General features: G+C 42.8%; 49 protein-coding genes (1 of these 49 running past the window's edge). 24 read left to right on the plus strand and 25 right to left on the minus strand.

Translation table 11 applies throughout. The features are described 5' to 3' along the window. Window positions 1–193 precede the first annotated feature (193 nt). Together AC1XUD_RS00005 and AC1XUD_RS00010 are read left to right on the plus strand one after the other, a co-directional pair. Window positions 194–733 carry a pyridoxamine 5'-phosphate oxidase family protein gene (locus tag AC1XUD_RS00005; RefSeq protein WP_483358876.1) on the plus strand — a complete coding sequence of 180 codons (540 nt, stop codon included), beginning with the start codon at window positions 194–196 and terminating at the stop codon, window positions 731–733. A gap of 150 nt (window positions 734–883) precedes the next feature. Then, a complete protein-coding gene (locus AC1XUD_RS00010) occupies window positions 884–1762 on the plus strand; it encodes a carboxypeptidase-like regulatory domain-containing protein (protein WP_483358877.1) in 879 nt (292 codons plus the stop codon). Window positions 1763–1833: 71 nt separating this feature from the next. Here AC1XUD_RS00010 and AC1XUD_RS00015 read toward each other — a convergent pair whose 3' ends face one another. Next, window positions 1834–2250, minus strand: a complete 417-nt coding sequence (locus AC1XUD_RS00015) for a hypothetical protein (RefSeq protein ID WP_483358878.1) — start codon at window positions 2248–2250, stop codon at window positions 1834–1836. 188 nt (window positions 2251–2438) lie between these two features. On the opposite strand from AC1XUD_RS00015, the gene AC1XUD_RS00020 reads away from it, so the two are divergent. Then, window positions 2439–2825, plus strand: coding sequence for a hypothetical protein (locus AC1XUD_RS00020; protein WP_483358879.1), 387 nt, complete (start codon window positions 2439–2441; stop codon window positions 2823–2825). A gap of 10 nt (window positions 2826–2835) precedes the next feature. Here the strand turns inward: AC1XUD_RS00020 and AC1XUD_RS00025 are convergent, their stop codons facing one another. Further along, window positions 2836–3831, minus strand: a complete 996-nt coding sequence (locus AC1XUD_RS00025; RefSeq protein WP_483358880.1) for a ComEA family DNA-binding protein — start codon at window positions 3829–3831, stop codon at window positions 2836–2838. Window positions 3832–4033: 202 nt separating this feature from the next. Here AC1XUD_RS00025 and AC1XUD_RS00030 point away from each other — a divergent pair, with 202 nt between their 5' ends. Beyond that, complete coding sequence (locus AC1XUD_RS00030; RefSeq protein WP_483358881.1) at window positions 4034–5518, plus strand: glycine--tRNA ligase; 1485 nt, start codon at window positions 4034–4036, stop codon at window positions 5516–5518. A 275-nt stretch (window positions 5519–5793) separates the two neighbouring features. Next, a complete protein-coding gene (locus AC1XUD_RS00035; RefSeq protein WP_483358882.1) occupies window positions 5794–6525 on the plus strand; it encodes an SIMPL domain-containing protein in 732 nt (243 codons plus the stop codon). Between the two features lie 215 nt (window positions 6526–6740). Here AC1XUD_RS00035 and AC1XUD_RS00040 read toward each other — a convergent pair whose 3' ends face one another. Continuing rightward, window positions 6741–6932, minus strand: a complete 192-nt coding sequence (locus AC1XUD_RS00040; protein ID WP_215239920.1) for a cold-shock protein — start codon at window positions 6930–6932, stop codon at window positions 6741–6743. A 187-nt stretch (window positions 6933–7119) separates the two neighbouring features. On the opposite strand from AC1XUD_RS00040, the gene guaA reads away from it, so the two are divergent. After that, window positions 7120–8649, plus strand: a complete 1530-nt coding sequence (gene guaA, locus AC1XUD_RS00045) for a glutamine-hydrolyzing GMP synthase (RefSeq protein ID WP_483358883.1) — start codon at window positions 7120–7122, stop codon at window positions 8647–8649. 89 nt (window positions 8650–8738) lie between these two features. Here guaA and AC1XUD_RS00050 read toward each other — a convergent pair whose 3' ends face one another. Then, complete coding sequence (locus AC1XUD_RS00050) at window positions 8739–8903, minus strand: DUF1328 domain-containing protein (RefSeq protein WP_483358884.1); 165 nt, start codon at window positions 8901–8903, stop codon at window positions 8739–8741. A 332-nt stretch (window positions 8904–9235) separates the two neighbouring features. After that, window positions 9236–9601, minus strand: coding sequence for a winged helix-turn-helix transcriptional regulator (locus tag AC1XUD_RS00055; RefSeq protein ID WP_483358885.1), 366 nt, complete (start codon window positions 9599–9601; stop codon window positions 9236–9238). A gap of 117 nt (window positions 9602–9718) precedes the next feature. On the opposite strand from AC1XUD_RS00055, the gene AC1XUD_RS00060 reads away from it, so the two are divergent. The 4 genes from AC1XUD_RS00060 (at window position 9719) to AC1XUD_RS00075 (ending at window position 15246) form a co-directional block, all read left to right on the plus strand. After that, the gene (locus AC1XUD_RS00060; protein ID WP_483358886.1) at window positions 9719–10351 is read left to right on the plus strand and encodes a nitroreductase family protein; all 633 of its coding nucleotides are present in this window, start codon (window positions 9719–9721) and stop codon (window positions 10349–10351) included. Between the two features lie 32 nt (window positions 10352–10383). After that, window positions 10384–11091: a DsbA family oxidoreductase gene (locus AC1XUD_RS00065; protein WP_483358887.1), complete on the plus strand. Its 708-nt coding sequence runs from the start codon at window positions 10384–10386 to the stop codon at window positions 11089–11091. Between the two features lie 181 nt (window positions 11092–11272). Next, window positions 11273–13834 carry a DUF5686 and carboxypeptidase regulatory-like domain-containing protein gene (locus AC1XUD_RS00070; protein WP_483358888.1) on the plus strand — a complete coding sequence of 854 codons (2562 nt, stop codon included), beginning with the start codon at window positions 11273–11275 and terminating at the stop codon, window positions 13832–13834. 365 nt (window positions 13835–14199) lie between these two features. After that, window positions 14200–15246, plus strand: coding sequence for a linear amide C-N hydrolase (locus tag AC1XUD_RS00075; protein WP_483358889.1), 1047 nt, complete (start codon window positions 14200–14202; stop codon window positions 15244–15246). A gap of 93 nt (window positions 15247–15339) precedes the next feature. Here the strand turns inward: AC1XUD_RS00075 and AC1XUD_RS00080 are convergent, their stop codons facing one another. Further along, window positions 15340–17193: a M1 family metallopeptidase gene (locus tag AC1XUD_RS00080; protein WP_483358890.1), complete on the minus strand. Its 1854-nt coding sequence runs from the start codon at window positions 17191–17193 to the stop codon at window positions 15340–15342. 176 nt (window positions 17194–17369) lie between these two features. Further along, complete coding sequence (gene fbaA / locus AC1XUD_RS00085; protein ID WP_483358891.1) at window positions 17370–18449, minus strand: class II fructose-bisphosphate aldolase; 1080 nt, start codon at window positions 18447–18449, stop codon at window positions 17370–17372. A gap of 389 nt (window positions 18450–18838) precedes the next feature. On the opposite strand from fbaA, the gene AC1XUD_RS00090 reads away from it, so the two are divergent. The 7 genes from AC1XUD_RS00090 to AC1XUD_RS00120 all read left to right on the plus strand — a co-directional run bounded on the left by AC1XUD_RS00090 (window position 18839) and on the right by AC1XUD_RS00120 (window position 27832). After that, a complete protein-coding gene (locus tag AC1XUD_RS00090) occupies window positions 18839–19075 on the plus strand; it encodes a hypothetical protein (protein ID WP_483358892.1) in 237 nt (78 codons plus the stop codon). Continuing rightward, on the plus strand, window positions 19072–20265 hold the full coding sequence (locus tag AC1XUD_RS00095) for a hemolysin family protein (RefSeq protein WP_483358893.1): 1194 nt from the start codon (window positions 19072–19074) through the stop codon (window positions 20263–20265). Before AC1XUD_RS00090 ends, AC1XUD_RS00095 begins: the two co-directional genes overlap by 4 nt. Window positions 20266–20278: 13 nt before the next feature. After that, complete coding sequence (bla, locus tag AC1XUD_RS00100) at window positions 20279–21211, plus strand: class A beta-lactamase, subclass A2 (RefSeq protein ID WP_483358894.1); 933 nt, start codon at window positions 20279–20281, stop codon at window positions 21209–21211. A gap of 33 nt (window positions 21212–21244) precedes the next feature. Beyond that, a complete protein-coding gene (locus AC1XUD_RS00105) occupies window positions 21245–21865 on the plus strand; it encodes an ABC transporter ATP-binding protein (RefSeq protein ID WP_483358895.1) in 621 nt (206 codons plus the stop codon). Between the two features lie 17 nt (window positions 21866–21882). Next, window positions 21883–25338, plus strand: a complete 3456-nt coding sequence (locus tag AC1XUD_RS00110; RefSeq protein ID WP_483358896.1) for a DUF7948 domain-containing protein — start codon at window positions 21883–21885, stop codon at window positions 25336–25338. A gap of 205 nt (window positions 25339–25543) precedes the next feature. After that, window positions 25544–25990 carry a DUF4920 domain-containing protein gene (locus tag AC1XUD_RS00115; RefSeq protein ID WP_483358897.1) on the plus strand — a complete coding sequence of 149 codons (447 nt, stop codon included), beginning with the start codon at window positions 25544–25546 and terminating at the stop codon, window positions 25988–25990. Window positions 25991–26059: 69 nt separating this feature from the next. Then, window positions 26060–27832: an SGNH/GDSL hydrolase family protein gene (locus AC1XUD_RS00120; RefSeq protein ID WP_483358898.1), complete on the plus strand. Its 1773-nt coding sequence runs from the start codon at window positions 26060–26062 to the stop codon at window positions 27830–27832. A gap of 87 nt (window positions 27833–27919) precedes the next feature. On the opposite strand, the gene AC1XUD_RS00125 is transcribed toward AC1XUD_RS00120, so the two are convergent. From AC1XUD_RS00125 to argS, 3 genes are all read right to left on the minus strand, one after another. After that, window positions 27920–28813, minus strand: coding sequence for a 1,4-dihydroxy-2-naphthoate polyprenyltransferase (locus AC1XUD_RS00125; RefSeq protein ID WP_483358899.1), 894 nt, complete (start codon window positions 28811–28813; stop codon window positions 27920–27922). Between the two features lie 212 nt (window positions 28814–29025). Further along, the gene (locus tag AC1XUD_RS00130; protein WP_483358900.1) at window positions 29026–29610 is read right to left on the minus strand and encodes a glutathione peroxidase; all 585 of its coding nucleotides are present in this window, start codon (window positions 29608–29610) and stop codon (window positions 29026–29028) included. A 109-nt stretch (window positions 29611–29719) separates the two neighbouring features. Beyond that, window positions 29720–31498: an arginine--tRNA ligase gene (gene argS, locus AC1XUD_RS00135; RefSeq protein WP_483358901.1), complete on the minus strand. Its 1779-nt coding sequence runs from the start codon at window positions 31496–31498 to the stop codon at window positions 29720–29722. 162 nt (window positions 31499–31660) lie between these two features. On the opposite strand from argS, the gene AC1XUD_RS00140 reads away from it, so the two are divergent. After that, window positions 31661–33211: a hypothetical protein gene (locus tag AC1XUD_RS00140; protein WP_483358902.1), complete on the plus strand. Its 1551-nt coding sequence runs from the start codon at window positions 31661–31663 to the stop codon at window positions 33209–33211. Window positions 33212–33219: 8 nt separating this feature from the next. On the opposite strand, the gene pyrR is transcribed toward AC1XUD_RS00140, so the two are convergent. After that, window positions 33220–33759: a bifunctional pyr operon transcriptional regulator/uracil phosphoribosyltransferase PyrR gene (gene pyrR / locus AC1XUD_RS00145; RefSeq protein WP_483358903.1), complete on the minus strand. Its 540-nt coding sequence runs from the start codon at window positions 33757–33759 to the stop codon at window positions 33220–33222. 171 nt (window positions 33760–33930) lie between these two features. Between pyrR and pth the strand changes: the two genes are divergently transcribed. Together pth and AC1XUD_RS00155 are read left to right on the plus strand one after the other, a co-directional pair. Continuing rightward, the gene (pth, locus tag AC1XUD_RS00150) at window positions 33931–34491 is read left to right on the plus strand and encodes an aminoacyl-tRNA hydrolase (protein ID WP_483358904.1); all 561 of its coding nucleotides are present in this window, start codon (window positions 33931–33933) and stop codon (window positions 34489–34491) included. A 241-nt stretch (window positions 34492–34732) separates the two neighbouring features. Further along, the gene (locus AC1XUD_RS00155; RefSeq protein WP_483358905.1) at window positions 34733–35203 is read left to right on the plus strand and encodes a hypothetical protein; all 471 of its coding nucleotides are present in this window, start codon (window positions 34733–34735) and stop codon (window positions 35201–35203) included. A 74-nt stretch (window positions 35204–35277) separates the two neighbouring features. Here AC1XUD_RS00155 and AC1XUD_RS00160 read toward each other — a convergent pair whose 3' ends face one another. Then, window positions 35278–36663, minus strand: a complete 1386-nt coding sequence (locus tag AC1XUD_RS00160) for an OmpA family protein (protein ID WP_483358906.1) — start codon at window positions 36661–36663, stop codon at window positions 35278–35280. Window positions 36664–36734: 71 nt separating this feature from the next. On the opposite strand from AC1XUD_RS00160, the gene AC1XUD_RS00165 reads away from it, so the two are divergent. Next, complete coding sequence (locus tag AC1XUD_RS00165; RefSeq protein ID WP_483358907.1) at window positions 36735–37607, plus strand: DMT family transporter; 873 nt, start codon at window positions 36735–36737, stop codon at window positions 37605–37607. A 44-nt stretch (window positions 37608–37651) separates the two neighbouring features. On the opposite strand, the gene AC1XUD_RS00170 is transcribed toward AC1XUD_RS00165, so the two are convergent. The 3 genes from AC1XUD_RS00170 to AC1XUD_RS00180 form a co-directional block, all read right to left on the minus strand. Next, window positions 37652–38437 (minus strand): PhzF family phenazine biosynthesis protein, encoded by a 786-nt coding sequence (locus AC1XUD_RS00170; protein ID WP_483358908.1) that lies wholly within the window; start codon window positions 38435–38437, stop codon window positions 37652–37654. A gap of 120 nt (window positions 38438–38557) precedes the next feature. Further along, complete coding sequence (gene treF, locus AC1XUD_RS00175; protein ID WP_483358909.1) at window positions 38558–40108, minus strand: alpha,alpha-trehalase TreF; 1551 nt, start codon at window positions 40106–40108, stop codon at window positions 38558–38560. An 88-nt stretch (window positions 40109–40196) separates the two neighbouring features. Continuing rightward, the gene (locus AC1XUD_RS00180) at window positions 40197–41135 is read right to left on the minus strand and encodes a M20/M25/M40 family metallo-hydrolase (RefSeq protein WP_483358910.1); all 939 of its coding nucleotides are present in this window, start codon (window positions 41133–41135) and stop codon (window positions 40197–40199) included. A gap of 556 nt (window positions 41136–41691) precedes the next feature. Between AC1XUD_RS00180 and AC1XUD_RS00185 the strand changes: the two genes are divergently transcribed. Both AC1XUD_RS00185 and AC1XUD_RS00190 read left to right on the plus strand, forming a co-directional pair. Continuing rightward, window positions 41692–42936, plus strand: coding sequence for an MFS transporter (locus AC1XUD_RS00185; RefSeq protein WP_483358911.1), 1245 nt, complete (start codon window positions 41692–41694; stop codon window positions 42934–42936). A gap of 33 nt (window positions 42937–42969) precedes the next feature. After that, window positions 42970–43272, plus strand: coding sequence for a hypothetical protein (locus tag AC1XUD_RS00190; RefSeq protein WP_483358912.1), 303 nt, complete (start codon window positions 42970–42972; stop codon window positions 43270–43272). Between the two features lie 152 nt (window positions 43273–43424). On the opposite strand, the gene AC1XUD_RS00195 is transcribed toward AC1XUD_RS00190, so the two are convergent. The 3 genes from AC1XUD_RS00195 to AC1XUD_RS00205 form a co-directional block, all read right to left on the minus strand. Further along, window positions 43425–46385 carry a serine hydrolase domain-containing protein gene (locus AC1XUD_RS00195; protein ID WP_483358913.1) on the minus strand — a complete coding sequence of 987 codons (2961 nt, stop codon included), beginning with the start codon at window positions 46383–46385 and terminating at the stop codon, window positions 43425–43427. Window positions 46386–46609: 224 nt separating this feature from the next. Then, entirely contained in the window at window positions 46610–47752 is a 1143-nt protein-coding gene (gene chrA / locus AC1XUD_RS00200) for a chromate efflux transporter (protein WP_483359464.1), read from the minus strand. Window positions 47753–47886: 134 nt separating this feature from the next. Further along, window positions 47887–48843, minus strand: coding sequence for an isopenicillin N synthase family dioxygenase (locus AC1XUD_RS00205; RefSeq protein WP_483358914.1), 957 nt, complete (start codon window positions 48841–48843; stop codon window positions 47887–47889). Between the two features lie 237 nt (window positions 48844–49080). Here AC1XUD_RS00205 and AC1XUD_RS00210 point away from each other — a divergent pair, with 237 nt between their 5' ends. Then, complete coding sequence (locus tag AC1XUD_RS00210; RefSeq protein ID WP_483358915.1) at window positions 49081–49884, plus strand: glycoside hydrolase family 25 protein; 804 nt, start codon at window positions 49081–49083, stop codon at window positions 49882–49884. Between the two features lie 81 nt (window positions 49885–49965). Here the strand turns inward: AC1XUD_RS00210 and AC1XUD_RS00215 are convergent, their stop codons facing one another. From AC1XUD_RS00215 to AC1XUD_RS00245, 7 genes are all read right to left on the minus strand, one after another. After that, entirely contained in the window at window positions 49966–51024 is a 1059-nt protein-coding gene (locus AC1XUD_RS00215; RefSeq protein ID WP_483358916.1) for an agmatine deiminase family protein, read from the minus strand. Between the two features lie 529 nt (window positions 51025–51553). Continuing rightward, window positions 51554–52132, minus strand: a complete 579-nt coding sequence (locus AC1XUD_RS00220; protein WP_483358917.1) for a Hint domain-containing protein — start codon at window positions 52130–52132, stop codon at window positions 51554–51556. A 1-nt stretch (window position 52133) separates the two neighbouring features. Then, window positions 52134–53240, minus strand: coding sequence for an AEC family transporter (locus AC1XUD_RS00225; RefSeq protein WP_483358918.1), 1107 nt, complete (start codon window positions 53238–53240; stop codon window positions 52134–52136). 118 nt (window positions 53241–53358) lie between these two features. Beyond that, window positions 53359–54546: a pyridoxal phosphate-dependent aminotransferase gene (locus tag AC1XUD_RS00230; protein ID WP_483358919.1), complete on the minus strand. Its 1188-nt coding sequence runs from the start codon at window positions 54544–54546 to the stop codon at window positions 53359–53361. Between the two features lie 62 nt (window positions 54547–54608). After that, the gene (locus AC1XUD_RS00235) at window positions 54609–55094 is read right to left on the minus strand and encodes a hypothetical protein (RefSeq protein WP_483358920.1); all 486 of its coding nucleotides are present in this window, start codon (window positions 55092–55094) and stop codon (window positions 54609–54611) included. 42 nt (window positions 55095–55136) lie between these two features. After that, on the minus strand, window positions 55137–56606 hold the full coding sequence (locus AC1XUD_RS00240; RefSeq protein WP_483358921.1) for a SusD/RagB family nutrient-binding outer membrane lipoprotein: 1470 nt from the start codon (window positions 56604–56606) through the stop codon (window positions 55137–55139). Between the two features lie 36 nt (window positions 56607–56642). Beyond that, a protein-coding gene (locus AC1XUD_RS00245) for a SusC/RagA family TonB-linked outer membrane protein (RefSeq protein ID WP_483358922.1) crosses the window boundary here: on the minus strand, window positions 56643–57671 show its 3' portion. 2127 nt of this gene lie beyond the right edge of the window; the window shows 1029 of its 3156 coding nt (coding positions 2128–3156); the start codon falls outside the window, past its right edge; it ends in the stop codon at window positions 56643–56645.

Consider the following 57671-nt stretch of genomic DNA (forward strand, 5'->3'; position numbering starts at 1 on the left):
GCCGATATGCTCAAGTTGAAGGATTTCCACAAGGAATGGGAAATACCCGCCCGCAATTCAACTATATGTAGTGACTGACAATTACTTATTGATGTGATTGGATATTATCTATACCCGAAGTGAGGAATTTCATAATCACCATATATCGGGAACAATCTTTGTTGGATCTATCGAAAAATCAAACATATTTAAGATGGACAGCATAAATCAACAGCAGCCGGAAGAAAATTATAAAGACCTGGTTGGCCAGGAAGCCGGCGATAAAATCAGAGAGTTGGTAGAGAAAGCGAACTCGTGCTTTTTTTGTACAAAAATTACAACTAAAGAACCGCTGAAAACACGTCCCATGTCGGTTCAGAAGATAGATGAACATGGAAACTTTTGGTTTTTGAGCGCCAGCGACAGTGAGAAAAACGAGGATATCCGATTCGATCCATATGTTCAATTGTTGTTTCAGGGATCCCAATATTCTGATTTTCTGAGCCTTTACGGGATAGCCACTATTACCAAAAACAAAGAAATTATTAAGGAATTGTGGGAGCCGGTGTTGAAAGCCTGGTTCACAGAAGGGGAAGATGATCCACGCATAACTGCGATAAAGGTGGAAGCCAAAGAGGGATACTATTGGGATAACAAACATGGCAATGCCGTGGCGGTTGTTAAAACAATGATAGGAGCCTTATTAGGGAAGACACTGGATGATTCCATCGAAGGTAGGCTTGTAAATCCCTGATTGTGTCGCTCGGCATTAATCAATACGAAGGTCAGTAGGTAATCCGAGGCAGGTCGGGATATTTCGTTGTAACAAATGGTAATAAGGCGCTGAGTATTTGATATTTTGCGATTAATTCAGATGTTTCACCGGCCATTCCAGTCTCACATTATGTTTAAGCATAGCAGATCGGTCCGTTTATATATTGTCATTTCTATATTGTTATACTCTTCCTCTGGTTTTGGACAGACGTTTCGTGGGACGATTTTCGATAGTCAGAAAAATGAAGTTCTTCCATATGCCAATATTGGCGTTCGAGGGAAAAGCGTAGGCGGGATAGCGGACGCTAATGGCAATTTTGGGATCGATCTGTCAAACGCGGATTCAAAAGATACTGTCGTGGTGAGTTATTTGGGATATCGTTCCAAATCATTTCTTAAAAGTGAAGTAACAGCACAAGTTCACAAAATCAGGTTGGACCCGACACCTTATCAGTTAAACGAAGTTGTTGCAACCGCCAAGAGAGAAATTGTCATTATTGGAAATGAAAAGCCGTCTTCCAATTATACCGGCTGGGGTGACTATACCAGTTCAAAGGGGAGGTTGAGAGGTCTTGCAATCGAGCCATCTGAAGTTCCGCTGCAATTATCCAAATTCAGAATGCGACTCCATCACCAGGAATTTGACAGCGTTCGAATAAGATTGCATATTCTTCCACTTGGTCAAAACTATAAAGTTGGAACTTCGGTAGAGTTGCTAAAAGAAAATATATTCATGACTTGCCGGAAGGATCAGAAATGGGTGGAAATAGATATGAAACCTTATCAGGTGATTATCTCTGGCGGAATAATAGTTGCGGCAGAGTGGGTCGATGCATGGTTTGGAGCAAAAACAACAACAGGGGACAGTAAACGATTTACTATATCGACGAGTAAAAACCCAGGCCATGCATATGAGAGAAAGACGCCCGAAGAGCCATTTTCAGTCGCCGAAATGAGCTATACTCCAACTATTTATTTTGAAACTTTCCGGGTGGGGAAGCAAGATTAGCTGGAATTGTATATTGCTTAACGTCTAGATGAACGAAGAGTTAAGTGTAAAATCAATTCGCCGCTTAATAATCAGCTTGTTTTGAATGGATCAATACAACGCATCAGCAGATCTCCTGATATTTCGGTCGAATCAAGATGCTCATTTATGATGCCTTTCAGATTAACATTTGTGATCCTGTCTTTTTCCGGATATCGGAAAGAAATCGTGGTGCGAGGCTGACCGACGTTGAATGCTTTTGCGCCAAGATCCGTATATGATTTTTTAAGTTCATTAAGCAGTTTGGCATCCTTGAATTCGAGACATTTTAATACAAAAATATCTCCGTGGCCATCCCAATTCAGGTACAGCAAAAAGGTCGTGTCGGGTATTATTTCGAAGTAAAAATTGTATCTCCTGTGGCTGTCGAAGTGGCTGGCAAGCTGCAATTCTGACGATTCGGGGAAATAGGATTTTATTAAAAGGCGAAGTTCCAGGAGTGATTCCATTGAGTAGTAATGTATTCGGTGGTAAATTTCATTCTTAACAAATATATCAATGCCCCACTAAAATTTCGACCGAAATGTCCCTTATGGTGATAATCGCTCGTAGATAGTTACGTTACCAGGAAGAGATGTGACTATTTGAGATCAAAACAGGTCAGATAGTCAGATCGGAGGATTTTAAAAATTTATACATGAGTGTATTGATCAAAAATATAGCGTTTATCGTCACGGCCTGCATTTGCGCGATTTCCATTTCCAATATTCCCAAAGTAAGTCTTGCAATCATGATCATGATGAACGATAATGACTATAAGAGAGGTAATTATCATTTCAGCGGTAACTCAGCAAATCAGTTTTCTATCTGGTCCGTTAAAGGATATGATGATGTTGTGGAAGCCTTCGATCAATATAAAAAGACGCATCCGGCTGACTCTACACTTTATCGAAACTTCAAACCCGATTATCGGAAATTCTGGCGATGGTATGCATATGAAACTGAGAGACAGTTTAAATTACCCTATAGATACCTCACCTCGGATGAAATGCGTTTAACAATGCCCAGATCAAAGTATGAGTAATAGATTTCGCCTAAAAAGACAGATAGGGCGAGATCTTTTCCAACATTCTTTCGTCCATAATTCTGATCTTTTTCAAATCTTCTGCAGAGCGATAAGGGCCATGTTGCGTGCGATAATTTACAATGATGGTCGCAAGTTTATGATTCCGGAAATAACTATGGGTTGCAAGCTGGTCAGCTGAAATTTCGTTGATTTTAATTTTTTGCACCGGGCTTAATATTTTGGCATATTGATTTAGCTGACTTAGTGCCAGGGAATCAAGCCCAAATATCTCAGTAAATTGGCTGGTTGAATGAAAACCGCCGAGCCCATCACGAAACTTGATTATTCGTTGGGAAAGTTTGCTGCCAATTCCCTTAAGTTGGATGAGTGCGGTGGTGTCAGCCTCGTTAATATCAAATGAAAAGGGCATTTTTTTGACATAAATCGGACGGCCACTTTTTGTGTATTCGGTTTTTGGGTACGTTGAGCCTTCAGGTTTTTTCTCGTTGTTGTTTTCAATTGAACCGACAGTAGGAGAACCAGTTTTGGCGGGTAGCGATATATATGGGTCAAGCTTTTGATATAGTTCAGAAGGGAAATCGTAGATATGCAACAGGTCCTCTTTCTTTCTGAATTGTCCCCCTTTGCTTCGGTATTTCTCTATTCTCTTGGCAATAAATGCAGGAATTCCTAACTCCGTCAATTGGTTGATGCTGGCAGTATTAGGGTCAAAATTAAAAAGCCGGACTTTGATTGAAGTTTCACCTTTGGGTGCCGGATATTCACTCTTTTCACCATTTGTTGAAAATACGGGTTGCTCGCTGATGCTTTGTGCAATATCGTCTAGCTTCAGCGAGTCAAAGGTTTCTTTTTCAACAGGAAAAAGAGGTAATATCAGTCTGCGATATAAAAACGGAAACCATATAATCACGAACGTGAAAACAATTAACAAGGCGGCTCCACGCGCCTGTTTACGGGATATCCCAAAGAAATCTTCCAATTGATTAAGAATGCGCTGTACCATCGAATTCCGGGCAGTGTGGATTTAGGACGAAATCCTTACTCATTAGTCTCTTTTCGATTCAAGCTCTTGATCTTATGGATGCGAGAAGGATTATAAAATTGTAGAATTACAGTTTCCATTGCCGACAAAATCCCTAATTTTGCCGGATTCCTGATATTTGAGGAGTGTGACTATTGTTTTTTGTGAATTTTAAATAAATCGAATGAGCCAGGCACCTGCTACTTCCCTTCAAGACATTGTGGGACATGCAAAAGAATACGGATTTGTATTTCCTTCTTCCGAAATATATGACGGCTTGCAAGCTGTTTACGACTACGGTCAAAATGGTGTAGAGCTTAAAAATAACCTCAAAGCAGCATGGTGGAAAGCCATGACTCAGCTGAATGACAATATTGTGGGAATTGATGCGGCCATTTTCATGCACCCGCTAACCTGGAAAGCCTCTGGACACGTGGACGGGTTCAACGATCCGATGATCGATAACAAGGACTCCAAAAAGCGTTATCGTGCCGATCAGTTACTGGAAGGCAAAGCTGAACAATATGAAGCAGCCGGACAACCTGAAAAGGCACAAGCCTTATTAACTGAAATGGGTCGTTTGCTAAGTGCAGAAGATTTAGCCGGTGTTCGTGAGTTGATTATCGCTGAGGATATCAAATGTGCGGTTTCAGGTACGACAAACTGGACCGACGTGCGCCAGTTTAACCTGATGTTTAGTACGCAGGTAGGCTCTGTCGCTGATGATTCGAGCTTGATATACCTCCGTCCCGAAACGGCTCAGGGTATATTCGTGAACTTCCTGAACGTTCAAAAAAGCGGCCGGATGAAGGTCCCGTTTGGGATTGCCCAAATCGGAAAAGCTTTCCGTAACGAAATCGTAGCGCGTCAGTTTACTTTCCGTATGCGCGAGTTTGAGCAAATGGAAATGCAATTTTTCATTCGCCCTGGCACCGAAATGGCCTGGTACGAAGCATGGAAGGAAGCACGTATGAAGTTTCATAAAGCGATCGGTTTACCGGCAGAGAAGTTGAAATTTCATGACCACGAAAAGCTGGCGCATTATGCAAACGCCGCCGTGGATATTGAATATCAGTTCCCGTTTGGTTTTCGCGAAATCGAGGGTATTCACTCCCGCACTGATTTCGATTTGCGCAATCACCAGGAGCTTTCTAAAAAGAAACAACAATATTTTGACTCGGATCTGGATGAAAACGGCAAGCCCTATGGAAATTATATTCCTTACGTAGTTGAGACGTCTGTCGGCGCTGATCGTTTGTTCCTGGCTGCATTCTGTAACGCTTATACCAACGAGACTGTAGGTGAAGGCGACAATGCGAAGCAACGAACTTACCTCAAACTGCATCCGGCATTGGCTCCGTTTAAAGCTGCGGTATTGCCATTGGTGAAAAAAGATGGTTTGGCAGAAAAAGCCCAGGCAATCGCCCATTCTTTGAAATCATCATTCCGTACAACTTATGATGATGGAGCGGCAATTGGGAAAAGGTATACCCGTCAGGATTTGATCGGAACCCCATTCTGTATCGCAGTTGACTATCAGACGATGGAAGATGATACAGTAACAATTCGTCATCGCGATTCCATGGAACAGGAGCGTGTTTCAATTAGTGAGCTGAAAGAAAAAATTGGATATCAGGTTGCGATCGAACGTATTCTGGAAGCGATTTGAGCACGGAAGATAAAGTTCTGATATGAATTTCGGAAAATCCTCCCGCCACACGCGAGGGGATTTTTTGTTAATATACTTTCCTTTAATTTGTAACGTTTAATGTCTTTTTATGAAAGTAATTGTCTTGGTATAAGAAACGAAATTTGCCACGAATCCGCGAGGAAATCAAAGGATGGCAATTCAATACCATAAGAGACGTTTAGATATTTTTTGGCATATTGCTTTGAGACTTACGATCCTTTAACTAACACCTAAAAGCTAATACCTAATAGCTGATGAAAGAACATCTTAATGCCGCCATTATCGCTGTTGCAGTAATTTTAACTGCCATTATTTTTTCAAATGCATTTCGAAACAGGAATAAAGTGAATAACACCATTAGCGTGACTGGTCTTGGTACAAAAGATTTTGAATCAGATTTGATTGTCTGGAGTGGCTCGTTTTCGAAAAAAGCATTTGAGTTGCGCGAAGCATATGCTGCACTGGATATTGATCGCGGCAAAATCAAAACATATTTGATATCAAAAGGGATAAAAGCTGATCAACTGGTTTTCTCTGCTGTGGATATCCAAAAAGAAATGAATGAGACCTTTGACACCAATGGTCGCCGCATAAGCTCAACGTTTTCCGGATATCGATTGAAGCAGAATGTGCAAATTGAGTCAAAGGATGTGGATAAAGTTGAGGATATCTCACGCGAGGTTAGCGAATTGATCAATAGCGGTGTGGAGTTTTATTCCAATCCTCCTGAATATTATTATACAAAATTAAAGGAACTGAAAATTGAAATGATCGCCGAAGCTACCGAGGATGCGAACCAGCGGGCGAAACGAATTGCTGAAAAATCGGATAGTGAAGTCGGAGGTTTGAAAAGTGCGGATATGGGTGTGTTTCAAATTGTAGCTCAGAACTCTTCTGAGGAATTCACATGGGGCGGATCATTTAATACGACCTCCAAACGGAAGACCGCTAATATTACTGTCAAGCTTCAGTATAGTGTTGATTGACAGTGTTTTTCGTTAGGGAATGATCAGGTATGGTCAGGAGATGGCCTGCCAGGTTTCATAGTATTCTCATATCCAACTTTGATGACGAATTCACCCTTGCGTCCATTGCGAAATCTATTGCGTCCATTGCGGTTAAATTCCCATTTTTTGAAAAGATTGGACATAAAAAAATCCCTGCGATTGGCAGGGATTTTCAATTTTATATTAAGTTACGATTATGCAAGCTTAACATTCACGGCGTTTAGTCCTTTGCGTCCTTCTTGTAGGTCGAAAGTGACCTCATCGTTTTCGCGAACTTCATCAACAAGACCTGAGATGTGTACGAAATAATCTTGTCCTGTTTCTGTGTCTTTAATGAACCCGTATCCTTTAGAGTCATTGAAGAATTTTACTGTTCCTTGATTCATGTTCTTTATTAATATTGGAAATTTAGACAAAGATAAAGGTTATTATACAGAAATAACTAAAAACTTTAAAATTACTTGAAGATATATTATTTTAAGGGCTTTCAGGGACCTGTGACGGGTTTTATATTTACATACTTTTTTTCGTTTGCTTCAATCTGTCTACCTTTGCGTTTTAGATAGCATATACATGACAGAACAGATTTTAATTCTTGATTTTGGCTCACAGTATACCCAGTTGATCGCACGCCGTGTACGTGAATTGAATGTTTACTGTGAAATCCATCCCTATAATAACTTCCCAGATCTCACTCCCAATATCAAAGGCGTTATCCTTTCGGGAAGTCCATGTTCGGTTAGGGATGAAAATGCACCAAACGTAGATCTGGAGAAATTCAGAAAAATAGTTCCTGTTTTGGGAGTATGCTACGGAGCGCAGCTAATGGCGCAAATGCTTGGCGGTGAAGTACAACCGTCGAAACACCGTGAATATGGCCGTGCAAAGTTGGATATAGTGGATGGAGATTCTTCGCTTTTGGCAGGTTTGTCTTCTACTTCTCAAGTTTGGATGTCACACGGAGATACCATCGTTTCTATTCCAGAGGACTTTCATATCATCGCTTCCACAGAATCCGTTAAGGTTGCTGCATATAAAATAGCAGACGAGCTGACCTACGGGATTCAGTTTCACCCGGAAGTAACACACTCAACCGAAGGCAAAAAGCTGATCAACAACTTTGTGGTTGGTATATGCGGATGCAAACAGAGTTGGACTTCGGAATCGTTTGTAGACCAGACGATTGCTCAGCTGAAACATAGGCTGGGTAACGATAAGGTCGTGATGGCATTGTCTGGTGGTGTTGATTCCACAGTAGCTGCTACTCTCGTTCACAGAGCAATAGGCGCAAATCTGTATTGTATTTTTGTTGACAATGGCTTGCTGAGAAAAGGCGAATTTGAGGAAGTGCTGCATTCCTACCAGGATATGGGGCTTAACATTAAAGGTGTCGATGCAAAAGATCATTTTTACAGTGCTTTAAACACACTCACTGAGCCGGAAGCAAAACGGAAGGCAATAGGGAAATCATTTATCGATATTTTTGATCAGGAAGCGCATTTGATCGAAGATGTAAAATGGTTGGGGCAGGGCACTATATATCCAGACGTAATCGAATCAGTTTCGGTAAAAGGGCCTTCAGCGACAATCAAGTCTCACCACAACGTGGGTGGTTTGCCTGATTTCATGAAATTGAAAATCGTTGAGCCTCTCAATACTTTGTTCAAAGACGAAGTGAGAGCTGTTGGACGTACACTTGGAATCAGCGAGAATATATTGGGTCGACACCCTTTCCCGGGTCCGGGTCTTGCAATTCGTATTTTGGGAGATATTACCGCTGAAAAAGTGGATATTCTCCAGCAAGTAGATGCCATTTTCATCGGCGGATTGAAGAAGTGGGATCTATATAAAGAAGTTTGGCAGGCTGGAGCAATGCTACTTCCTGTGCAAAGTGTTGGGGTGATGGGCGATGAACGTACCTATGAAAGTGTAGTGGCGTTAAGAGCTGTCACTTCTGTAGATGGTATGACTGCCGACTGGGCTCACTTACCATATGAATTCCTTGCAGAAGTGTCCAACGAAATTATCAATAGAGTGAAAGGCGTCAATAGAGTGGTATATGATATATCATCCAAACCACCGGCTACTATCGAGTGGGAGTAATTGATTATCAGATAGATATAACAAAACAAGCAGGCCTTTTTGGTCTGCTTGTTTTGTTATATGCCGTTTATTATACTTTCTCGCCAGCGTCAGGATCGCCCGACACCACGACTGATCAGACTTAAAACAAAAAGCACTAAGAATATAAAGAAAAGAATCTTTGCAATTCCAGCCGCTCCAGCCGCGATACCCCCAAATCCAAGAATACCGGCTATGATGGCGACAACCAAGAATATTACAGTCCATCTAAGCATGATTGATAAAAGTTAAGTTCGTATTGAATCATATATGCTTACCAATTGACCAAGATTATGCCAGTGTTGAAAGTACTTCAAAAGTATGCTAATTGGACAATTATGGAGCCTTTCGAGACAATTCCATGAAATTCATGTGGATTTTCGTGCCCATTTGGTAGCAATCAAACACAAATCATCCTTTACTAACCGCAATAGCGCGATGGATGTCGCAATGGACGCAATGGTTCACTCTGGTAGCCTGGTTTACTTGACAGATATTTTGCCTCAATGACAATCAAATGACAATTTCCTGACAAAACTTGAAGATAAATCATGCCGTAGGCCTTTAATTAAACAACCGCCTCAGTCATAATACGCCTCCTATGCTCGCTTCCCCATACCCTTAGTACCTCAATGACCGGCTCAAGGGTTCTTCCATAATCTGTTAGTGTGTATTCAACCACAACCGGTATCGAATCGTAAACTGATCGTTTTACGAGCTCATTGGCCTCAAGGTCACGTAACTCTTTTGATAACATCTTATCCGTGATATTCGGAATTTCACGCGCGATCTGCGAGAATCGTTTATGGCCGAACATCAATGAAATAATAATCGGCAATTTCCATTTTCCCGATAGCACTTCCAATGCGTCGTGTACCGGAAGCATATGTTTGCTGCATGTGCTGAAGTTTTTTACTTCTGATTTAACTTCCATAATCTATTGATATTGAGATAGCTTTCTTATTGTATAGTACTATAAACCAGTATAGTACTTACTAATGTATAGCAAATTTAGTAATTTTGTATCAATAAAGTTAAAACACAGAAAAAAATGAGTGACCTAATAGAAAAATTGAACTGGCGTTACGCTGCAAAACGTATGTCAGGAGCAGAAGTTGAATCCGAAAAATTGAATAATATATTGGAAGCCATTCAGCTGGCCCCTTCTTCGATGGGATTACAACCATATAATGTGTTGGTGATCAGCGATCCCGAAGTAAAAAAATCACTATTTGAAAAGGCGGCTCCTCAACCGCAAATTCTCGAGTCTTCTCATTTGCTGGTGTTTACAGCATGGGAAAAAGTGACCGCGCAAAGTATCGCAGAATATATCAATCTCATCGCGTCGACACGAAATATCACAGTTGAATCGCTCTCCGGACTTCATGGTGCACTCGACAGGATTTTGAGCCGACCAGAAAAGGATAATTTTGACTGGGCTGCCCGTCAGGCATATATAGCCTTGGGACACGCTATTGTAGCGGCAGCTGTTGAAGGCGTAGACGCGACACCGATGGAGGGTTTTAACGGACCGGAAGTGGATAAAGTATTGAAATTGAATGAAAAAGGTTTGAGAAGCGTTGTTATGCTTAGCTTGGGTCACCGTGACCTCGAAAACGACGTCATGGCAAAGGCAAAGAAGGTTAGGAGACCGAAAGAGGAGCTCTTTATCAATATCCAATGAACACAAACTTTTAGCGGCAGCTCATGGAAAAAATGAAAGTTGAAATCTGGAGTGATGTAATGTGTCCGTTTTGCTATATCGGCAAAAGAAAATTCGAGATGGCTTTGGACCAGTTTGAGAACAAAGACGATATCGAAATTGAATGGAAAAGCTTCCAGCTCAATCCGGATATGAAAGCGCAGCCGGGTAAGAGCATCAACGAATATTTGGCGGACGCGAAAGGCTGGACGCTCGAATATGCGGAGGAGGCCAATAATTATGTTACTAAAATTGCCCAGGAAGTGGGATTGGAATATAATATGGACAAAGCCGTAGTCGCCAATTCGTTTGATGCGCATCGTTTTGTTCAATTTGCAAAACAAAATGGCAAAGGCGACGAAGCGGAAGAGCAGTTGTTCAAAGCCTATTTTACGGATGGCAAAAATACAGCGGACTATGATACCCTAATTGAATTGGGGACGGAAATCGGTCTGAATGAAGTTGAATTGAAAGAGGTGTTGTCCGGAAACAAGTACGCGGATAATGTTCGCCAGGACATATATGAAGCCCAGCAAGTGGGTGCCAGAGGTGTTCCTTTCTTTGTTTTGGATCGTAAATATGCGGTTTCAGGCGCTCAACAGCCGGAAACATTCCTTGGCGCACTTAATCAATCGTTCGGAGAATGGGAGGGGAAGAAAAAGGAATCGATATCTTCCTACGGTGCGGGTGCTACCTGCACTCCCGATGGCGAGTGTAATTAAAAATGCGCTCCGGCCCTAAAAAGACGGGGCTCATTCAATAGAATCCTGCTGCAAAGCCGTGATGATGCGAAATAGCATTGTCGCGGCTTTTTCTTATTTTGGCTTAATTATTGTACGGAGAATACCGGAATTCACGTGCCAGATTCTCACGTCAATAAATTCACTCAACTTTGTCAACTTCATGCGTTCAGTATTTCTGTCGTGTCTTTTTTTCTGCTTGTATTTTGCAGCATTTGCCGGAGGTATCAAAGGCAAGGTTACTTCGCAAAAAAATGAAAGTCTGCCATATGCTTCAATTTCAGTAAAAGGACATAATACTGGTACACTGGCCAACGAAGACGGCAAGTACGAATTAAGCCTGGAACCAGGTACTTACGATATTGTGTATCAATTTTTAGGTTATCAAACCGTCGTTCAAACTGTCACAATTGCCGAATTATTTATAGAAATCAACATCACGCTGGAAGAACAACCAGTGAGCTTGGAAGAAGCAAGGGTAGCAGCGGGCAAAGAAGATCCCGCTTATACGATTATGCGCAAGGCGATCTCAAAAGCGCGTTTCCACCAACTTCAGGTTCGGAGTTATCATGCAAAGGTATATTCCAGAACTTCTGCAACGATCAATAATATCCCTTTTCTTTTAGAAAAACGCCTTAGAAAATCGGGCATTGAAGAAGGCAAGGCGTTTTTAAACGAGAGCGTCGCAGAGATTACGTATACCAGGCCGAAGACTTACAAGCAGAAAGTGCTTTCGACCCGGAATAGCGTAAATAATAATATGCCTTCGCCTAACGAATATATATTGGCGAGCTTATATAGTCCAGTTGTGGCGGGTACGATCAGTCCCCTTTCGCCAAAGGCTTTTAATTATTATCGGTTCGAATATGAAGGATATTTTCAGGATCAGGGTCGAACGGTGAACAAAATAAAGGTGATTCCGAAGGCATATGGTGAGGGAGTTTTTAAAGGTCGATTGTACATTCTGGAAGACTTATGGGCCATACACAGCTACGATCTGGAGACAACGACAGAGGGTTTGAATATAGCAGCCAAACAAATTTTTTCCCCATTAAAAGATGTCTGGCTGCCGGTGAGCCAGAATTTTAAACTAAACGGCTCGTATTTAGGATTTTCCGGAGACTTTAGATATCTCGTTTCTGTGAAATATCAAAAGCTGGATATTGATCCGAACTTGAAGGAGGAGGTAGTTATTATTGATCCTAAAGTAGATGAAGAACTCGTAAAAACGACGAAACGAAAAGGCAGGGAACCACGTGAAAAGTATACAACCAAGGAATTCAGGAAGTACACGCAAAGTATTGAGGCAGAAGAAAGGAAAGAGCTCGGGAAGCAGTTTAACTCACAAATGCTTCGTCAGGATACGGTACTGGTTGACCCGCTGGCAAATAAACGGGATACCACTTACTGGAATGAACTTCGTCCGATACCGCTCACCACTCAGGAATTGAAAGGTTATCGAATTCAGGATAGTATCAGAATTTCGAAGGAGTTGAGAAATGAAAAACCACGTCCCGACTCTGGTTATTTCAAGATAAAACATATTGCTTTAGGAAATACATATGCACTGGGGCATCGGTCTTATTTCTATTTCAAAAGCCCTGTTTTTTCAATCAGTTATAATACTGTTGAGGCCAATTCATTTTATCTGCTGATGCAGTGGCGAAAGGAATGGGCTCGGAGTGATTATTTTGTGGTCAAGCCATATATCCGGTATTCGTTTGGTAAAGACCGTTTATATGGTTCGCTGGGATTAGAGAGGGGTGGAAAAGACTGGACGATGGGCCTGACAGCCGGAGAAATTGCTGATCAGATAAACCAAAACAATCCAATCTTACCATTTCCGAACAGTATTGCTGGTCGTTTTTTCGAACGGAATTTTGTAAAACTCTTTCAGAATAAATTTTTCAAAGCAGAGTTTAGCCGTCGAAATATAGGCGACATATTAACTGTTGGGACATCCGTCGAATTTCAGCATCGGTTGGAGTTATTCAATGATCCCACGGCCAAGTCTTTGTTTTTTTGGGACAGTTTCGAGTACACGCCCAACAGGCCGACAAACAAGGAGTTAAGTGATACTGGCTTCCCTGTTCACAATGCGGCTATATTCAAATTAAACACCGTCGTTACGCCTTGGCGGAGGTTCATCATAAAAAATGGAGATAAGAGATACTTGCGGAGCAGGGGTCCCGCTTTCAGTCTGGATTATAAAACGACGATTCCAGGATTGGGGAATGTTCATTACGCCACACTGGAAGGCGGGATCAGGCATGATATGAATTTAGGACCGCGGAATAGTTTGAGTTTTTCGGTTTCCGGGGGCGGATTTATTAATAAAAAAGAGCTATATTTTATTGATTACAAGCACTTTATGGGGAATGAATTTTTCTTCCAGATGAGTGACCGCCTGATGCATTTCCGGATGCTTCCATATTATACATACAGCACTTCTCAATGGTTTCTGGAAGGTCATGCGGTATATACCATGCAGCGATTTTTATTTACAAGAATCGAAAAGCTGAGACTGACAGGTGTGAAAGAAACGCTTCAGATCCATTATCTTAAAGCTCCAACAATGAGAAATTATACCGAACTCGTATATGGATTCGACGACGTACTAAGAATTGGACGGCTGGAATTCGTAAGTCAATTCCAGGGTGCTAAAATTCAGTCTGTTGGGTTTAGAATCGGTACTTCTTTGATGACAGGGAGCAGTAAAAGGTGATCTACCCAAAGTGAAAACATTTCTCAGCTAATATCCCGGACAAAGGAAAAATGATTTTCTTCGGCCGCCCGTAGCAGCAAGTTATTTTTTGTTAAATTGTCCTTAATTAGGCGTCTTATCAGCCTAAAATAATGTCACTACAGGTTGACTTTTATATGAACCGATGGGATTCGGTGTCCGTACTGATCGTCGATGAGGATGGTCGGGTTTGATATTCCAGTATAAAGTTTTCACGTCGAAGTGATCTACTGCGCATATTCGCAAATTGGTAATCGATCAGTTGCCGTGCGGATTGATAGAAAATTCAATAGTTAGTTAAAGATGGTTTGATTTTAAAAAATAGAACTTATTCAAAAACTGCTGCTATGAAGTCAATTAGAATCTCAATCGTGACTTTCCTTTTTGTGTTAATTCTCTCCGTTGAACGACCCCTCAACGCCTGCACGCGTGTCGTTTACCAAGGTCCGGAAGGGACAGTCATCACCGCACGTTCCATGGACTGGCAAGATGAAATCCCTGCCAATTTATGGGTATTGCCCAGAGGTATGGACCGAAGCGGACTAGTTGGTGCTAGTTCGGTAAAATGGACTTCCAGATACGGGAGTTTGGTTACAACATCTTGGGATATCGCTTCTTCGGACGGAATGAACGAGAAAGGCCTGGTTGCCAATATGCTTTGGCTTGGTGAGTCTGAATATCCCAAATTTGACCCGAAAGGCAACAAGAAGGGCATCTCCATATCGTTATGGCTTCAGTACGTGCTGGATAATTACGCCACAGTGAATGAGGCAGTTACAGGACTATCCTCCGAGCCTTTCGTCGTGGTTTCCGACCTCATTCCCGGTACCGACCGCTTCGCCACTGTGCATCTTTCAATGTCAGATGCTTCGGGAGACAATGCTGTTTTCGAATATATCCAAGGAAAATTAGTCATTCATCATGGTAAGGAATTCAATGTGATGACCAATTCGCCGATTTTCGAGGAGCAACTCGCCATTAATCAGTATTGGAAAGGTATTCCGGGAACAGTGATGTTACCCGGGACCAACCGTGCTGCGGATCGGTATGTGCGGGCATCCTATTATATCAATGCAATTCCCAAAACAGATAATACCCGCGTAGCCATTTCAAGTGTTTTTAGTGTAATCCGCAATTGCTCCGTTCCCTACGGTATATCATCTCCCACACAGCCGAATATTTCTTCAACGCGCTGGAGGACCGTTTCAGATCAAAAGAATCTTGTCTATTATTTCGAAAATGTGCTCAATCCGAATGTTGTCTGGGTTGATTTCAAGAAAATCGATTTTGGTGGGGAAGTCCGGAAATTGGATCTTGATAAGCACCAGAATTATGCAGGAGAATGTTCTGAAAAATTTGCGGTAACAAAAGTGTTCGCTTTTCAGGGCTTGTAGTTTTATATGGAGTCCTGCCACAGTAAAAAATCCCCATTTTCCTGTTAACCAGGTAGATGAGGATTTTTTGACATAACGGCGGTGAAATTTTCTCTACTTTGTCACCGATCCATTAAACCGCGGAACTTCCTTCGGAATTGCCGGATATGTGTTATTATCAGGGTTGATATCAGCCATGCGGCCACTTGGATCGATCATGATTCTACTGATTTGGGATACTGGTTTGCTGATCGTAAACGCGTATTCAGGATATGTCCATCCCCAGTCGGTCAACTGGGTTGTTTTTGAATATCGTTTTTCACTTTTCTCTCCACGCATGATTTCCAGCGGGATGTAGAAATTTTCCTGCGACCCATCCTGATAGCTCACGACAACGTCCAGTGGCATCGGCATTTGTCCGATTCGCTCCAATACGACCGAAGTATTGTTAGTATTTCCAACCACTTCCTTGATGCCATAATCAATGGTTTTGGTCGTTCCGATGAAATCCTCCCAATACCAATCCAGCTCTAAGCCGGATACTTTTTCCATGATCCTTTTCAGGTCGGAGGGGTTTGGATGCTTAAATTCCCATTCTGCGAAATACCTTTTTAGACCCTCGCGAAGCTTGTCCTCGCCGATGATATACCCCAACTGGTTCAGAAAAACGGCTCCTTTTGAATATGCAGCTACGCTGTATGCACGGTTCGTGTTGTAATGGTCTGAATGCGTTGTCATCGGCTCTTCCAATCCAGATTTTACAAGATTAATATAGCTTCTGGTACTCGCTCTCTGCGGATCTCCTTTTGACTGGAACAATTCGTTCATCACGATATTCTGAGCGTAGGTTGTAAAACCTTCGTCCATCCACGAATATTTCGATTCGTTTGTGCCCAACAAACCTTGAAACCAACTGTGAATGGATTCATGGACTGTCACGCTAAGCAGCCCGGCCAGGTTCTGACGGCCGGTAATCAACGTGGCCATGGGATATTCCATACCACCATCACCGCCCTGGATAATCGAATATTGCTTATATGGATACCGGCCAATTTCTCTATTCATGATCTGAAAAGATTTCACGGCCAATGGCTCCATTTCTTTCCAGGCATTCGCCAGTGTATCGGTTTGGTAGAAAAAGTGAAGATCAAGATTATCGTCAACTTTCACGACATCATGCTTGTACCCGCGATCCGCGGCCCACATAAAATCGTGGACTTCCGGCGCTATGAAATGCCAGCTTAGCTTTTCACCAGCTTTATGTTTCACTTCCTTTTTTGAATAGCCATGACCAATTTTATCCGGGTTTTGAAGGTAACCCGTAGAAGCGATGGTATAGGCTGCATCTATTGTGATTTTTACATCAAAATCGCCCCAAATACCGTAAAATTCGCGTCCGATATATGGGTTGGAGTGCCATCCTTCATAATCATACTCACACATTTTCGGGTACCACTGCGCTATCGAATAGTCGATTCCTTCGGCATTATCGCGACCAGTACGGCGGATTTGGATCGGAATCTGAGCCTCAAAAGTCAGGTCGAAAACGTGCTGTGTTTTTGGAAGGATTTTCTCATTCAGGGTCACTTCCAATATGGTACCGACCACTTCATATTTTAGTGGTTTGCCATTTTGTTTTAGAGAAAGAATCTTTTCGTATCCTATTTCAGAAGGTGACAATTTAGAAATCCTGTCTTTTACGCGAGGATCCGGATCAGATATCGTTCTGCTCCTCACGTCCATCTGGCTGCCTGGTTGAAATGCGTTCAGGTACAGGTGGTAAAATACCTTCGTAAGGGTGTCGGGAGAATTATTGGAGTAAGTAAGTTTTTGAGTGCCCGTATATTGATGGTTGGAAACATTGAAGTCAATCTCCATCTGATATTTTGCACGTTGTTGCCAACGGTCGTTTTGTGCTGTAACGGTTAGGCTTGTAAGCGCCAGAAGCGCGAGGAATATTTGCTTCATTTGAAAACGATTGAGTACCAGCAATAAGGCACTTCGGTTACTTAAATCTATTTGCAGAGCACCTTTCGGGTGAAGAAATAGCGGACAATTGAATTGATTATTAAATCAAATATCCCGGCAACCAAAGTTGTCGGGATATTTGATTTAATAATTTATCGATATTAAACCACTCAGAATCAGCCTAACTGATTGATGCAGTTCAAATCTTCGAAAGCAAGTTTCAAACGTTGGATCATGCTTTCTTCACCTTTTCTAAGCCATACACGTGGATCGTAGTATTTCTTATTTGGTGAATCAGCTCCTTCAGGATTACCCAATTGAGTCTGAAGATATCCTTCTTTTTCTTTGTAGTATTTCAAAATACCTTCCCAGGTTGACCATTGCATATCTGTGTCAATGTTCATTTTGATCGCTCCGTATTCGATCGCCTCACGGATTTCTTCGCGAGAAGAACCTGATCCGCCGTGGAATACAAAGTTTACAGGAAGTTCGCCTGTTCCGAATTTCTCCTGGATATAGTTCTGTGAGTTACGAAGAATTTTCGGCTCAAGTTTCACATTACCAGGCTTGTATACACCATGAACGTTTCCGAATGCAGCTGCAATCGTGAAGTTTGGTGAAATTTTGCTCAACTCTTCGTAAGCATATGCCACTTCCTCAGGCTGAGTATAAAGTTTTGAGCTGTCCACATCAGAGTTGTCAACGCCGTCTTCTTCGCCACCGGTTACACCCAATTCAATTTCAAGTGTCATGCCGATTTTCGCCATACGCTCAAAATATTTGCTGCAAATCTCAATGTTCTCTTCAATTGGTTCCTCAGACAAATCAAGCATGTGCGAGCTGTACAAAGGCTTGCCATACTGATCGAAATATTTTTCACCTGCGTCCAGCAATCCGTCGATCCAAGGAAGGAGTTTTTTAGCACAGTGGTCAGTATGAAGGATTACCGGAACACCGTATAAACCCGCCATTTGATGAACGTGGTGCGCTCCCGAGATACCGCCAGCGATGGCAGCTTGCTGGTTTGCGTTGGAAACGCTTTTACCTGCATAGAAAATAGCTCCTCCATTTGAGAATTGAATGATTACAGGGCTATTTACAGCTTTTGCTGTTTCAAGAACCGCATTTACCGAGTTTGTACCAACAACATTGACAGCCGGTAGGGCATAATTATTTTCGTTGGCATGGCGGAAGATTTCGCTCACTCCGTCACCGGTAATCACACCTGGTGCAAAGCGTTTTGTGGTTTCGCTCATAATTATTAATGGATATTTCTGTAATTAATTTGTACAATTCTGCTCTTTTGGAGAAGTTGAACTGCAAGAGCTGCAATTTAGCTATTTTAGGGCAACTGAGGTAGTTTTTCGTTGGAAACATTGTGGCGGCGGTCGGCGGTCAGGCATCGGCTTTCGGCTGTCAGCTCTCGATGGCAATTCGAAAACCTTTAGTGAAAATGGATAAATCGGTTCGCAAAATTTAATGACCTATCATCAAAGTGTAAGAAGCTCGCGGAGATATGAAAGCCGAAAGCCGAAGTAAAAATGGCTCGTGAAGTATGAAAGCCGATGTCCGCAAGCCGACTGCCGTGTAAATTGTTCTTATCTTTGGCATAAAAAATGTAATACCATTATTGATTATCAATATAATGTCGAATAAACTCATACGTACTTTACTTTTGGCAGCAGCGATTGGATTTTTGGTGATGTGGGTGCTTGAATTCAGAAGAACCACACTATTTGAAAGTTACTGGCTGCTTTTGTTAGGGCTTATGTTTATGTTGCTTTTCCAACTAAACAGGTTGAAGCAAGGCCTTAAAGCCAGAAAAGATAGTTCGCCAGAAGTGAGCAATACGACCAAGTCCTCAAAAAAAACCTCTAAATGAATATCCTCGTTTTTGTGCTGACATTTCTGTTCTTTATGATGGCAGGCTATTATGGGGCAGTCCGTTCGGTGCTTTTGGATGTCTCGCTGGACCGTTTTTCACTGCGTCACGAAGATTCGGAGGAAATCATCAAATCCCTTTATTGGAGAAGAATTCTGCGAATGATCCGTCTTTGCGTAGTGGCACTGGGCTGTTTTTATGCAGTCGTTTTTGTGTCTCCGCTCATCCGGGATTATCTGGAAGTAAGGGAGATTGTGGTGGCGTTGGTATTGTTTGCCGGACTGGCTGCTTTGTGGGTATTTTGCTATACTGTTTGGGTTAAAATTGGCAAAACGTTTCCTGCGACGTTAGATCTGAAAGCCTTTCCTGTTCGGTTCGGAGAGTGGGTCATAACGCCGCTTTATTGGCTGATAGAGCCATTGATCAAAGAGAATATACTGTCTCCATCGTTAAAGGACGACCTCATGTCGGCGGATGATCCGGACTTTGATAACCACAGTCAGGAAGAGAGACTGTTTATCAACGCGTTGGATTTTAAAGACTTACGGATAAGGGACTGTATGATTCCCCGTATGGAGATATCTGCTCTGAACGTCAATTCATCAATTGAAGATCTTCGCAAAGCATTTCTCACGAGCGGCCACTCCAAAATTATTATACATCGCGAATCGGTGGACGAAGTTTTGGGATATTGCCATGCTTTGTCACTTTTCAAAAAACCTAAGGAGATCACAAATATCATTACACCGATACTGATTGTTCCGGAAGCAATGCCGGTGAGCGATTTGATGCTTCGGTTCCTGGAAGAACGAAGGAGCATAGCGTTGGTAGTAGATGAATTCGGTGGCACATCCGGGTTGGTGAGTGTCGAAGATATTGTGGAACAGATTTTTGGGGAAATTCAGGATGAATATGACTCGACAGAAGATTGGACGGAGCGTAAAATAGACGACCAGAACTATATCCTCAGTGCACGGCACGAGATCGATTATCTGAATGAAAAATATGGATGGGAGCTTCCGGAGGGTGATTATGACACACTTGCCGGAATGATCATTCACCATTATGGCGATTTGCCTGATGTAAATGAAACTTTGGCTTTGGCGCCCTATTTATTCCAGGTGGTGTCGGTTCAGGATACCCGGATTGAGCTGGTGAAAATTACAATTGATAAGAAAAACGGGAAATAGAACCTGCCGGAAAATGCATCTAATTTACATATTAAGACGTCGTCCAATGAAAGAGTTGATGGGAAGGGCGGTCAGTTTTGCTGCCGTTTTTATTTTGATTATTGGTCAGGTATATGCACAGAAAAAAGACCTGAAGGTAAAGATTGAGCAAATAGTAGATCTCTCAAAAGGCGAAATAGGAGTGGCCGTTTTTGATTTTGGCTCAGGCGTAACGGTTCTGATAAACAATGCCCATCAGTTCCCGATGCAAAGCGTCTTTAAGTTTCCACAGGCCATGGCCGTGCTGGATTTAGTTGATCAGGGGAAATTAAAATTAGATCAGCAAATACATATATCAAAAGAGGACCTTTTGCCCACTTTTAGCCCTCTGCGAGATAAATATCCGGAAGGAAATGTGGATGTGTCGCTTGGTGATTTACTGACATATTCGGTGTCAAGAAGCGACAATAATGCCTGCGACATCCTTTTCAGATTAGTGGGTGGAACTAAGGTAGTTGATGAATATATCCGGTCGCTCGGTATTAAGGATATTTCAATCGTGGCCACGGAAGTGGAAATGTCCAGACACTGGAATATTCAATTTAAAAACTATTCGACGCCGGGCGGTATGCTTGACCTGCTCAAAGTTTTCCAAAGTGGGGAAAAGCTATCGGCATCAAGCACCGATTTTCTGATGAAAATCATGACGGACTCACCCACCGGATTAAAAAGAATAAAGGGGAAATTGCCCAACGATGCCAAGGTTGCTCACAAAACCGGCACTTCCAGCAAGAATGAAAAAGGCATCACAGCTGCCACAAACGACGTTGGAATTATAACTTTACCGAATGGAAATCAAATCGCCCTCGTTGTATTTGTCTCCAATTCGCCGGCGGACGAAGCAACCCGGGAAATGGTAATAGCGGATATTGCCAAAGTGACCTGGGACGAATTTTCTGCCAAATAAAAATACGTTCAGCGCGACTAAAGTGTTAAGAAATTGAGGATTAAAGTTGATAATATCGGTAAGAAATTTGTTCGTGAATGGATCGTCAGAGGCGCGTCTTTCAATCTGGAAGCGGGAAGTAAATATACTTTTGTAGGACCGAACGGCAGCGGTAAATCGACATTGCTGCAGTTGCTGACGGGGATAATTCCTGTTTCGGAAGGAATTATCACCTATACGGATATCAAAGGTTCTCAAATCAATGTCGATCATTGGTATAGACATCTGGTTATCGCAGCGCCATATCTGGAGTTGATCGAAGAATTCACACTTCGCGAGCTCATTGATTTCCACTCCGAATTTAAAAGTCTGAAGGACAACATGAAGTCTTCTGATTTTGAGGAGTTTATAGAGTTGTCGCATGTAAAGAACAAGGTTATTCGGCACTTTTCGTCTGGAATGAAACAACGGGTAAAGTTGGGTCTGGCATTTATGTCGGACGTGCCCATTATTTTCCTTGATGAACCTACTACGAATCTTGATACTACAGGCATCAATTGGTATTTGAAAAATGTTGTAGAAAACACCACGGGCCAAATGGTATTACTAGGGTCTAATGTCAAGCAGGAATATGAATTCTGCGAAAATATCATATCTGTTTCTGCGTTTAAATAGAACATAACAGATTTAGTATGAGGGAAAAATCTTTACACTTTGTTATTCTTTTTTTCACTCTCCTTTCTCCGATGCTCGCATCTGCCAGCGGAATGGGCTTCATTCAAAATCGCGGGCAGTGGGATGCCGATATCCTGTACAGAACTGAAATTCCCGGTGGATTTCTTTTCCTGAAAAAGCAGGCGCTTCAATATGTTTTTTACGATGGCTCGAAGATGGCCGCGCTTCATGCTAAACCGTTGAAAAATAAGCTCTCGAAAACGTTAACCAACGAATCGTATCAAATTAAGGCCCACGGTGTAGTGCTCAGTTTTGAAAATTCATCGACCAGCATATCAACCGTCCCAAAAAGTGCTCTTGAAACCAGATACAACTATTTTATTGGCAACGAGCCGGAAAAATGGCAAGGTGATATCACTGCGTTTGAAGAAGTCGTATATCAAAATCTTTATCCGGGCATTGACCTTCGTATATACTGGCATCGGTTTGCACTTAAATATGAATTTGTGGTCAAGGCTGGCGCTGATCCATCCGCAATTAGTCTAAAATATACCGGAGCAGATCAGGTGAGCCTGTCAGAAAGTGGGAAGATCAAGGTTAAAACTTCTGTAAGCGAATTTGAGGAAGAAAAGCCATATAGTTTTCAGACTTTGAAGAACAATACGATTGACATTCCTTCCAAGTTTGTAATTGATGATCAGAATACTTTTCATTTTGAGTTCCCAGACGGATATAACAAATCAGATAAGCTGACGATCGATCCTGAACTTATTTTCTCAACCTACTCAGGTTCAGTTTCCGACAATTGGGGGCATACCGCAACTTACGATGATGCCGGAAACATGTATTCCGCCGGGACTGTCTTTGGAACCAGTTTTCCAGTTGTCACGGGGGCGTATCAAATCAGTTTTGCCGGACAAGTGGATGTCGCTATTTTGAAGTTTAATCCGGAAGGCAGCGATTTAATATATGCCACCTATTTGGGCGGAGCAAGTACTGATATACCTGTCAGTCTGATTGTTAACAAGAATAATGAGCTCGTTATTTTGGGCACAACTTCTTCCATTAATTTCCCGGTGCATTCCGCTGCCTGGCAAAAGAAATTTGGAGGCGGCACCGATATTGAACCACTAAGCGGGCTTCCGCTAGACAATGGTTCCGATATTTTCATCTCAAAACTCGATGCTGCCGGAAAACGGCTGGTTGGTTCCACTTATCTGGGTGGAAGTGGAAATGATGGAATAAGCAGTGTTCAGGATATTTCTATAAAAAATTATGGAGACTGTTTTCGAGGAGAAGTGATCGTTGACAAAGATGATAACGTACTGATAGTCACGTCGACGGATTCAAAGAACTTCCCGCTAAAGGGTGCAGTAACAACCAAACAAAGTGGGAGGCAGGATGGGATAGTTGCCCGCTTTAATTCCGGGCTTGATCAGTTAATTTGGAGTTCATATCTGGGCGGAAATCAGTTTGATGCAGCTTTCGGTGTAAAACAGACAGAGGGTGGAGATGTATATGTTACCGGGATCACACAAAGTTCCGATTTGCAAGTTCACAACGAGGCATATCAAAAGACGATTGGAGGGGTTGAGGACGCATATATTGCGCATTTCAAGGGTGACAAACTGGTTGGGATGACCTATGTAGGCACTGAGGCAGCAGAAGGGGCATATATGATCGATTTGGATACGGACTTGAATGTGTATGTATATGGTCTGACCACGGGCAACTACCCGGTGAGTAGCGGAGTTTACAGCAATGAAAACGGAGGGCAGTTTGTGCACAAATTTTCGGCAGACCTTTCCAAATCTCTAATGTCGACCGTGATCGGATCAGGCAGGGGAGCACCCGATATTTCGCCTACTGCTTTTCTGGTGAGTGAATGCGGCAATATCTATCTGGCTGGGTGGGGCGGTTCTGTCAATTCAACGACCGGAAATAACCCTATGAGCAGTACAACAGGGCTGAGGGTGACTACGGACGCAATTCAAAAGACAACAAACGGCAGCAATTTTTATATTGCGATATTGGAAGAAGGTGCGAAATCATTGCTCTATGCGACTTTTTTTGGAAGCAGTGACCGTTCAGGCAATGTTCAGGGCGATCATGTCGATGGCGGAACGAGCCGTTTTAGTAAAAATGGAATGATATATCACGCCACTTGCGCATGCGGCGGAAGCAGATTTCCCGCAACGGCGCAGGCCTGGTCAAGAACGAATAGGAGTCCCAACTGTAATAATGCGGCTTTTAAAATTGATATCGATTTGCTTAAAGCCGATTTTGATGTATATGAAGGAAGCAATAAGGACGTAACAAAAGGATGTGCGCCGCTGAATTTGACTTTCACCAACATGAGTGAAGGTGGAATTGATTATATATGGGAGGTCAATGGAAGTACAATTTCCAGAGAAGAAGCCGAAGCTGAATATATTTTCAGAACGGCCGGAACTTACAAAGTGACTTTAAAGGCATATAACCGGTTGAGCTGTAAGAGAATTGATATTGCCGAAAAAACGATTGTCGTGGAAAGTATCAACGCAGTTGTTACTCCTGATACGCTGGTATGTGAGAATACTTTGGTTCAGCTAAAATCTACCGGTGGAACGAGCTATTTGTGGACTCCGGCAAGCGGGTTGAGCAATCCGGCAATTGCAAATCCGACCGTGAATGTAAAAGAATCATCTGAATATACCGTCCAAATAGGTAATAGTGCCGGATGCAATGTGAGCAAAACTGTAAAGATTGCAGTTGCTAAAAAGCGGGATTTTTTATTATCTCCTGAAATAAATGCTTGTCCGGGTGTGGAAGTAACTTTGTCAGCTGAAAGCAATGCCGGTTCGTTCTATTGGTATGTAGACGGAGCGGTGGTTGATTCTTCAGGAAAATCGATTACCGTAAAGCCCGACGAAACAACAACCTACACTCTTCAGGCGAATTATGACGATGGCTGTCAGCCGGTAAGGGAAGTTACAGTGAAAGTAGATAATTCTTTTGCTCCAGCGTTTGATATCAATGTTTCAGGCGGGGACTGCAACGGACCAAATAAATATACTTTGGTGAATAAGACGTCTAATGCTGAGAGATATGAATGGGACCTCGGAAATGGTACCAAGCCCGCGTCGAAAGACGTTGATAACTATATGTTTGCCGAGCCAGGCGATTACCCGGTTACCCTGACTGCCTATAATGCGCAAGGCTGCTCATTGTCTGTAATGAAAATTCTGAAGGCAGATCCACCATTTTATATGGCCAATGTTATCACACCAAACGGCGATGGAAAGAATGATTATCTCGAAGTGCCCATCGCAAATTCCAAATTGGAAATTTATAACCGCTGGGGCAAGCAAATTTTTAAGACGGACGACTACCAGAATGATTGGGGAAAAGGCATCAGGAATGGCTCTTATTATTATGTGGTAGATACACCATTGGGCCACCACTGTAAGGGATGGTTTGAGGTGTTGCAGTGAAGTTGATGACTAAAAAAGCATTATGAGACGGTCAAAGCTACATTTTTAATGTTATTGGGCCAAACGCTTTTTGCGTAGCTCACTAGAATTGTTTCCTGCTATTGGGGAATAGACTCAAAAAATGATAGGAGGGCAGATTAATATTCTTCCTATCAAATTGATTGATTATTTTTAATTTTACCTATCTACTTAAAAATCAATGCATATGAAACGATATCTGATTCTTTTATTTGCCTTCACTTATCTCGGAGTGCATGCCCAGGATAAAAAACATTTTGGCAAAGACATCAATGATAACAAGGCCATTGAGGCATCCCAACTGGTTGCTAAAATGGGGGATAAAGAGACGATGAATGCTAAGGTGACCGGGACGGTCGAATCTGTTTGTCAGGTGAAAGGTTGCTGGATGAAAGTGAAGATGGATAATGGCGAGTCGATGCGAGTGATGTTTAAGGATTATGCCTTTTTCGTACCGAAAGACCTGGCTGGTAAGACCGTCGTCTTTGAAGGAGAGGCACAGAAAAAAGAAGTTCCTGTGGAGCATTTGCAGCATTATGCCAAAGATGCGGGGAAGAGTCGGGAAGAAATAGCAAAAATTACAGAGCCTAAGCAGGAGCTGACCTTTATTGCTGATGGTGTTCTGATAAAATAAGTTTTTTTATCGATATAAAATTGCCTAAAGGCCCTTTTGCATTCAGCATTAGGGCTTTTCGTATTTGACATGAACAACAAATTTATATTTTCCATTATTGGGCTGATTCTGTTTACAGGCATTGGTCGGGCGCAGGATATCAAATTTACCTGGTTTAATCCCGCGGGTAATCCTCAAAAAATAGTAGAAGGCCAAGCCTGGCCGGCAGAAGTGCCTGAACCATATGACAGGCTTCCAGCGCGTGCCCAGGATAAAGTGCGCGAGCCTGTGTGGAAACTCTCCAAACAATCTGCGGGGTTAATGATCCGTTTCAGATCCAATTCGGGACAAATCAGCGTCAGATATACGGTCTCGGGAAGTCATGCCTTGCCGCATATGCCTGCTACGGGCGTGAGCGGGCTTGATTTGTATGCCGTTTCCAGTGAAGGCGAAATGCGCTGGACAGCCGGAAAATATAGTTTTGGTGATACACTTTCCTATCAATTCCGGGATATTGAACCCAATGATACTTACCATAAAAGGGGGCGTGAATATCGGCTTTATCTACCACTCTACAACCATGTAAACTGGCTGGAAATCGGGGTGGTTGAAGGCACAGAGTTTACAATATTACCTCCCAGACCTGACAAGCCGATCCTGGTGTATGGAACTTCCATTGCGCAGGGAGCGTGCGCTTCACGGCCGGGAATGGCTTGGCCGGCGATATTGGGCAGGAAGTTGGATCGGCCGGTGATTAATCTGGGATTCTCTGGAAATGGGCGTTTGGAGCCAGAACTGATTGATTTGATTTCAGAAATCGATGCGAAAGTGTATATACTGGATTGTTTGCCGAATCTCACCATTAGGCCTGACACTAAATTCACATTGGATGATGTCCGAACCAGAATTATTGCAAGTGTGAAGACTTTAAGAAAGAACAGACCGGATGCACCGATTGCTTTGGCTGAGCATGCGGGATATTCTGATGAAGGCCTCAATACGCTAACGAAACGATATGCTACCGAAGTGAATCAGAAATTGAAGGAAGCACTGGATTCGCTCAAAGCGAGTGGCATCTCCAATATATACCTCATTCCAAGATCCGATTTTGGTCAGGATATGGAAACCAGCGTCGATGGAACTCATCCTACTGACTTGGGCATGATGCGTTATGCCGAAGGATATGAAAGAAATCTTCGAAAGATATTAAAGGAGGAATCGGGCGATATATCAACCACGAGACCAGTTACTCAGCTACGGGAAATAAACAATTACGATTGGGACCTTCGCCATCGCGATATACTTGATTTGGCGAAAACTATGAAGCCGACCACCGTCGTGATTGGAAACTCTATCACACATTTCTGGGGTGGGCTTCCGAAAGGGCCACGGGCAGTTGGTACAGATTCATGGGACAAAACTTTTGGAGAAACCGGTGTATTGAACCTCGCATATGGCTGGGACCGAATTGAGAATGCACTATGGAGGGTATATCATGGGGAACTCGATGGATATACTGCGCAGCGGGTAGTGGTTAATATCGGGACCAATAATTTGCAGTGGAACAGCAACGAGGAGATCGTGAAAGGCTGGGCATTGCTGATGGACGCCATCAAAAACCACCAGCCGTCTGCAAAAATTTACTTTTCAGGTATATATCCCAGAAGAGGTCAGGAGGAGCGGGTTGCCCTTATCAACAAAGATCTGGAAGCATTAGCCAAACAAAAATCTATCAAATTCATCGATCCCGGGAAGGTTTTTCTAAAAGGTAGAAAGATTGAAGAATCGTTTTTTTCGGACGGATTGCATCCTAATCAGGAGGGATATAGGGTGTTAGGAGAGCAGATTCGCAGGAGCTTATAGTTGGACAGGAGGACGGAGAAAGGGAGGAAGATCGGTCGGACTAAACTCAACGCTTTCCTCCCTAAACTCAGCGTTTAAACGACTTGTTTATAACAATACCCCCAGACCGAACAATAACACAAAAAACAATGTCGAAAGCGCCATTTGTTTTAGATATGGATCCAGTTCTCTAGAGTCTGTAAGTTTCGTTACTGCCAGTCCGTTTTTTATGAATAATGGAAAGCTTAGTAAAAAGAACAGGCTTCCATATCCTGAAAAATGCTGGGCAGTGTAGATAACCACACAAGCCATACCTGTTAGGAGTATACACCAGTGATATACAATGGCTTTGCTTCGTCCCAGTCTTACCGGAATTGAATTTTTTCCGGTGGCTCGGTCGGATTCTATATCCCTTATATTGTTGATATTCAATACCCCAACTGCAAAAAGTCCGCAGCTGGTTGCTGGTAAAAGCAAGTCCCAGTTCCAGACAAGGGTATGCAAATAGCTGCTTCCAATTACACCAACCCATCCAAAGAAAATCAAAACAGACAAATCGCCGAGCCCCACATAACCATATGGCCTTTTACCGGCAGTGTAGGTGATAGCGGCTATGATACAGGCAATTCCAATTCCTAAAAACACCCAGAAAGTGTTCGCTGGTGCGTTTTTTAGTGCAATGGTCAACAAAGAAATTCCGGAAGCGAGTGAAAAAATTGAAAATAAAATAATTGCTTTCATCATATCCGCTGCCCGGATTTCACCTGAATGAACGGCACGTTTTGGCCCCTGACGGAGCTCCGTATCTTTTCCATTCACAGCATCGCCATAATCGTTGGCGAAATTGGATAATATCTGAAGAAAAACCGTTGTCAGAATGCTTAGAATCGCAACCGGCCAGCTAAATTTTCCCGAAGATGCAGCCAGAAAGCAGCCCATCAGGATGCATGATAATGATAAAGGTAATGTTCTGGGCCGGGCGGCTTCTATCCAGCTTTTCATATATTAATGAGTGAATTGTTGAATGAGAGAATGAGTGAATCTCACGCAGGTGAAGAATACCGCGGAAGGATTATTGATTCACTTCTTCTCTTTAGGTTTTGTTTTCCTGGCAAACTAAAAAAAGCAAGCTCGCAAAGTGAGTCTATCGAGACACTTTGCGAGCTATAGTTTTACTTATTTTACTTTGCGTGCCACTTTAACAGAAAGTGATATTAAAGTCCAACTGATTTTAAAAATTCAGGATCGGTTGGTAATATTTTGGAAGCGAAGAAGTTGGTCAATTCGCCTTTTTCATTTACCACATATTTGCAGAAATTCCATGATGGAGTTTTGTCGTTCCAGCCATTCAGGTCCTTAGTGCTCAGCCATTTGTAAAGAGGGGAGATGTTGTCACCAACTACTTCCACTTTCTCAAACATCGGGAATGTTACACCGTAAGTAGCAGAACAGAAAGTTGCGATTTCTTCGCTCGTTCCCGGCTCCTGGCCACCGAAATTATTGGATGGAAAGCCCAATACAACTACTTTGTCTCCATGCTCTTTGTTGAATTTCTCCCAATCAGCATATTGTTTCGTGTACCCGCATTTTGAGGCGACGTTCAGTATCACCACCTTTTTTCCTTTGTACTGGCTCAAATCGATGGTTTTGTTACCTACCAGAGATTTTACTTTGAAATCATAAAGGGTTTGTTTAGCCGCCGCTGCATCAGCTGGTCTGTGCGCGATCTCACTTTTGTCTGCAAAAATTCCACCAATAAGTGAAGTGATCATAATCAATACTGTTTTTAGCAAATCCATAAATTCAATTGTTTATCCGTTAATAACCTATTTTGTTCGCATTTTGATATAGAAAAACTGGCAACTGAATTAAGTGAGATTTAGTGAATTTATACTTAACTAAAATCTATTACATGCGATCAGGCACGCCTATACCCATTAACTCCAAAGCCTTGAAAATCGTTTCAGAAACGACCCGTGATAATTCAATTCTAAAACTTACTGCCACAGGATCAGGGTCAGCGAATATGGAGACGTCCGCGTAGAACTGATTATAGGTCTTAGCCAATTCAAAAACGTATAGGGAAATAATGGATGGGGCGAATTCATCCGCAGCTGATTTTACTTTCTGCGGATATTGCGACAGGAAGTGAACCAGCTCTCTTTCCGATTTTTTCAACTCATATCCCTCGCCAGGAACCGCAGCCTGAATCTCGGATGCCTGCGCTTTACGCAAAATGGATTGGATACGAGCGTAGGTATATTGAACAAACGGGCCAGTATGTCCTTGAAAATCAATTGATTCTTCAGGATTGAAAAGCATCCGTTTTTTTGGATCAACTTTCAGAAGGAAGTATTTAAGTGCTCCAAGGGCTAACTGATTATAAAGCAAAACAGCCTCCGAACTTTCAAAATCTTCTATTTTGCCCAGTTCCTGCGTTCGGCTCGTTGCCGTTTGGATCATTTGGTCTACCAGATCATCGGCGTCAACTACTGTTCCTTCGCGGCTTTTCATTTTTCCTGAAGGTAAATCCACCATTCCGTAACTGATATGGTGGCATTCTTCTGCATATTTTCTTCCCAAACGCTTCAGGATGGCGAACAGCACCTTGAAATGGTAATCCTGTTCATTTCCAACCACCCACAGATAGCGATCGCTGTGGTAATCTTTTGATTTTAACTCGGTTGTCCCCAGATCCTGAGTGATATATACTGATGTTCCATCGCCACGAAGGACCAGCTTTTCGTCCAGGCCCTCTGCCGTCAGGTCAATCCAGACTGAGTTGTCTGCTTTTTTATAGAAAACGCCACTTGATAAACCTTCTTCAATAATATCTTTTCCAAGAAGGTAAGTGTCTGATTCATAATATGTTTTGTCGAAACTGATACCAAGTTTATTATAAGTTTGATTAAAACCTTCATAAACCCACTGGTTCATTTTCTTCCACAACGCCACCGTTTCTTCATCTCCCTGTTCCCATAAGAAAAGCAGGCGTTGCGCTTCAACTATCCACGGTGCTTTTTTGGCCGCTTCTTCTTCGCTCATTCCGTTTTCAACCAGCTCCCTGATCTGCTTCTTGTATTCAATATCAAATTTGACATAATACTTACCAGCCAAATGATCGCCTTTAATACCAGAAGACTCCGGAGTTTCTCCATCACCTAACTCGCGATATGCCAGCATGGATTTACAGATATGAATCCCGCGATCATTAACCAGACAGGCTTTCACCACTTCATATCCACTGGCAGTAAATATCTTGGAAAGCGAATCTCCCAGGAATATATTGCGTAAATGACCTAAATGGAGCGGTTTGTTCGTATTTGGGGAAGAAAACTCCACCATAACCGACTCGCCATTCAATGGAAATGTACCGAAAGCTGTATCGGATGCTATCGCCGCAAATTCCGAAAGCCAGATACTGTCCTTGAAGCTGATATTCAAAAAGCCCTGCACTACATTGAATGATGACACAACGGCCGAAGTCTGAACCAATTCTTCGCCAATAATTCGGGCGATCTCGGCCGGTGCTTGTTTAATGGTTTTGGTTAAAGTGAAGGTGACGAAAGTGTAAAAACCCTCAAATTCTTTTTTAGTAGCCTGTAGAACAATCTCATCAAGGCTGGTGCCAAAATGTTTAAGAATAGCTTTTTGAATGTCTTCTTTTAATATTGCTTCAATCGTCATGAATAATTCGGTATGAGAAGATAGATATTGGAAAAAGCATATAGTCTCTATCTAATTTTTTATTGGTACGAAAATATTTTTCGCTTTAAATAAGGATGTTATGCTTTTTGATGCAAAATTAGAGTAATTATCGAACTGACTTATACCCCGAAGCAAGAAGTTATGAAGATTAGATTAAGGTCGGGTCTTTTTTTGTTCGCCGTGCTCCTTCTTTTATCCGGATCACGGACACTTCTCTATGCCCAGTTACAGCAATCGGACAGAATTGAGATATCTGCAAGCCCTTCCGGATCGCAGTTGTTCGAGGTATATTCTCTTGGAGAAAACGGACTTCTTACATTAATCCGTGGCGATCAGTTTTCTAATCGCAATGAAAACTGGCAGTTTGTAAAGTACGACAGCACATTCCGAATGGTATGGAACGTGACATATAAGCTCGATTACAGGTATACGCCTATCATGGCTTATAAAGGTCAGCATATCGGATATTGGCTTTTTGCCCAGCCCGACACCGATAAGTTTCTATTTCTGCAGATCAATTTTATGGACGGATCGATAGATACCTACAAGGGAAGTCTCCTTTCGGGCGTCGATGTGCAGCAATTTAAAGTGATCGGCAGCAAGGCGTTAATTTCGGGATATTACCGTTCACGACCCATCGTTTTGGTACATTCGTTTTTTGATCATACCACGCGGGTTCTGCCGGGTTTGTTTGAAAAAAACACGGAATTGAATAATGTCGATATCAATGAGGTAGATGAATATATCAATGTGATTACATATGCGTATCGCAAAAAGAACTGTGTTTTTGAGATCAAGACTTATAACTACGAGGGAAAGTTGCTTAAAAGGACGTCGTTGAGCGATCCCCGCAACAGCTTTATTTCGGGCCAGATTTTGCCGCTCAATCAGGATGATTCTTATCTGATTGGCAACTATTCTGTTGGCTGCACGCAGTATTCGCAAGGGCTATATGTCACGCATATTAGTGATAACACACCCGACAAGCCACAGTTTATCGAATTTTCGGAATTGCAGAATTTCTTCAATTATATGAAGCCGAAAAGGAAACAACGGATGATGGAGCGGATCGGGAAGCGGAAAAGTATGGGAAAAGAAAACCGTTTTCGGTATCGCCTCCTTATTCATGAGCTGATTCAAATGGAGGACGAGGTAGTATTGGTCGCGGAAGTGTATTACCCCAACCAAAGGGCCAGCACGCCGATCATGTCCGGTGGGCTTTCACGACAATATATGCCCAGAACTTTGGATGGATATAAGTATACCCACGCAATAGTCTGTGCTTTTAACAGGGATGGGAAACTGGTGTGGGATAATTGCTTGACAATTAAAGATTTAACTAGCTACGATTTGCAGGAAATGGTGCAGGTTACGCCTGTGGATGATTATTTCGTATTAGCCTATCCCCAGGACGGCGATATTCATACAGAGGTAATCAGGAGGAATACGGTGGTAGTTGAAAACGAAAAATTCAAGATTAACCCGAAGTCTGAAAAAGAAAAAGTCCTCAATAATGAGGACGGATATTTGTCTCCATGGTATGGTCAATACTTTCTTGCTTATGGAATGCAGCGCATCGGCTCGTCACCAATCGGAGAGGGGCGTGAAGTATTTTATATTAACAAATTGACCTACAATACCACATTGATTGGTAAGAATGTGGGTACCGAAGAAGCTTCAAGACCAAGATAAGCAGGATTTTAATCCACCATCCAGATATGGTCGGCTTCATATCCCTGCTCTTTCCATTCAACCTGTACCCGTTGACTTTCCAGGGTATTCACTTTCATACCCACATAATTGGGCGCTATCGGCAATTCACGGTTGTAACGACGATCGATCAGTACCAGCAGTTCTACCATCTTAGGTCGGCCAAAGGCCGTCATAGCGTCCATTGCAGCCCTCACCATGCGTCCGCTGGCTAAGACGTCATCTATGAGGATAACTCTTTTGCCTTCAATCAGAAACGGGATATTGGTTTTGTTCGGAACGAGCGGAGAATCTCGGCGTCTGAAATCGTCGCGATAAAAAGTAGCATCAAGTTGCCCGAAAAGAACATTCAGGCCGGTATGCTGGTTTAGTTCAGCAACAATACGTTCGGCGAAAAATATACCACGTGGTTGCAGGCCCATCACAACGGAATTGCTGAAGTCCTGGTGATTTTCAATAAGTTCCTGACATAACCGTTTGGTCATGATCTCCAGAAGGGGGCTACTAAGCAGTAATCGTTTTTGGGGCATGTTCAATTTTGCCTGATTTTTAGCCTAAATTAAGTCCTCAATCACTAAATCAAAAATTATTATTGAGAATGCACGGCATATAATTGAAAAAAATCAAAGGTCGCAGCAATTTTGCAAGATCATTCGATTCTCCAATTTATTCACTAATTCAATCATTCACTAATAAATAAAATGAAGTATCTTATTGTAGGCTTAGGAAATATTGGACCCGAATATGCGCTCACACGCCATAATGTGGGCTTTATGGTTTTGGACAGATTAGCCGCGGCCAACGACTTTAAGTTTTCCTTTGAAAAACTGGCATATGTTGCGGAGCTGAAATATAAAGGGCGCCAAATCTACTTTATTAAGCCGACAACCTACATGAACCTGAGCGGGAAGGCTATGCGGTATTATATGGATCAGTTTAAAATCCCAGTTGAAAATACCCTTGTCGTGGTTGACGAGCTTCAGCTTGACTTCGGAACGCTTAGACTTAAACCAAAAGGAAGTCACGGAGGGCATAATGGTTTAAAAAACATAGAAGAATTGTTGTCGACATCTCAATATCCGCGTCTGAGGTTCGGAATAGGTAATAATTTTCCGAGAGGAAGGCAGGTAGATTATGTTTTGAAGTCCTTTTCCGACGTAGAACTGTCAGAATTACCTTTATTTTTAGACAAGGCCGGGGAGATGGTACTTTCGTATTGTACTTTGGGGGTACAAATGACGATGAATAATTATAACCAATGATAGGACTTTTTAAAGATAATGTAATTATTTCAAGATTGGCAAATATTTTGTAACTCGCATCTGATTCCGAATAAAGTTTTGTGATAAGAAGAATGTGTTCCTAATTATCAGCTTGTTTAGCATTTTTATGTCATAATATTGCAAATATAATTCTGTTTAGTGGTTTTGTATTAATTTGTAATTTCAAAATTTGTTATGACCTTTGCATAACAAACAACAAAAATAAAAATTGAATTAAACCATGAAATCGTCAAATAAAAATTCTATATTTGCATTAATATTAGGCCTTGTACTTGTAACTAGCAATCAAGGCGCATTTGCCGGAAACGGTGAAGGAATTGAAAAACAACTTGTAGCGGGAATTTCAAAAGCATCTGAAATTGAATTTTCTTCGTATATAGAGCAAACGCTGCCTGTATTCACAAAAGAGGGAAATTGGAGTATAATTGAGAAAGTTGTGACTTTGTATAATCAGTCTCCGTCAGAAATCAGAACGTTGAATCAACAAGAGATTCATGATTTCAACAATGCCGTAGCTGAGTTAGGAAGTAAGCTTGAAAATGTAAATAGTAAAGAAGCTGACCAATGGAAGTCAAATCTTTATAAAACTGCATCTTCGGTAAGATTTGTAAAAAACTTTGATTTAAATTCACTTGTATCTGACGATCTGGTAATTGGAAATGAAACTCCAAGAACTTTTGTAAGTCTGTAATTTAAGTCAAGAAAGATAATAAAAGGTTAAGGGTTTAGGAATAGTCAGTATAAAGCCGTCTCTATGAGGTGGCTTTATCTTTTTACAGGCACTGCGTATATCTCCACCCTGCGATTATTACGTCGTTGTTCTTCTGTCGGAATCGTTGATTCAGGTTGGCTGGAACCAACGCCACTCTCTGCTATCCGGGATGGCTCGATGCCTTTTTCCAACAAATACTTTTTGGTTTCCAAAGCTCTTGCGTTCGACAACGCCAGGTTTTTGTCAAAGCTACCCACATTGTCTGTATGGCCTTTCACAAGAATATTATAGCCCGGGTTGTTTTGGAAATAGCGCACCGCTGAATCCAGTTTGCTTTTAGAGGGACCGTCCAACGTTTCTGTACTTTGTGGAAAGAATATCGTGACAAGCGGCAGGGAATATGTTTGTTCGCTCAGGCTTATCAGCGATTTGATTTCTTCATATCTGCTATTCGTATTAACTGGTATACTTTTGGACTGAAAGCCGTTCACGCTAGCCGTGACTCTGTAATTCTCATATGGAGCAAGTTCCAAACTATAAATGCCCTGACTGGTTTTCGTTTCCGTTACCAAAGATTGGTCTTTTGCTTTCACAACGCGGATATCCACGTTATCGACAGGATTCAAATTTTTGCTGTCATAAACTCGGCCCGTCACCGTTACCGTATTTTTTCCTTGTCTCGGTTGGGATTTTTCTTCAACAACGGGCTGGTTAACAGGTACTTCGGCTACCACTTCTTCCTCTTTTTCAGGGGCTTTTATCAAGGTTCGGTAACTTCTGCGAATAAAAACCGGTGTCATTACACGATCATATAAGCGGATCAATGCAACAGAACCGGCACTTGCTTCGTGACCCGCAATGAGATCATCCTGAAAAATGTTAAGCACCTGATCGGCGTCCAATATTCCTTCGCTGCCCAAATCGCTGAACTCTACTTTAGATAACCCATTGATATACATTTTGATGATTTTCGTATCAAAATCGCGGGAATACACGAAATGGACATATCTATCCACCTTCACCGGAGCATTTTCACTGACGGCCAGATTGAAGAAATTCAGTTTTCCGTCATATATATAGCATCCGAAATCGCTTTTTCTGTTCTTAAAATCCAGCACGCGTTTCCAGGTATCCAGCGTGGACATTTTGAAGAAAATCTCGACGGTAAAAGACTTGTTTAGAAAACCGACTGCCTCCGTGTTGTTGAACTGCAAGCCACTGTTCGCAGCAAATTGATACACCGTCCGACTTATGTCCTCTGACCCGGGAAGTTTTTCTTTGACAAACTGACCCGCTTCGCCCAATTTTTTGAGTTGTGGCCCCCCTTGTTCGATTGGACTTAAACCGTTGTTGAAATCATAGGTCCATTGTTTTTGAGCGTAAGTGCGACTTATTAAGGCAATTGTGAAAAATATGATCTGGAAATTTCTTGTTAGCATATTCAAAATTATAAAAAACGTAGGGGTATCGGGAACTCCGTTGCTTATTTTTGCTGTCAAATTACTCTCTTGTGAAGAATATTGGTATTGGTTTAATGTTTTCGATTCTATGGGCGTCGGCCTCCGTGGCTACCAAATTTGGTATCATGTCGGCACCGCCTCTTATTCTGGCCAACGTTCGTTTTTTTATTGCCGGAATTCTCCTTCTCGGTTTTGTTTATCTTTTTAAACGTGGTGATACAGTGCGTTTGCCCAACCGAAAAGAACTGTTTCAACTTGCTCTTTTCGGTTTTCTCAATACAACGCTGTATCTCGGATTATATGTCTACGCGATGAAATATACTGCTGCCGGTATCGGAAGTTTGGCGGTTTCGACCAATCCTTTGCTCATTGTTCTTTTTTCTTCGTGGTTGTTGAACCGTCCTGCGTCGCCGATGGACTGGGTAGCTATTGTGTTGGGAATGGCGGGAGTAGGAGTGGCTACATATCCATTGCTGGATGGTGCGACAACAAGTCCATTGGGTATTTTAATTTTGCTGACAAGCATGATTTCAGTATCAGCTGCGAGTGTTTATTATAGCTCAGTTAAGTGGGAGCTGTCAAATCTATTGATCAACGGGTGGCAAGTCTTTCTGGGAGGGATATTTTTGCTACCGATAACCCTACTTTTTGCAGACTTTGCTCAGGTGAAATGGGATATGCACTTTTGGGCTTCTGTGTTGTGGCTGAGCCTTGCGGTTTCCGTGGTCGGGTTGATCTGCTGGTTTTATCTGTTGCGGATAGATACCGTAAAGGCGTCACTATGGTTGTTTCTATGCCCTCTTTTTGGATTTATTTTCGCGTGGTGGCTTATGGATGAGCCATTTACACTATATACCCTGTTTGGCACGATCCTCGTAATAAGCGGATTATATACCGGCCAGCGATTGAAATTGAAACGCTGACCGGAAGAAAATTTTTGGTACAAAAGAATGGCTTGGCAAAAACCCTATATCTCGATTTCTCCCCGCAAATACAATTTGGCCTCGCCGCCAATCGAAACTCTGTCGCCGAGCAGTTCGCAATGAAGGCTTCCGCCTCGTTTTGATATCTGTTTGGCCGAGAGCGTAGTTTTTTCTAATTTTTCAGCCCAATATGGAATAAGCGTGGTATGAGCTGAGCCAGTCACAGGATCTTCGTCGATACCTGATTGCGGGGCAAAGAAGCGGGATACAAAATCAACTTCGTCGCCGGGTGCTGTGATGATAATACCACGGGCAGGAATCGTTGACAAAACAATGATGTCGTATTCGAGCTCGCGCAGCTCTGTTTCGCTTTCCAAAACGACCATATAGTCTGTCTTACCTTTGAAAACTTCCGTTATAGTTCCGGATTGCAGGCATTCGATAAGTGCTGGTGGGGGAACGGCAATATGATACAAGTCGGTCGGGAAATTCAGAAGGAATAAATTGTCCTTGCGCGCAACCTGAAGTTCACCGCTCTTCGAATCAAATATGATAACGTCTCCCTGATAGTCGGTCAGTGTAAAGATCACAAAAGCAGCAGCCAACGTGGCATGGCCACACAGGTCGACTTCTACCGTTGGCGTGAACCAGCGGATATGGTATCCTTTTTCAGTGGGTATATAAAAGGCAGTTTCCGCCAGGTTGTTTTCAGCTGCGATTTTGACTAGCGTTTCATCAGGCAGCCATTCTGACAAAGGAACCACTGCGGCCGGGTTTCCTTCAAACAACGTATTGGTAAATGCATCGATCTGGTATAACGGTAGCTTCATGTAAAAATGGATTAAGGAAGTCCAAGGTATTAAAAAATTGTTTCTTTAATAAATACATTTTGGGAAAAGAATGTTATGTAACTGATTTTAGAAAATCTGTCACTTTTTTAACTGCCTGGTTTACGACCGTTTGTTTAGCAGCCTGAGATATACCGCATTAGTCCACCCAAATCCTTCCTGGATTTCATATTCTCCGCCTCCAGCCAAGAGGTTTGTGTCTGCTACATTATATTTCTCAAGCATCTTGTGACTATGTCTGAATTCCTTATCCAAAAGGGCAAGCCAATTGGAACGGAGCTCGTTGGCTGTTCTATGGAAATTATAGTTTCTAAGTCCCTTATAAGCAATCCATTGCAATGGAGCCCATCCATTTGGAGCGTCCCATTGCTGACCTGATTTTACAGTCGTGGTCAGCAAGCCGCCGGACTTTAAAAGATTGAGTCGAATATAGGCGCGGATATAATGTGATTGAGCTTTTGTGGCGAGCTTGAAAAATAATGGAAACGCACCAGCCAATGATATGCTGGATGAGAAATTGCGTTGCTTAAAATCATAGTCCATGAAATAATGGCGCTCTTCATTCCAGAAATACTTCTGAATAGCCTTACTGCGTTGGTTCGCTGCGTTTTCGAAGATTCGCGAATTGGTATGGTCTTCATTCAGCCAATACGCTTCGGCTAATGTTTTCTCGAGAAAATACATTAGACAATTTAAGTCAAGCGGGATGATACTGGTGGTCTTAATGGTGGCAAAATCATCTTCCGTTTCAAACCAGCGGCTACTGAAATCCCAACCAGACTCTGCGGCTGCCCTTATATCCCTGAAGGTCTCTTCCGGCACTTTATCCAAGTGTTTTTGAGCTTCAATCGCCAACTCGATATCTTCGCGGTATGCTTCTGGTCGGGGACTGGCTTTATCGTCCCAATACCGGTTAAGTTTTACTCCGTCCGGCAAATATACTACTCGACGATATCCGGTATAGTCTTCGGGTTGTGAGCCCCCAACGTTCATCCAGTAGTCATATTCAGTTCTAAGCTGGGGAAGATATTTTTTAATGATTTTTTTCCCTTCAATTTCACTGAAAAGATTCACCATCAGGGAAAAAAATGGCGGCTGGGAGCGGCTAAGATAATAGGTGCGGTTTGCGGTCGGGATATAACCGAATTTGTTGATCAGGAAAGCAAAATTCTCTATCATTCCCTCAATCAGATCAGTACGTCCACTCTCTTTCAATCCGAGCATGGTGAAATAGCTGTCCCAATAATATATTTCTCTGAAACGCCCACCTGGTACCACATATGGATGAGGCAAAGGGATGAGCGAGCCCCCACTTTCCTGATTTTCAGGTCTCCGAACCAAGTCCGGCCACAACCTGATAATATACTCTTCGGTAGTATCTTCCGGATTGGGCTGGAATTCAGATTTGATTTCTTCCGGAACTTTAAAATGTTCCAAAACAAAATCGGAAATATCGAACCCCTCCTTATCTTTTTCATGGTGGTACTGTTCAATAATGTAAACAGTATCGTGAAGGGGGATACAATCGGCAAATGTTTTGGAATCCTGAAATACAAAGCTATTCTGAACATCCGCAAATAACGAGCCGTACAGGTCCTCTGGAGATATGTACGATTGATTGTAGCTATGTGCTGATGAGGTGGATGTAAGCAAAGTTGAAGTCGTTCTTAGAGTTAACAATAACTTCTGATACTCCCTAAAAAATCACGCCAGTACATCGAGTCCGTTAAGGCGCGTTTTGCTATTTTGCCTCCTGAAACTGCAATTTTGGTAGGCGTAATGCATTTTCAATCAGCTTTATTTCCACATCCAGAATACCTGCCTCTGATACAGCGTCAATTTTTTCAAAATCATCCTCAGGCTTGTGGTAATCGTCGTGACCACCCGTGTGAAAAAACAGCACGGGGATTCCCTTCGCATAAAATGAACCGTGATCTGAGCCACCACTTCCTGCATTATCCGTGAAGAACTTGATATTGCCTTTCACATCCTTAAAAACCTCCGGCCAAACAGGACTTGTACCATATCCGCCGATTCCAACGCCGCGTTCTGCATTATACCTGCCGATCATATCCATATTGGTCATGAAATTGATATTGGCTAATGGCAAAGTCGGGTTATTGACAAAATGTCTTGATCCTTGTAAGCCCAACTCTTCTGCCCCGAAGGCGATGAATAGAAAATTACAGGACTCCTTTACATCATTTTCAGTAAAATATCTTGCAAGCTCCAGCAGGCCGGCTACTCCCGAGGCGTTATCATCGGCGCCGTTGTGGATTTTCCCTTCTGGCTTTTCGTCTTTTGAGCTACCTTGTTTTCCTAAACCTAAATGGTCAAAATGGGCTCCGATTACTACCGTACTGGAGGCGTTATTGTCTAAAAAACCGATGACGTTTTTGGCTGGTCTGAGGCTATCTGGAACCACAACTCTCCTCACTTTCGCTGTAAAGGGCTGATAAAAGCCATCTGTTCCCATCGGTTTGATATGGAGTTTTTTAAACTGTTTAGCCACATACTCAGCCGCTTTTTCATTTTCCTTACTGCCCGTACCACGGCCTTTCATTTTGTCAGAAGCCAGATACTGAATGTGTTTGCTAATGTTTTGGGGACTAGGGAGGGCTGATTGGCCAAAGGAAACGATACTAACTAAAAGGAAGGAAAGTGCAAGAAAGCTTTTCATGAAAAAGAATAAATGACAGAATATCGGCAAAAATAGCCAGCAGGATGGAAGGTTCAAAATAGGGGCAGGCTTTATCGTAGCGCAAAAACCATCAAGTAAACTGTTTTGTAATAAAAGCCGAATGTAATATTTAGTTAATTCGGTAGGTAAGGTGCTTAACAGGTTAGTCTCCTATTGTTCCTTTTTATTATTTGAATTTTTTGCGTTGTATCGGAAGAGCATAAAACTAATAATTCCCTGACCGAAAGCTGTCACCCATACGTTGCCTTCATATCTGGGGACAATACTAAAAACCAGTAGCGTAATAAAAAAAACTCCTGCTGCCCATAGAAGCTGGCCTTTTAAGCTGTTCATTATATTGTCAGATAAGATTTAAGTATTAGACATGCGGATCCATGATATTGTCACATCTTGTATTGGGGAGCTATCATCATAAAAAATACCCGAATCAAATGAATGACCGGGTATTTTGAACCTTCAGGAGAAGCGTTTTAAGGTTTTGAGAGTAGGATGCATTTCCGTTATTTTGCCAGCCATTTGTATTTCAACCTTTTTCATGAAAAAACGCTACCAGGTTCTTCTTGCACTTTCCCTTCTTTCTGTCATTACTTTTCTGGATCGTATAGCGATTAGTGTGGCAAGCCCCAAAATCATGGCTGATCTTGGCATCAGCAAGGAGCAGTTGGGTTGGGTTTTGGGGATTTTTGCTCTAGCTTACGGCGGATTTGAAATTCCAACCGGACTGTTAGGCGATAGGCAGGGTGCCAAAAAAACCTTAATCCGTGTCGTCCTATGGTGGTCTGCGTTCACCGTTTTGACGGGTTTCGCTTCTGGTTTCGGGATGCTGATGCTGGTCCGCTTTCTTTTTGGAATTGGTGAAGCAGGAGCGTATCCCAATTCCTCTATCGTTCTTTCGAAATGGTTTCCAGCCATAGAGCGCGCACGTGGGCAAGCCTGGATTTGGTCGGCCAGTAGGGTCGGCGGTGCGTTGACTCCATTTTTTGTAATCCCGATTCAGGATCATTTCGGGTGGAGGGCCACATTCTACGTCCTTGGCGCATTGGGCCTGATCTGGGTTATATGCTGGTATTTCTGGTTTAAGGAAGAACCCACCGAAATGAAAGGTGTGAGCCAGCAAGAATTGACCGAAATATTAACCCAAAGAAATTTACCAGAAGGCGGTCATAAGTTCTCATGGCAAATATTCCGGAATACCAATTTGTGGTTGCTGATGGCGATGTATTATTGCTATGCATCCGGGGCATTTTTTTTCCAGGCCTGGTTGCCGACTTACCTCCAGAATGGGAGGGGGCTGAACGATCAGGATATGTCTTTTATCACATCGTTTTCATTTGTGTTAGGAGCAATTGGTTGTTTGTCAGGAGGATATGTTTGTGACTATATGGTTAAACGGGTCGGACCGCGCTGGGGGAGGGCTTCCGTTGCGCTGACCGGTCTGGGACTTTCCGGAGCTTTTATGCTTATTTCGGTTTTGACAAATGACAATACGACTGCTACAGTGTTACTTTCTGCAGGTTTGGGGCTGATGGACTTCACAATTCCCGCATCCTGGTCGACAGCGATGGATATTGGTGGCAAGAACGCAGGAACAATTACGGGTGCTATGAATACTGCCGGTTTGCTGGGAGGTACGATTAACACCATCAGTTTCGGATATCTGGTAACGGCTTTTGGAAATAACTACAATGCGCCGGTGGTGATTCTTGCAGTACTATTAATCATAGGCGCCCTTCTCTGGCTAAAAATTGACTCAACCAAAAGAATTATATTGAAGGCATAAGCGTTCCAAAATTCATACCTGTCCACATACCTGATGTTCAAACAATTTGCTATCGCGCGCTTCATGATTGGATTTATCGTTTTCATCTTGGCGTATATGGTGGCCAGTTTATCTTACGATATATTCTTTCATTTTCTAACAGTCGGGATGTTCTTTCTATCCCTTTGGATCATGCACGAGGCGCAGTTGGGACATAAAGAAGAGCTTGCGAAAAAAGACGTTGAATTGGAAGAAAAGCTTGCTGAAATGCAGGAAATATTAGATCAAAGAGAGGGAGATATCGAGTTTTTGCATCAGGAATTGATAGCTGCCCGAGGAGAGAATCGTGGGGAATAAACGTATGGAGTTTCAATGTGTCAAGCAAAGAGATAAGGTCGCAAAAGGTGCCAATGACAACACTTTGAGACCTCATCTCTTTACCTTATCTGCTTTACGGGCAATTGTTCAAAAGAACTAAAAGCGAACTCCTAACTCCTAACAGCCAACCGCTATTTCAACAGCTCCTTATACACCACATCCATAATCGCCGTGCGGATATTGAGCTGTGAGATTTTGTTGTTTTCGCGGGTAGGGTATACGCGGTTTGACAGGAATACGTAATTGAGTCCCCAGGCAGGATCTGCCCAGGTCATAATTCCGGTATATCCTGTATGCCCAAAACTGGACGGACTTGCATATCTCGGTGCATTTCCCGTGTATTTGAAGGTAGGCTTGTCAAAACCGATACCCCGACGGCTTCCCAGTTCCGGATATTGATATCTTGTAAACTCGATCAGCGCATCCTGGCTAAGCAATTGTTGTCCGCCATAATAACCTCTTTGCAGATACATTTGCCAAACTTTCATCACGTCATTGGAAGTCCCGAATAAACCGGCATGACCGCTCAAACCTCCCAGCATAGCAGCTGCTTCGTCATGTACCTGGCCGTGCAATTGAGTCATCCTAAAGAAAGTATCGCGTTCAGTTGGAACGATATCTTCCAATTTGTAAAAACGTTTTGGGTTGAAAGTGAGACTATTAGCGCCCAATTCGTGGTAGAAATGGTTTTTGACATAATCCTCAAAATTTTCACCCGTCAGCCTTTTTACGATTTGTGGATATAGAATAAAAGAAAGGTCACTATATACATATCCTTCTTCAGGATTGAGCGGAGAGTCCTTGATGCCTTTGAATAGTTTTTCAGCATATTTTTTATGGATATACAGACTATCGTCAACCACGGAAATCGGATATTTGGCCGACTTTTTGGTACTGAAAGTATTCTTCTTCCAGCTTCCGTCCGGATTTTTTGCTTCTTTCCAGAATACAATAAATGCCTTTAAACGAGCACTATGTGTAAGAACTCTTCGCCATTGCAGATCTGCTTTGTTGGATTTTTTGAAATCTGGCAGATATTCTTTCATTGTCGCGTCCAGATCAAATTTTTTCTGATCATAAAGGCTCATCAATGCCAATGTGGAGGCCGTGATCTTAGTGACAGAAGCCAGATCGTACAAATCAGTCAGCTTCACCATTGCATTGCCTTCGTAGGTATGCTTTCCATATGCTTTTCTGAAAAACACCTTCCCGTCTTTGGCTAATTGAACAACACAACCCGGGGTAGCCTTTTGCGTGATGGCCAGATTTGCTATCGAGTCAATTTTGAAAGTGATGATCTTAGAGTCAAGTCCCAATTCCTCAGGAATAGTATATTTTAAACGGCCCAGTGCAGGAGTCTGAAATCCTGCTCCATATAGAAAGTTTTCATTGACAGTTACCGGTAACTTTCCTTCTGCTGGAATTGCTCCGAAAATTAATTGTGCTGATAGATCTTGTGTGAACTGCGTCAACTGATATCCCATCACCAATGCCCTTGCCTTTTCAGTTGAAGGCATTTTGTTTAAGGCATATGGATTTCCAAAAATCGAAACAACAGCTTTTCCAGTACCCATCAGTTCTTCCAAAGCCTTCTTCATTGGGTCTGTTAGTCCATAACTTGCTTTTGGTGAGATACTTGATAGATGTACGCCCACTAAGACGAGATTATAATTCGCTAACTTTTTCTTTAATGCTGTGATCTGGTCGTCAGTTGCTTTGGCGGGGACATAGTAATGGTCAACGGTAGTATACAGTTCAAGCGTTTTCTGGAATGTTGTCGTAGTATCGATACCGACAGAAACTGAAGCGATTTTCAAAGTATCCAGATTCCGGAGTGGCAACAGATCATTGTTGTTTTTAAGGATCGTCAGTGCCTTTTCGGTCAATAGCCGATTGGTCACTTCTGCTTCTTTCGGATTCAGATCTTCGTAAAGATTTTCCAGTTTTACTAGTTGGAATCTGTTCACGCCCGCCCAAGCCTTGGCTTCCAGTACTTTCCGGCAGCGAAAATCAATCTCGGCCTGGCTAATTTTGCCTTCCGCTATGCTCTTCTTGATTTCAGCAATGGATTTAGTGACATCTTCAGTGAATTCCAGAACATCCATTCCCGCTTCCAGGCCCATAGCATCGGCTTTTCCATCCGGAAAATATTTGGTCACACCTTTCATATTCATGGCATCTGAGTACACAAGTCCTTCAAAACCAAGATCATGACGAAGCAAATTGGTTACTATGGGTTTGGAAAGAGTAGACGGTAAATTTGGTGTTTTGTCAAGCGCAGGTATACTCAGATGGGCGATCATGGTACCGCTTAATCCGTTGTTGATCAATACCTTGAATGGATATAGTTCTAAAGTATCAAGTCTCTCCCTGGAATGCGCTATTAATGGCAAATCAAAATGGGAGTCCGTTCCAGTATCGCCATGGCCCGGGAAATGTTTCGCACTGGTTAACAGTCCGTTTTCCTGCATTCCGAGCATATATGCAACCGCTTTTTCGGCTACTTTGTATTTATTCTCGCCAAAAGAACGGAAGCTGATCACAGGATTATTGGGGTTATTATTGACATCGGCAACTGGCGCGAAATTAATATTGACACCCAGTCTTCTAGCCTGACGAGCCAGCTGATTACCCATTGTGTATATCAATTCATTATGTCCCTGAATGGCACCGAGCGTCATTTGATATGGATATCTGACCGTGCTGTCGATCCGCATGGCAAGCCCGAATTCCGCATCCATCGCAATCAGCAACGGAACCTTTGATATTGACTGAAAATAATTGGTCAGTTTTGCCTGGGGAACGGGTCCGCCCTGAAAGAAAACCACACCGCCAATTTTGTTTTCCCTGATCAGTTTTTCGACAGCAGCCGGGTTACTGGTTTTTGGGTCTATAAGGGCTCGTTTGGTATCTGAAACCGCCGCCACCATAATTAACTGGGCTATTCTCTCATCAGGAGTGAGGGAATTAAAAACAGAATCGACCCAAAATTTATTGGTATTCAAAAATGGCGGAGGCGTACTGATTTGAGCCTTTAAAATTCCGGTTGTAGAAATTGATAGGGAAAAGAGAAATAGCAGGATTTTTTTCATGAGATAGGAATAACGGAAACACGTTTCCAAAGTTTGGAAAACAAACGCAGGATTGCAAGCGGCTTTCGGCTATCAGCAGTAGGCAATCGGCCTCGAATATTGAATATGCGCCGGAGTTAGAATTGTCTTTTGAAGAAGACTCCCCTAAGACGAAGTCCTAAATATATCTCGGAACAATCCGGAATTCCGGAATTATCCATTGAAAGCCGACTGCCGAAGTTCAACTAAAACACCAACCCTAAAAGCAATCCACATATGATGATGGCATATGAGGGGAACTTGGTAAATGACAGCACCAATAACGTAGCGAGGACGGTCAATAGGGGTTGTATTTGTGAAGACATGGGCTCAAAAAGTGTGACGCCGGCTGCGATAGTCAATCCGCAGCTGGTGGCGTGGATTCCGGATAATGAGGCTCTTATTCCTCGATATTTTTTGAGTTGATCCCAAAATGGGTATGCGAAAAAGATGAAGAAAGTGCCGGGTAAGAATATACCTGCTGTCGCCACAAACCCTCCTAACATGATCCCGCCAACGCCATATTCCTGCATAGACATCGATCCGACAAAAGTAGCAATAGAGAATACCGGACCCGGAACAACCTGTGTGAGTGCCATGCCGGATAAGAATTCCTGATTGGTGAGGTAATGCTTAAACTCCACAAACTCGTTATATAAAATCGGAATCAGTACCTGACCGCCGCCGAAAACAAGGCTGCCGTTACGGTAAAAATTCTCGAAGAGCCTGACAGGCAAGGACTTGGTAATTGTTCCGACAACTGCCGCAGCGATGAGTACTGATATCCAGAAAATGATCGGTCGCCAGGAGATACGGATCGGTTCCTTCTCCATCATTTCCAGTTGACGGTATTTCATAGACGAAATAATCCCCCCCGAAATGATCAGAACCGGGGTCATATAGGGAGAAGGGTATAGATAAGCCAATATAATGGATATGATCAGCAGCCCCCAGTCTTGCCTGTTGGAGATTACCTTTCGGGTGATATTGTATCCACCAAAAAGAAGAAATGCTACTGCCATTGGAGCTACGAAACGCGTGAAAGACAAGGAGATAGCTTTGCTTTCGAGATAGTGAATGCCTACTGCAGCAAGCGTCATGAAAAACATCGCCGGCAACGACCATACAATCAGCGTAAGATAGGCGAGTGGTTGTCCGCCAATTTTTAACCCAAGTGCTGTGACTGTTTGCGTAGAACTCGGTCCGGGAAGAACCTGACAAAGCGCTTGCAGTTCAAGCAACTCTTTTTCGGTAACATATCTGCGCTTGTGAACGAGGCGCTCGATCATCATCATGAGGTGAACCTGAGGACCTCCGAATGCCGTAAAAGACAGCAAAAGGATATCCATCAGATAGATAAAATACCGAAACCGACGTACAGGATGGCTCAAAGCGGAATATTAGTTACTGCAAAGAAACGGCAACCTGGGTTAAAAATCTATGACTTTTCTCCATGTTGCCGATTCTTTTGTCCGACTTTTTATTATTTTTTTAATCCTAATTCTCTAAGTCGCTCATCCAGAAATTCTCCTGCTGTCATGTCGGTATATAGTTTGGGATGTTGGGCGTCAACGCAGCTTTCGAGGCAGGTCAGATCCATGTCGGCTCTCGGGTGCATAAAGAACGGAATGGAATATCGGGACGTACCCATTTTTTCTCGCGGTGGATTGACCACCTGATGGATCGTCGATTTTAGTTTATGATTCGTCAGTCTATCGAGCATATCGCCGACGTTAACTACAATTTGATCAGGAAGTGCCGTGATGGCGATCCACTTGCCATCTCTTCTCAATACTTCGAGTCCTTCAGCACTGGCGCCCATTAAAAGTGTAATCAGGTTGATATCTCCATGCGCTGCTGCACGTACTGCTCCTTCTGGTAACAGATCCGGATTTTCGATCGGGAAATAGTGTAAGGCACGAAGCAGGCTGTCGCCATTCGCAACTTTGGCCTCGAAATAGTCCTCTGGCAAATTCAGATAAAGGGCTATGGCGCGAAGCAGCGTCTTGCCCGCGTTTTCGAAAGTTTGATATACTTCCTGAGTATATTGTTTAAAGTCCGGACGGTCTTCCGGGAAAACGTTTCCGGGCATACTGCCGGTTGGGTTCGGCTGGCCGACATGGTAAAATTCCTTCAGGTCGGCAACTTTAAAGCCTTTTGCTGTTTCTCTACCCTTGCTTACGTAGCCGCGCTGGCCATGCAATTCGGGGAATTCATATTTCCGTTTCTGTTCTTCGGGTTGCGAAAAGAAGTCTTGAACAGACCTATATAGTTTATTTCTGAGATCTTCGGAAAGGCCGTGATTTTTAAGCGCCACAAATCCGATATTGGTAAATGCCGCGCCAAGATCTTCGACAAATTTCTGTTTTTGCAGCGCTGTGCCGGTCGAGAAATCAGCCAAATCGAGTGACGGTACTTCGTCTAACAATGCTGGTTCCATAGTTTGTGTTTTTTTCTGCAAAGTATAAAACAATATGCCTTAGTGGCAAATTAAACATCGGCTTTCGGCAATCAGTGGTCGGCTATCAGCCATCGGCGTTCAAGCTTCCCGTTCCAACTATACTTGACCACCTTCGCCGAGCATGCGTCCAAACTGGGTGTCTCTAAGAAAAAATGACAAATCCTGACCACAAATGACAATACTTCAATGGCCTTCTTTTACTATTTTTGCCGACATATGGCACGGAAGAAAGCAGGCACTTCAAAGACAACTAAAAGTAAGTATTTAAAACCATTGCCACCTAAGGGCTGGCTAATTGTCGCGGCTGTCGTAGCTGTTATCGGGGGTATTATTTGGTATTCAGACACCTCGAATGAGAATGACTGGGAATTTATTTCCAAATTCGGGATCAAGCTGCCACTGAAATATGCCGTTCACGGGATCGATGTATCTCACCACAACGCAAAAATTAACTGGGATAAGCTAAAAGACAGCCGTTCAGAAAAAGCAGGAATTGATTTCGTGTATATCAAAGCTACTGAAGGTGCCACGCATCTGGATCGGCAGTTCAAACGCAACTGGGCAGAAGCAAAAAGGGTAGGACTGCGTCGGGGTGCTTATCACTTCTATAATCCACGGGTAATGTCGGACCGTCAGGTTGCCAATTTTATCGCACAGGTGGATATGGCTGACGGCGATTTACCCCCTGTTCTGGATCTGGAGACCAGTGCCGGGAAGCCCGATGATATCATTATAAAAGGTGTGAAAAACTGGCTGGAACAGATTGAGCAGCACTACGGTATGAAGCCGATCATCTATGTCAACGAGCATTATTATAATAAGTATATAGAAGGCAATTTCGACGAATATCCATTATGGTTAGCAGGCTACTCACGTAGTCATATCAACGATCTGGCCAACGACGCGCATGTTCTTTTCTGGCAACACAGCGAAAAAGGCTGGGCTGACGGGATCCGGGGATTTGTGGACTACAATGTGTTTTTGCAGGAGCCGGGGGATTGGGAGAGTTTGGGGAAGTAAGATATTGAAAAAGCACCTTAGCTGTCCATGATTCAGAATAGGTAAGGTGCTTTTTCAATAATAACTCTTGGAATGGATCACCTAAACCAACGGCTCCTGCTGGCTAAGACAATGAAAACTTCCTTGCCCCCAGATGATCTCAGTGGCCAGAAGCGGGATTATTTTCTTTTCAGGAAAAGCAGCGTCAAGTATGTCAAGCGCAACCTGGTCATTTGGATTATTGAAAACAGGCACAATTACGCCGGCGTTGCATATTAGAAAGTTTGCATATGAGCCCGGCGTTCTGAAATCGTCGATTACGACTGCTTTCGGCATCGGCAATTCGATCACGTTCAACTGTTTGCCATTCAGTAAACGCGTATTCTTTAACATTTTCAGGTTCGTGTCGAGGATCTGGTGGTTTTCATCATTGACATCATTTTCAACGCAGGCCACCACCGTATCTTGATTTACAAAGCGCGTTGTGTCGTCTATATGGCCGTCTGTATCATCACCGGCAATACCGTCTTCAACCCAGAGTACCTGCTCGGTTCCATAATAGTCAAACAGATATTGTTCGATCTGACTCTGAGTCAAATGCGGGTTTCGGTTTGGGTTTAGAAGGCATGACTTGCTGGTCAAAATACTGCCGGCCCCGTTAAATTCCACAGATCCGCCCTCCATGATAATTCCCGGTGTTACGTAAGGTAAACCCAGATACGAAGCTATCGCCTGTGGCGTTTCGTTGTCGTTGTCGTATGGTGGATATTTGCCTCCCCACGCATTATGTCCCCAGTCCACGATCATCTTTTCTTTTGTTTCAGAATTGATCAGAAATGCAGGACCGTGATCACGGCACCAGGCGTCGTTGGTCGGCTTGACGAGGTATTCAATTTTGTTTAAATCTACTCCGATCGCGTCCAGTTCCGATACAATGAAACCCTTCAGATTCTCATCATTCACAACTATACCCACATTTTGCCGTTCCGTGATAGCCTTGATAAAAGCGAGATACTGAGGTCGCATTTTTGCCAGCTTGTCTCCCTGCCACGACGCATCGTTGTGCGGGAAAGTGAGCCAGGTAGCCCTTTGAGGGTGCCATTCTGCGGGAAATGTGAATCCCAAAGATTTGGGAGTTGGGGTGAAGTTGATCTGCGACACGGTATATTCTGCTGTTTGTTAAATCAAAACTGGAGAACAAAGGTCGCAAAGGTTTGGCGAAAACTATATGCTCGATTTTTCTAAATACAGCTCGTCTTCGTTTCTTTAAATAGAAACATAGATTTGTTCTGTTCCTGAATATGGTATATATGAAGAATGTGTATGTATTAAGACAGTTGTTCGTGCTTCTTAAAAAAAGAAGGGTGCCCTAAACCGGCTCATCAGGAATCTCAAAACTATAACTTGTTCTGACTTGCTCTTCGATCATGAAAAGATATTCTCAAAGAAGTTGGCATAGCGCCTGGTATTAAATTTTTCAGGAGGCATGTTTTGGGCCCTACGGGTGGTTTACCTCAAGGATCTCGTAAAACAAAAGAGCAGCTTCTTTTGGAAGCTGCCCTGGAAGTAAATCAACACGCTGAATGATTGTTTTTTAGTATGTTTCTTCGGTAGACGGCTTTACGGCGACTGTCAGACAATTTCTGACATCAAATAACAAAAAAACAGGGTCGTGAAGTTGTCGGCTATATCAATTATTCGCCACCATTACGTTAGCCACAAAGAAGGTCCCATCCTCGGTTTTGAGGTCATATGCCCGCCTTACTTTATATGAATTTGTTTTAACTGCTCCCACTTTCCAGCTTGACAACTCACCGGTTGCGGGGTCGTAATGATAGAGAATATCATTCTTGGATAATTTCTTCATGCGCTTCAGACCCTTTGAAGTTGTTACCTTATGATGTGGCGTAGCTTCGAGCATCAGCGCAGGAACTGTGCTTTGATTGTTTCCGGCAGGTCGCAAATAAACGGTCGTCAAGGACGAAATCGGAAGGTCATAGATATTGATTTCCTTTACGGTTGTAGAAGTTGCTTTTCCGTGTTTATATGCAACTACTTCTTCCCCGATCTTGACATTAGAAATGGCTTTTTGAGTTCCGTCGGCCATGGAAATAGCGGCCGACGAACTAAAAAATGGCAGTTTCTTCTGACTTTTGGACGAGTACTTCTTGTCGGTTGCCGCGCCTTTCACCTTCTCGGTTGATAAGGTTGGTTTACCAAAACAATTAAGGGAAATCAGTAATAGGAGTGAAATATGACTGAATTTCATTTCAGTGGGATGTTTTTGCTTTTGAAAACTTTAAATAAAATTTTGATGCCGCGTTAGGTATAGCAGCCGCACCAATAAGTGCAATACCGACTGTGATCAACGTTGGAAGATGCGTAAAGAATGTTCCTGATGATAAAATGGCAAGAATCAGAATTGTTGAGAAAGGAAGCGAGAATGCCAACAATAACACAGCCAGTTCCAGGTCAAACGTCCGTTTCTCTTTCGGTACCGATTTTGAATCTTCTTTGATATTGAAAGCCGAGATGTGCGCCAAAGGCCAGAAACTCGCCGCACTTAAGGGAATTACGATTGCGAGCAATATCATTGCCGAGTCAGAAAGGTTGAGGACGTATATCATCCCCGCACTGATCAGCATGGTGATACCAGCCCGGAAGAAGAGAATACTTGCCACGATTCTTTTCTTTCCTTCCTTTAACTGCACCGCCAAACCGATAAAAAGCAGCACCAAAGGGGTCATCATCGCGCTTGTCTTGTCGAAAAGCTCGGTTATAACACCAGGAAGCGAGCCGTAATTAATTCCCAGACTAAGCAAGATGATCGCAAGGAATATCAGCAGGTTGATCGGTTCCTGGAACATGCTCCCAAAAAGACTTTTAAGTTTGCCACCCATTTTCGTTTCCTTATCCTCGCTGTTTTTCAAAAACATATTCATTGCAAGGATATAAAGCGATATAAGTACAAAAAACTTGTTTCCCACGTCGGCAAGGGCGGCGATTGCAAGACTTTTTTCTCCTAAAAATTCGGCTATAAAAGGAAAACAGGATAATCCCGGTGCGAGCGACGGGATCAACATCATCATGGTTCTGCCCGTTGGGCTGTTCTTGTCTATCCCAAAAAGCGTAAAAGCGATTGGCGCGGAAAAGAACATCAAAAAGTTGAAAATAAGAGTGATAAGAGGGATGATAAACATGGATGAGTCCATGTCGATTTTCATCAATGATATGAATATTGTTGAGGGAAGTGCTACCGAAAGAATAATTTCCTTTATACCATTGGTTTGCTCCTTACTTTTAAACTTGCTTTTTAACACGGCACCAAGGCCAATCAATAACAGGAGTGTAATCGTTTTTTGCAATGCATCACTCATAACAAAAATAATTTAGTTTGATAGTAGATCGAAGTTACTGCGGCATGACGTCCGATTCCTTAATGAAATAAGGAAGAAGCTACTTCGACAAGTGCTCCTTCCTTAATATTAGTATGTCTTAGCTAAGCGCGCTCAATGCACCGACGAAGGTTTTCATCTCTTCCATTGTTCCGATACTCACACGACACCATGGTTTTTTCTGAATTTCGAACGCTCTCACACCAACACCCTTAGCTGCCATTTTGGTTAATAGCTCCTTGCCGGAAATATTGATCGGGAATATTACAAAATTGGTATATGACGGAATGTATTTGTATCCCATTTTGTCTAATTGACCATACAGGTACAATTTTGCTTCGTGGTTCAGCTTGCGTGTATTTCCTTGGAAATCTTTGTCGTCCAAACTGGCTGATGCTGCGAAAATAGAAGTATAAGAAACGCCCATACCGCCGCGAGTGATTTCGTTGATTTCTTTCAGGAATGAAGGAAGTGCTGCGATATATCCAACACGAATACCGGCCATACCCATAATTTTGGAGAAAGTACGAGCGATAATCACGTTTTTCTTCTGAGAAAGAAGCGATACCATACTTTCCGTGTTAGCACCAACTGCAAGCTCGATATACGCTTCATCAACGAAAATCGGCACTTTTTCAGATACTCTTGAGCAGAAGTCAAGCAGGTCTTTACCGGAAGTAATGGCACCGGTTGGGTTGTTTGGATTACAGATATATACCAGTTTAGTATCAGAGTCAATCGCCGCTTCCATCGCTTTCAGATCGTGTGACCAATCTTCTGTACAAGGTACTGCCTTCCATTTTGCACCAACTGATTGTGCTACGTTCACCAATGACATATAGCAAGGGTCTGCCGAAACAATATTTCCACCCTTCATGAACAATACCAACGCCACTTTTTCAAGCAAATCAGAAGAACCAGGTCCCATCATGATATGGTCCGCTGTAACTCCTTCTTTTTTAGCGATTTTGTCAATCAGGTCATACATTTCTTTCCATGCATAACGGTTTCCGTTTTTAACGGACTCAGCCACAGCTTTTTGAGCGGACATTGGCGGGCCGTATGGATTTTCGTTTGCGTTAAGTCTTGCAATAATTTTCGGAGCTTTGAAATCTTCTGGCAGGAAGTGCTCTCTCACCATCGGGCTACGGTAAATGCGGTTCTCCGGATCGAGCGACAACGGGGTGTTTGAGAATGCCCCCATGCTCAGATGTGGAGCAAGTGTCATCCCTCCGATAGCCATTAAACCGGATTTCAATAGATTGCGACGGTCAATTTTCTGATTCATTTTGATAAAAGTTTAAAAGCGATGTTGTTTTTTAAAGTTAAAAGAGAATGGTACTATATGAGTTATTTAGCCAGCACCTGTGAAAATCTTGTGAAGCTTGTTCCTTTATAACTGCCTGTCCATGATATCTTTACGAGCGATCCGGTCTTCGGTGCATCAACTCCTAACTCGGCCCAGGTTTTGTCTAAGGTCACTACACCGTCCGTTGACGAAGTCACCTCGCCAAGAACGGATCCCGCTCTAAGGCTGACCGAAACTTTTATTCCGGAAACCGGTATGGAATCAATTCCGATCGCATTATCAAGCATATTGGTCTTGTCCAATTCCAAAAGACGTGCGGTCAGTTTTACCGTATTTCCATCAGCGATATTGTAATTAACCGTCGGCTCTTTTTCCTGAGGATATCCAAACGGCGCCCCCACGATATCAACCAGCAACGGAGCTACTGCTGCATCTACCCAGGGATCTTCTTCCTTGCAAGAAGCTATTGATAGTGCACCGATCAAGCAGATACAACCTATTTTGATATATTTTTTTATCGAATTCATATCTCAATTTTTTAATGAAGTTGAACAAAGCGGTTGAATTAATTATTCGGCCCACCATAGTTTGGTTTTCATATCATCTTTTCCACCAAGCAATTGAATTCCACCATCAACACCTGCTTTATTAAGAGAATATTCGTTGGTAGAATATGTGAATCGGGTTGGTAATACTCCGTCGTTGTTCAATACCGCTCTTGGGTCTGGTGCCGGGAATACCGGAAGGCCGGTGCGGCGCCATTCGATCCAAGCTTCGATCCCCTGTCCAAAGAGTGCAACCCACTTTTGTTGAAGGACTTTCTCTCTGGTAACACTTCCCACTTTGGCAAGAAAATCGGCGGTAGGAGTGAGTTTATATTGGTCATATGAGGCATTGATACCCGCTTTGAAATAGGCTGCGGCATCACCAGTTGCATCTCCGTCCAAAACAGCTTCCGCGAGAATTAAATTCAATTCAGCGAAGGTCATAATAACCTCAGGAGCAGAAGCTTGCGTGAAATAATCTCCTATGGTTGAGCTGGTGGAAAGATAGGTGGTTGCAATCGCATCCGGAAGCCCGTTTGGATGGCCCTGATACTCTCCGTCTTTGTTTGGATTCGCATAAACTTTGATACGCGTATCACCCATTGAGTTCATTTGATCCGCCAGTGTTTTACTGATATTCCAGTCGGTTCTGCCGTCCAGTTTCATTACCTGATTCCATTCATTGTTGCTTGGCAATACAGTCGTGCAATTTAATTGAGCGTTATCTGCATTGGATGTGAAGATTGGATAGGTAGTTGCGTTCCCTAATATCTCCGCAAATATGGCTTTGGACTCAGCTGGTTTCTTGGCGGCTTGTCTGTTTGCCAGACGCAGGCGAAGAGAGTTTGCGAATTTCTTCCATTTCAGGATATCTCCACTGTAAAGAATATCGCCGGAAATGGCTGGTCCACCCACTGTCAGTTTTTCGTTTGCCAGTTTTAAATCTGCGAGCAAACCAGCATATATGGATTCCATTGAATCATATTTTGGGCTGTAAATAGGAGTGGCAGCCGTTCCCTGAATGGCCTCTGAATATGGAATCGGTCCGTATAGGTCTGTCAATAAAGAGAATACCCACGAACGCATTACCAGGGCAACACCCTCGAAGTTAGTATTTGGAGCAGTACCCTCCGGCCCGGATTGTGTAATGATCCGTTGAAAGTTTACCTGAGCGTCGTTGAAAAATCCTTTCCAATTGTTGTTGGTAACAGCTACGGAAACGGTGTAATCATCACCTTCGTTGGAGTAAATATTGCGGGTCAGATGCTGCATATACAGCTCTGCTGCGTCAATATTGATACGTTCAAAACGCGTCCTGTGTCCCCAATATCTGTCGACAGACGACTCGATTCCCATTGTAAGCAGGTATTGTGCCTTTACAGCGGTTGGGCTGTTCGGGTTCACATTCATTTCGTCAAACTCCTTCGTACAACCATTGGTTGTAAAAATCGCCAGAACGCCTAATATGAGAGATTTATATGTATGTCTTTTCATAATAATCTTGTTTTAAGTTGTTGGAAATGAGTCAGATCAGAACGAGAAGCTAAGATTAAACCCTAAACTTCTTGAGCTCGGAAGCTGTCCATATCCAAAGCCTTGTGCATTTCCTCCTTTAGAATCAAACTCAGGATCAACGTGTGGGGTGTTTTTGAATATCATCCATACATTACGTCCTACAAAAGATACTTTCGCTGTTTGCAGGAAAGTCTTTTTTAGTAGATATGCAGGGAAACTATATCCAAGCGTTACCTCACGAAGTTTGACATAGCTGGCATCGAAAATCGCAGCCTCGTGGTAGTTCCGTGGATTATTATATCCGTAGAATTCTTTGGCAGGAATGATGATATCGTTTGGTACATACGTGCCATCAGCACCCAGTTTAACACCCTGTCCGATCACACCTTCTTCACGGCCTACCGCAGTTTCTTCATACTGACCAGTCCAGCGACCAGTTGCAGTTCCTTCATCGAAAATATCACCGCCCATACGAACATCTACCAACGCAGAAAGTGATACGCCTTTGTAAGTGAATGTGTTAGATACACCACCTGTGAAGTCTGGCTGGATATTACCCAATTTGATAGTACCAGGAGCAACTTGAGGGAGACCATCTTTATAAACGATTTGTCCACCTTCGCGCAACCAGCCTTTTCCATAGTAAGTACCATATGCTTCACCAACCCGGGCCTCCGACGTCATACCACGCTGAGTAGTAAGGGTATATGTAGTAAGTCCTTCGGCCAGGGCGACAACTTTGTTGCGGTTACGGGAGAAGTTAACAGCAAAATCCCATGAAAAGCCGTTTGAGAGCTTAACCGGATTTGCATTAAGGACGATTTCGATACCCTTGTTTGTGATTTCCCCAGCGTTTAGCACACGAGTGTCATATCCACTGGCTTTCGAGATTTCAACTGCAAGTATCTGATCACGCGTATTTTGGCTGTAATATGTGAAGTCAAGACCGATTTTTCCTTTGAAGAAGCGCAGGTCAGCACCAAGTTCAAGCCCGGTTGTGATCTCAGGTTTCAAATTTGAGTTGGCAATTTTCACAGCTTCTGC

The organism is Dyadobacter sp. HNCC25DJ184 (assembly GCF_056895215.1).

Coding starts and splice junctions, on each gene's coding strand:
- AC1XUD_RS00195 (WP_483358913.1), bottom strand. CDS start 46,385: ATGAAAAAAATCCTGCTATTTCTCTTTTCCCTATCAATTTCTACAACC.
- argS (WP_483358901.1), bottom strand. CDS start 31,498: ATGACGATTGAAGCAATATTAAAAGAAGACATTCAAAAAGCTATTCTT.
- AC1XUD_RS00040 (WP_215239920.1), bottom strand. CDS start 6,932: ATGAATCAAGGAACAGTAAAATTCTTCAATGACTCTAAAGGATACGGG.
- AC1XUD_RS00225 (WP_483358918.1), bottom strand. CDS start 53,240: ATGAGTGATGCATTGCAAAAAACGATTACACTCCTGTTATTGATTGGC.
- AC1XUD_RS00075 (WP_483358889.1), top strand. CDS start 14,200: ATGAAGTCAATTAGAATCTCAATCGTGACTTTCCTTTTTGTGTTAATT.
- bla (WP_483358894.1), top strand. CDS start 20,279: ATGCATCTAATTTACATATTAAGACGTCGTCCAATGAAAGAGTTGATG.
- AC1XUD_RS00180 (WP_483358910.1), bottom strand. CDS start 41,135: ATGAAAAGCTTTCTTGCACTTTCCTTCCTTTTAGTTAGTATCGTTTCC.
- AC1XUD_RS00010 (WP_483358877.1), top strand. CDS start 884: ATGTTTAAGCATAGCAGATCGGTCCGTTTATATATTGTCATTTCTATA.
- AC1XUD_RS00025 (WP_483358880.1), bottom strand. CDS start 3,831: ATGGTACAGCGCATTCTTAATCAATTGGAAGATTTCTTTGGGATATCC.
- AC1XUD_RS00090 (WP_483358892.1), top strand. CDS start 18,839: ATGTCGAATAAACTCATACGTACTTTACTTTTGGCAGCAGCGATTGGA.
- AC1XUD_RS00155 (WP_483358905.1), top strand. CDS start 34,733: ATGAAATCGTCAAATAAAAATTCTATATTTGCATTAATATTAGGCCTT.
- AC1XUD_RS00160 (WP_483358906.1), bottom strand. CDS start 36,663: ATGCTAACAAGAAATTTCCAGATCATATTTTTCACAATTGCCTTAATA.
- AC1XUD_RS00220 (WP_483358917.1), bottom strand. CDS start 52,132: ATGAAATTCAGTCATATTTCACTCCTATTACTGATTTCCCTTAATTGT.
- AC1XUD_RS00230 (WP_483358919.1), bottom strand. CDS start 54,546: ATGAATCAGAAAATTGACCGTCGCAATCTATTGAAATCCGGTTTAATG.
- AC1XUD_RS00110 (WP_483358896.1), top strand. CDS start 21,883: ATGAGGGAAAAATCTTTACACTTTGTTATTCTTTTTTTCACTCTCCTT.
- AC1XUD_RS00015 (WP_483358878.1), bottom strand. CDS start 2,250: ATGGAATCACTCCTGGAACTTCGCCTTTTAATAAAATCCTATTTCCCC.
- AC1XUD_RS00170 (WP_483358908.1), bottom strand. CDS start 38,437: ATGAAGCTACCGTTATACCAGATCGATGCATTTACCAATACGTTGTTT.
- AC1XUD_RS00205 (WP_483358914.1), bottom strand. CDS start 48,843: ATGGAACCAGCATTGTTAGACGAAGTACCGTCACTCGATTTGGCTGAT.
- AC1XUD_RS00235 (WP_483358920.1), bottom strand. CDS start 55,094: ATGAATTCGATAAAAAAATATATCAAAATAGGTTGTATCTGCTTGATC.
- AC1XUD_RS00070 (WP_483358888.1), top strand. CDS start 11,273: ATGCGTTCAGTATTTCTGTCGTGTCTTTTTTTCTGCTTGTATTTTGCA.
- AC1XUD_RS00020 (WP_483358879.1), top strand. CDS start 2,439: ATGAGTGTATTGATCAAAAATATAGCGTTTATCGTCACGGCCTGCATT.
- AC1XUD_RS00190 (WP_483358912.1), top strand. CDS start 42,970: ATGTTCAAACAATTTGCTATCGCGCGCTTCATGATTGGATTTATCGTT.
- AC1XUD_RS00185 (WP_483358911.1), top strand. CDS start 41,692: ATGAAAAAACGCTACCAGGTTCTTCTTGCACTTTCCCTTCTTTCTGTC.
- AC1XUD_RS00060 (WP_483358886.1), top strand. CDS start 9,719: ATGAGTGACCTAATAGAAAAATTGAACTGGCGTTACGCTGCAAAACGT.
- AC1XUD_RS00055 (WP_483358885.1), bottom strand. CDS start 9,601: ATGGAAGTTAAATCAGAAGTAAAAAACTTCAGCACATGCAGCAAACAT.
- AC1XUD_RS00120 (WP_483358898.1), top strand. CDS start 26,060: ATGAACAACAAATTTATATTTTCCATTATTGGGCTGATTCTGTTTACA.
- AC1XUD_RS00035 (WP_483358882.1), top strand. CDS start 5,794: ATGAAAGAACATCTTAATGCCGCCATTATCGCTGTTGCAGTAATTTTA.
- AC1XUD_RS00030 (WP_483358881.1), top strand. CDS start 4,034: ATGAGCCAGGCACCTGCTACTTCCCTTCAAGACATTGTGGGACATGCA.
- AC1XUD_RS00005 (WP_483358876.1), top strand. CDS start 194: ATGGACAGCATAAATCAACAGCAGCCGGAAGAAAATTATAAAGACCTG.
- AC1XUD_RS00050 (WP_483358884.1), bottom strand. CDS start 8,903: ATGCTTAGATGGACTGTAATATTCTTGGTTGTCGCCATCATAGCCGGT.
- chrA (WP_483359464.1), bottom strand. CDS start 47,752: ATGGATATCCTTTTGCTGTCTTTTACGGCATTCGGAGGTCCTCAGGTT.
- guaA (WP_483358883.1), top strand. CDS start 7,120: ATGACAGAACAGATTTTAATTCTTGATTTTGGCTCACAGTATACCCAG.
- AC1XUD_RS00125 (WP_483358899.1), bottom strand. CDS start 28,813: ATGAAAAGCTGGATAGAAGCCGCCCGGCCCAGAACATTACCTTTATCA.
- AC1XUD_RS00140 (WP_483358902.1), top strand. CDS start 31,661: ATGAAGATTAGATTAAGGTCGGGTCTTTTTTTGTTCGCCGTGCTCCTT.
- AC1XUD_RS00065 (WP_483358887.1), top strand. CDS start 10,384: ATGAAAGTTGAAATCTGGAGTGATGTAATGTGTCCGTTTTGCTATATC.
- AC1XUD_RS00210 (WP_483358915.1), top strand. CDS start 49,081: ATGGCACGGAAGAAAGCAGGCACTTCAAAGACAACTAAAAGTAAGTAT.
- pyrR (WP_483358903.1), bottom strand. CDS start 33,759: ATGCCCCAAAAACGATTACTGCTTAGTAGCCCCCTTCTGGAGATCATG.
- AC1XUD_RS00130 (WP_483358900.1), bottom strand. CDS start 29,610: ATGGATTTGCTAAAAACAGTATTGATTATGATCACTTCACTTATTGGT.
- AC1XUD_RS00095 (WP_483358893.1), top strand. CDS start 19,072: ATGAATATCCTCGTTTTTGTGCTGACATTTCTGTTCTTTATGATGGCA.
- AC1XUD_RS00240 (WP_483358921.1), bottom strand. CDS start 56,606: ATGAAAAGACATACATATAAATCTCTCATATTAGGCGTTCTGGCGATT.
- pth (WP_483358904.1), top strand. CDS start 33,931: ATGAAGTATCTTATTGTAGGCTTAGGAAATATTGGACCCGAATATGCG.
- AC1XUD_RS00080 (WP_483358890.1), bottom strand. CDS start 17,193: ATGAAGCAAATATTCCTCGCGCTTCTGGCGCTTACAAGCCTAACCGTT.
- fbaA (WP_483358891.1), bottom strand. CDS start 18,449: ATGAGCGAAACCACAAAACGCTTTGCACCAGGTGTGATTACCGGTGAC.
- AC1XUD_RS00115 (WP_483358897.1), top strand. CDS start 25,544: ATGAAACGATATCTGATTCTTTTATTTGCCTTCACTTATCTCGGAGTG.